The sequence below is a fragment of the Microbacterium yannicii PS01 genome (genome assembly GCF_000304335.1).
Classification (GTDB): domain Bacteria; phylum Actinomycetota; class Actinomycetes; order Actinomycetales; family Microbacteriaceae; genus Microbacterium; species Microbacterium yannicii_A.
In genome coordinates this window covers 1-56,450 of record NZ_CAJF01000026.1, presented here as the reverse complement: position 1 = coordinate 56,450, position 56,450 = coordinate 1, and the positions used below count along the sequence as shown (strand labels likewise).

At 70.0% G+C, this 56,450-nt stretch carries 54 protein-coding genes and 2 pseudogenes (1 of these 56 running past the window's edge); 26 read left to right on the top strand and 30 right to left on the bottom strand.

The genetic code is table 11. The features are described from left to right. Both WYM_RS14310 and WYM_RS14305 read right to left on the bottom strand, forming a co-directional pair. On the bottom strand, positions 1-544 hold the start of the coding sequence (locus tag WYM_RS14310; RefSeq protein WP_019181534.1) for a DEAD/DEAH box helicase. The gene continues 1,655 nt to the left of window position 1, outside the view; only the first 544 of its 2,199 coding nucleotides appear in the window; the start codon lies at positions 542-544; the stop codon falls past the left edge of the window. Positions 545-1,023: 479 nt separating this feature from the next. Further along, on the bottom strand, positions 1,024-1,323 hold the full coding sequence (locus WYM_RS14305; protein ID WP_019181533.1) for a hypothetical protein: 300 nt from the start codon (positions 1,321-1,323) through the stop codon (positions 1,024-1,026). On the opposite strand from WYM_RS14305, the pseudogene WYM_RS22545 reads away from it, so the two are divergent. Both WYM_RS22545 and WYM_RS14295 read left to right on the top strand, forming a co-directional pair. Next, positions 1,306-1,701, top strand: a pseudogene (locus tag WYM_RS22545) (hypothetical protein); the annotation flags it as partial. The gene WYM_RS14305 and the pseudogene WYM_RS22545 sit on opposite strands and share 18 nt — an antisense overlap. Before the next feature lie 209 nt (positions 1,702-1,910). Beyond that, entirely contained in the window at positions 1,911-2,537 is a 627-nt protein-coding gene (locus tag WYM_RS14295) for an antibiotic biosynthesis monooxygenase (RefSeq protein ID WP_019181531.1), read from the top strand. A gap of 53 nt (positions 2,538-2,590) precedes the next feature. On the opposite strand, the gene WYM_RS14290 is transcribed toward WYM_RS14295, so the two are convergent. The 6 genes from WYM_RS14290 to WYM_RS14265 form a co-directional block, all read right to left on the bottom strand. After that, positions 2,591-6,418 carry an efflux RND transporter permease subunit gene (locus WYM_RS14290; RefSeq protein ID WP_019181530.1) on the bottom strand — a complete coding sequence of 1,276 codons (3,828 nt, stop codon included), beginning with the start codon at positions 6,416-6,418 and terminating at the stop codon, positions 2,591-2,593. A gap of 94 nt (positions 6,419-6,512) precedes the next feature. After that, positions 6,513-6,893 (bottom strand): fluoride efflux transporter CrcB, encoded by a 381-nt coding sequence (crcB, locus tag WYM_RS14285; RefSeq protein ID WP_019181529.1) that lies wholly within the window; start codon positions 6,891-6,893, stop codon positions 6,513-6,515. Beyond that, entirely contained in the window at positions 6,890-7,303 is a 414-nt protein-coding gene (locus tag WYM_RS14280; protein WP_019181528.1) for a fluoride efflux transporter FluC, read from the bottom strand. The genes crcB and WYM_RS14280 overlap by 4 nt, the downstream gene beginning before the upstream one ends. Positions 7,304-7,332: 29 nt before the next feature. Beyond that, positions 7,333-8,301: a DNA topoisomerase IB gene (locus WYM_RS14275; RefSeq protein WP_019181527.1), complete on the bottom strand. Its 969-nt coding sequence runs from the start codon at positions 8,299-8,301 to the stop codon at positions 7,333-7,335. 114 nt (positions 8,302-8,415) lie between these two features. Further along, a complete protein-coding gene (locus WYM_RS14270; protein WP_019181526.1) occupies positions 8,416-8,682 on the bottom strand; it encodes a DUF7218 family protein in 267 nt (88 codons plus the stop codon). Positions 8,683-8,733: 51 nt separating this feature from the next. Then, on the bottom strand, positions 8,734-9,639 hold the full coding sequence (locus tag WYM_RS14265) for an SDR family oxidoreductase (RefSeq protein ID WP_019181525.1): 906 nt from the start codon (positions 9,637-9,639) through the stop codon (positions 8,734-8,736). A 213-nt stretch (positions 9,640-9,852) separates the two neighbouring features. Between WYM_RS14265 and WYM_RS21995 the strand changes: the two genes are divergently transcribed. Continuing rightward, a complete protein-coding gene (locus WYM_RS21995) occupies positions 9,853-10,017 on the top strand; it encodes a hypothetical protein (RefSeq protein ID WP_019181524.1) in 165 nt (54 codons plus the stop codon). Positions 10,018-10,111: 94 nt separating this feature from the next. Here WYM_RS21995 and WYM_RS14255 read toward each other — a convergent pair whose 3' ends face one another. Further along, a complete protein-coding gene (locus WYM_RS14255; RefSeq protein WP_019181523.1) occupies positions 10,112-10,894 on the bottom strand; it encodes a MerR family transcriptional regulator in 783 nt (260 codons plus the stop codon). A gap of 179 nt (positions 10,895-11,073) precedes the next feature. Here WYM_RS14255 and WYM_RS14250 point away from each other — a divergent pair, with 179 nt between their 5' ends. Both WYM_RS14250 and WYM_RS14245 read left to right on the top strand, forming a co-directional pair. Then, on the top strand, positions 11,074-11,973 hold the full coding sequence (locus tag WYM_RS14250; RefSeq protein ID WP_019181522.1) for a DUF4097 family beta strand repeat-containing protein: 900 nt from the start codon (positions 11,074-11,076) through the stop codon (positions 11,971-11,973). 2 nt (positions 11,974-11,975) lie between these two features. Beyond that, entirely contained in the window at positions 11,976-12,584 is a 609-nt protein-coding gene (locus WYM_RS14245) for a PadR family transcriptional regulator (protein WP_026059828.1), read from the top strand. A 96-nt stretch (positions 12,585-12,680) separates the two neighbouring features. On the opposite strand, the gene WYM_RS14240 is transcribed toward WYM_RS14245, so the two are convergent. After that, entirely contained in the window at positions 12,681-13,220 is a 540-nt protein-coding gene (locus tag WYM_RS14240; RefSeq protein WP_019181520.1) for a universal stress protein, read from the bottom strand. 215 nt (positions 13,221-13,435) lie between these two features. Here WYM_RS14240 and WYM_RS14235 point away from each other — a divergent pair, with 215 nt between their 5' ends. Continuing rightward, positions 13,436-13,630, top strand: a complete 195-nt coding sequence (locus WYM_RS14235; RefSeq protein ID WP_019181519.1) for a DUF3073 domain-containing protein — start codon at positions 13,436-13,438, stop codon at positions 13,628-13,630. A 63-nt stretch (positions 13,631-13,693) separates the two neighbouring features. On the opposite strand, the gene WYM_RS14230 is transcribed toward WYM_RS14235, so the two are convergent. Next, complete coding sequence (locus tag WYM_RS14230) at positions 13,694-14,941, bottom strand: MFS transporter (protein WP_019181518.1); 1,248 nt, start codon at positions 14,939-14,941, stop codon at positions 13,694-13,696. A gap of 287 nt (positions 14,942-15,228) precedes the next feature. Then, positions 15,229-16,662: an HNH endonuclease signature motif containing protein gene (locus tag WYM_RS21195; protein ID WP_019181517.1), complete on the bottom strand. Its 1,434-nt coding sequence runs from the start codon at positions 16,660-16,662 to the stop codon at positions 15,229-15,231. 273 nt (positions 16,663-16,935) lie between these two features. Here WYM_RS21195 and WYM_RS14215 point away from each other — a divergent pair, with 273 nt between their 5' ends. Next, on the top strand, positions 16,936-17,313 hold the full coding sequence (locus tag WYM_RS14215; RefSeq protein WP_019181516.1) for a YciI family protein: 378 nt from the start codon (positions 16,936-16,938) through the stop codon (positions 17,311-17,313). 47 nt (positions 17,314-17,360) lie between these two features. Here the strand turns inward: WYM_RS14215 and purF are convergent, their stop codons facing one another. Further along, positions 17,361-18,821, bottom strand: coding sequence for an amidophosphoribosyltransferase (gene purF, locus WYM_RS14210; protein WP_019181515.1), 1,461 nt, complete (start codon positions 18,819-18,821; stop codon positions 17,361-17,363). Positions 18,822-18,857: 36 nt separating this feature from the next. Beyond that, entirely contained in the window at positions 18,858-19,979 is a 1,122-nt protein-coding gene (gene purM / locus WYM_RS14205; protein ID WP_237739425.1) for a phosphoribosylformylglycinamidine cyclo-ligase, read from the bottom strand. A gap of 276 nt (positions 19,980-20,255) precedes the next feature. On the opposite strand from purM, the gene WYM_RS20340 reads away from it, so the two are divergent. After that, on the top strand, positions 20,256-20,867 hold the full coding sequence (locus WYM_RS20340; RefSeq protein WP_040569384.1) for a hypothetical protein: 612 nt from the start codon (positions 20,256-20,258) through the stop codon (positions 20,865-20,867). Positions 20,868-20,912: 45 nt separating this feature from the next. Here the strand turns inward: WYM_RS20340 and WYM_RS20335 are convergent, their stop codons facing one another. Together WYM_RS20335 and WYM_RS14185 are read right to left on the bottom strand one after the other, a co-directional pair. After that, a complete protein-coding gene (locus tag WYM_RS20335; protein ID WP_019181511.1) occupies positions 20,913-21,266 on the bottom strand; it encodes a hypothetical protein in 354 nt (117 codons plus the stop codon). 51 nt (positions 21,267-21,317) lie between these two features. Then, positions 21,318-21,686 carry a sterol carrier family protein gene (locus WYM_RS14185; protein WP_019181510.1) on the bottom strand — a complete coding sequence of 123 codons (369 nt, stop codon included), beginning with the start codon at positions 21,684-21,686 and terminating at the stop codon, positions 21,318-21,320. Between the two features lie 207 nt (positions 21,687-21,893). Between WYM_RS14185 and purD the strand changes: the two genes are divergently transcribed. After that, the gene (gene purD, locus WYM_RS14180) at positions 21,894-23,165 is read left to right on the top strand and encodes a phosphoribosylamine--glycine ligase (RefSeq protein WP_019181509.1); all 1,272 of its coding nucleotides are present in this window, start codon (positions 21,894-21,896) and stop codon (positions 23,163-23,165) included. A gap of 14 nt (positions 23,166-23,179) precedes the next feature. Here purD and WYM_RS14175 read toward each other — a convergent pair whose 3' ends face one another. Both WYM_RS14175 and WYM_RS21990 read right to left on the bottom strand, forming a co-directional pair. Then, positions 23,180-24,277, bottom strand: coding sequence for a fatty acid desaturase family protein (locus WYM_RS14175; protein ID WP_019181508.1), 1,098 nt, complete (start codon positions 24,275-24,277; stop codon positions 23,180-23,182). 129 nt (positions 24,278-24,406) lie between these two features. Continuing rightward, positions 24,407-24,565: a hypothetical protein gene (locus WYM_RS21990; RefSeq protein ID WP_019181507.1), complete on the bottom strand. Its 159-nt coding sequence runs from the start codon at positions 24,563-24,565 to the stop codon at positions 24,407-24,409. An 82-nt stretch (positions 24,566-24,647) separates the two neighbouring features. Between WYM_RS21990 and WYM_RS14165 the strand changes: the two genes are divergently transcribed. Together WYM_RS14165 and WYM_RS14160 are read left to right on the top strand one after the other, a co-directional pair. Continuing rightward, a complete protein-coding gene (locus tag WYM_RS14165) occupies positions 24,648-24,992 on the top strand; it encodes a hypothetical protein (protein WP_019181506.1) in 345 nt (114 codons plus the stop codon). Between the two features lie 30 nt (positions 24,993-25,022). Further along, positions 25,023-26,003 (top strand): phosphoribosylaminoimidazolesuccinocarboxamide synthase, encoded by a 981-nt coding sequence (locus tag WYM_RS14160; RefSeq protein ID WP_019181505.1) that lies wholly within the window; start codon positions 25,023-25,025, stop codon positions 26,001-26,003. Between the two features lie 40 nt (positions 26,004-26,043). Here WYM_RS14160 and WYM_RS14155 read toward each other — a convergent pair whose 3' ends face one another. The 4 genes from WYM_RS14155 to WYM_RS14140 all read right to left on the bottom strand — a co-directional run bounded on the left by WYM_RS14155 (position 26,044) and on the right by WYM_RS14140 (position 29,743). After that, entirely contained in the window at positions 26,044-26,793 is a 750-nt protein-coding gene (locus tag WYM_RS14155) for a cytochrome c biogenesis CcdA family protein (RefSeq protein WP_019181504.1), read from the bottom strand. Next, positions 26,793-27,329 (bottom strand): thioredoxin family protein, encoded by a 537-nt coding sequence (locus WYM_RS14150; protein WP_019181503.1) that lies wholly within the window; start codon positions 27,327-27,329, stop codon positions 26,793-26,795. The genes WYM_RS14155 and WYM_RS14150 overlap by 1 nt, the downstream gene beginning before the upstream one ends. A gap of 84 nt (positions 27,330-27,413) precedes the next feature. Further along, positions 27,414-28,994, bottom strand: a complete 1,581-nt coding sequence (locus WYM_RS14145) for a hypothetical protein (RefSeq protein WP_019181502.1) — start codon at positions 28,992-28,994, stop codon at positions 27,414-27,416. Then, on the bottom strand, positions 28,976-29,743 hold the full coding sequence (locus WYM_RS14140) for an ABC transporter ATP-binding protein (RefSeq protein WP_019181501.1): 768 nt from the start codon (positions 29,741-29,743) through the stop codon (positions 28,976-28,978). Before WYM_RS14140 ends, WYM_RS14145 begins: the two co-directional genes overlap by 19 nt. Positions 29,744-29,919: 176 nt before the next feature. Between WYM_RS14140 and WYM_RS14135 the strand changes: the two genes are divergently transcribed. Continuing rightward, a complete protein-coding gene (locus WYM_RS14135; RefSeq protein ID WP_019181500.1) occupies positions 29,920-31,251 on the top strand; it encodes a uracil-xanthine permease family protein in 1,332 nt (443 codons plus the stop codon). Positions 31,252-31,258: 7 nt separating this feature from the next. On the opposite strand, the gene WYM_RS14130 is transcribed toward WYM_RS14135, so the two are convergent. From WYM_RS14130 to WYM_RS14110, 5 genes are all read right to left on the bottom strand, one after another. Then, on the bottom strand, positions 31,259-32,272 hold the full coding sequence (locus tag WYM_RS14130; protein WP_019181499.1) for a LacI family DNA-binding transcriptional regulator: 1,014 nt from the start codon (positions 32,270-32,272) through the stop codon (positions 31,259-31,261). Positions 32,273-32,361: 89 nt separating this feature from the next. Continuing rightward, positions 32,362-33,876, bottom strand: coding sequence for a glycoside hydrolase family 1 protein (locus WYM_RS14125; protein ID WP_019181498.1), 1,515 nt, complete (start codon positions 33,874-33,876; stop codon positions 32,362-32,364). 6 nt (positions 33,877-33,882) lie between these two features. Further along, the gene (locus WYM_RS14120) at positions 33,883-34,800 is read right to left on the bottom strand and encodes a carbohydrate ABC transporter permease (protein WP_019181497.1); all 918 of its coding nucleotides are present in this window, start codon (positions 34,798-34,800) and stop codon (positions 33,883-33,885) included. Beyond that, positions 34,797-35,831 (bottom strand): ABC transporter permease subunit, encoded by a 1,035-nt coding sequence (locus WYM_RS14115; protein WP_019181496.1) that lies wholly within the window; start codon positions 35,829-35,831, stop codon positions 34,797-34,799. Before WYM_RS14115 ends, WYM_RS14120 begins: the two co-directional genes overlap by 4 nt. 97 nt (positions 35,832-35,928) lie before the next feature. Then, on the bottom strand, positions 35,929-37,203 hold the full coding sequence (locus WYM_RS14110) for an ABC transporter substrate-binding protein (protein ID WP_019181495.1): 1,275 nt from the start codon (positions 37,201-37,203) through the stop codon (positions 35,929-35,931). Between the two features lie 264 nt (positions 37,204-37,467). Between WYM_RS14110 and purS the strand changes: the two genes are divergently transcribed. Then, a complete protein-coding gene (gene purS, locus WYM_RS14105; RefSeq protein WP_019181494.1) occupies positions 37,468-37,716 on the top strand; it encodes a phosphoribosylformylglycinamidine synthase subunit PurS in 249 nt (82 codons plus the stop codon). Continuing rightward, the gene (gene purQ / locus WYM_RS14100; RefSeq protein WP_019181493.1) at positions 37,713-38,420 is read left to right on the top strand and encodes a phosphoribosylformylglycinamidine synthase subunit PurQ; all 708 of its coding nucleotides are present in this window, start codon (positions 37,713-37,715) and stop codon (positions 38,418-38,420) included. The genes purS and purQ overlap by 4 nt, the downstream gene beginning before the upstream one ends. Before the next feature lie 206 nt (positions 38,421-38,626). Here the strand turns inward: purQ and WYM_RS14095 are convergent, their stop codons facing one another. Further along, a complete protein-coding gene (locus WYM_RS14095) occupies positions 38,627-39,058 on the bottom strand; it encodes a DUF1761 domain-containing protein (protein ID WP_019181492.1) in 432 nt (143 codons plus the stop codon). Between the two features lie 62 nt (positions 39,059-39,120). Here WYM_RS14095 and WYM_RS14090 point away from each other — a divergent pair, with 62 nt between their 5' ends. After that, positions 39,121-40,053, top strand: a complete 933-nt coding sequence (locus WYM_RS14090) for a 2-hydroxyacid dehydrogenase (protein WP_019181491.1) — start codon at positions 39,121-39,123, stop codon at positions 40,051-40,053. A gap of 32 nt (positions 40,054-40,085) precedes the next feature. Here WYM_RS14090 and WYM_RS14085 read toward each other — a convergent pair whose 3' ends face one another. Beyond that, entirely contained in the window at positions 40,086-40,604 is a 519-nt protein-coding gene (locus tag WYM_RS14085; protein ID WP_019181490.1) for an adenine phosphoribosyltransferase, read from the bottom strand. Between the two features lie 73 nt (positions 40,605-40,677). On the opposite strand from WYM_RS14085, the gene WYM_RS14080 reads away from it, so the two are divergent. Genes WYM_RS14080 through WYM_RS14070 form a run of 3 tightly spaced genes read left to right on the top strand, consistent with a single transcriptional unit; the run spans position 40,678 to position 44,694 of the window. After that, positions 40,678-42,384: a glycoside hydrolase family 13 protein gene (locus WYM_RS14080; RefSeq protein WP_019181489.1), complete on the top strand. Its 1,707-nt coding sequence runs from the start codon at positions 40,678-40,680 to the stop codon at positions 42,382-42,384. 26 nt (positions 42,385-42,410) lie between these two features. Beyond that, complete coding sequence (locus WYM_RS14075) at positions 42,411-43,430, top strand: LacI family DNA-binding transcriptional regulator (RefSeq protein ID WP_019181488.1); 1,020 nt, start codon at positions 42,411-42,413, stop codon at positions 43,428-43,430. 37 nt (positions 43,431-43,467) lie between these two features. Further along, on the top strand, positions 43,468-44,694 hold the full coding sequence (locus tag WYM_RS14070) for an amidohydrolase (protein ID WP_019181487.1): 1,227 nt from the start codon (positions 43,468-43,470) through the stop codon (positions 44,692-44,694). A 19-nt stretch (positions 44,695-44,713) separates the two neighbouring features. On the opposite strand, the gene WYM_RS14065 is transcribed toward WYM_RS14070, so the two are convergent. Then, positions 44,714-45,769 carry a VanZ family protein gene (locus WYM_RS14065; protein ID WP_019181486.1) on the bottom strand — a complete coding sequence of 352 codons (1,056 nt, stop codon included), beginning with the start codon at positions 45,767-45,769 and terminating at the stop codon, positions 44,714-44,716. Between the two features lie 132 nt (positions 45,770-45,901). On the opposite strand from WYM_RS14065, the gene WYM_RS14060 reads away from it, so the two are divergent. From WYM_RS14060 to WYM_RS14020, 8 genes and pseudogenes are all read left to right on the top strand, one after another. After that, complete coding sequence (locus WYM_RS14060) at positions 45,902-47,317, top strand: aminotransferase class V-fold PLP-dependent enzyme (RefSeq protein WP_019181485.1); 1,416 nt, start codon at positions 45,902-45,904, stop codon at positions 47,315-47,317. Further along, entirely contained in the window at positions 47,314-47,778 is a 465-nt protein-coding gene (gene sufU, locus WYM_RS14055) for a Fe-S cluster assembly sulfur transfer protein SufU (RefSeq protein ID WP_019181484.1), read from the top strand. Before WYM_RS14060 ends, sufU begins: the two co-directional genes overlap by 4 nt. 293 nt (positions 47,779-48,071) lie before the next feature. Beyond that, entirely contained in the window at positions 48,072-48,161 is a 90-nt protein-coding gene (locus tag WYM_RS20330) for a potassium-transporting ATPase subunit F (protein WP_019181483.1), read from the top strand. Next, on the top strand, positions 48,161-49,843 hold the full coding sequence (kdpA, locus tag WYM_RS14040; RefSeq protein WP_019181482.1) for a potassium-transporting ATPase subunit KdpA: 1,683 nt from the start codon (positions 48,161-48,163) through the stop codon (positions 49,841-49,843). The genes WYM_RS20330 and kdpA overlap by 1 nt, the downstream gene beginning before the upstream one ends. 3 nt (positions 49,844-49,846) lie before the next feature. Further along, positions 49,847-52,054, top strand: coding sequence for a potassium-transporting ATPase subunit KdpB (gene kdpB, locus WYM_RS14035; RefSeq protein ID WP_019181481.1), 2,208 nt, complete (start codon positions 49,847-49,849; stop codon positions 52,052-52,054). A gap of 21 nt (positions 52,055-52,075) precedes the next feature. Beyond that, positions 52,076-52,702: a potassium-transporting ATPase subunit KdpC gene (gene kdpC, locus WYM_RS14030; RefSeq protein ID WP_019181480.1), complete on the top strand. Its 627-nt coding sequence runs from the start codon at positions 52,076-52,078 to the stop codon at positions 52,700-52,702. Between the two features lie 39 nt (positions 52,703-52,741). Continuing rightward, positions 52,742-55,250: pseudogene (locus WYM_RS20325) on the top strand (DUF4118 domain-containing protein). Next, complete coding sequence (locus tag WYM_RS14020; protein WP_019181479.1) at positions 55,247-55,921, top strand: response regulator; 675 nt, start codon at positions 55,247-55,249, stop codon at positions 55,919-55,921. Before WYM_RS20325 ends, WYM_RS14020 begins: the two are co-directional and overlap by 4 nt. Positions 55,922-56,450: the final 529 nt, after the last annotated feature.

Sequence of the window (56,450 nt, the reverse complement as noted above, 5' to 3'; positions counted from 1 at the left end):
GCGGCCGGTCATCGTATGAACGGGCGGAACGGTCATCCCGACGGGGACGGTCATCGTACGAACGAGCGGGCCGCTCATCGTACGAACGAGCCGGACGATCATCCCGGCGGGGACGGTCATCGTACGAACGAGCGGGCCGGTCGCCGTACGAGCGAGCCTGGCGGTCGTCGCGGCGGGGACGGTCGTCGTACGAGCGAGCGGGGCGGTCGTCGCGCCGAGGACGGTCGTCGTAGGAACGAGCAGGACGATCGTCGTACGAACGGGCCGGGCGGTCGTCCCGACGGGGACGATCGTCGTGTGCGTGCGTGCGGATGCCGCGTGCTTCGTCCCGGCCGACCTTCTCCTGCGCGCTCCAGCGACGCTTCGGGGCGGCATCCACGGATTCCACGCGGTGTCCGCGGTGCGTCGGGCTCTTGCTGCCCGGCTTGCCTTCCGAGGACTCCCCCGGACGGCGCTTGCGGTCCTGGTAGCTCGTCTTGGCGCCGTAGCGCGGCTCGAAGTTCTTGGCGGCGCGTCCGCCGGCGGGCTTCTTGTTCTTGGGCATGGGTGTCTTCCTGGGTTGTTCGCGAGAACAGCGCTCCGCAGAGGGCCGATGTGCGCGTCGCACACGGCAGGGAGTACCCGGACTACCGTCGGCCGGGGGCCATTCGATTGATGGTCGTCGAGGCGGAATCGCCCTGACCATCGGCCCCTTGAACTCACAAACCCATCCGCGTCACGCGGTGTCCAGAGCCGACTCTCTCCACCTTACCGGGCTCGTCTGCGTGGTCGCTGAGCGCGGCGAATCACATCCGACCAGCGCGTTCCCTGTTTAGGGCGATACTGTTTGACCAGCGGCTTGCCGCTGAACTGGGGAATTTTGTTGCCGTACGCGGCGGACCCTGGTGATGGGTCCGACTGGGGGACGGCTCGTCGCAAGGGGGTTCGCCCACAGAACCGATCGTGAATCGAATGTCTTCCGCGACCCTTTCCGACGCAGCAATCGCACCACCTTCTTCGTCGACCCTGCCCTTCGTCGAGCGCTCATCGGAGCCCGAGCACCGTGTCGTCACCGAGCCGCGGTCCGTTCTCACCTCGGCCGCGGATGCCGCCCACGTGGCGTTCGAGTCGGCCGCGCACGCCGCTTCCGACGCGGCTCACGTCGCCGCCGACGCCGCCCATGCGGCCTCGGAGGCCGTCGATGCGGCGCTGGATGCGGCGGCCACGGCCGTCCGTCATGCTGCCGCCGCGCATCGCGTCGGCCGCCTCGCGGTGCTTTCGCTGCCGCTGGGCGTCCTCCTGGCCGTGCTCACGACGCGCGACGGAATGTGGTGGAGCCTGCACTTCTCGCAGCTCGGGACGTATTCGGATTTCTCAGGTCGAGCCTTCAACGCCACCGTGCTCTTCTCGGGCTTCTTCCTCGCCGCCTATGGCGTCTTCGTCTCGCTCGCTCTGCCTGCTGCGACCGGCCGCCGCACGCGGCTGGCCTTCCGCGCCGCGATCGTCTCGGCAGGCCTGCACCTGACGGCGGTCGGTCTGGTGCCGATCCCGGTCAGCTCGGTGATGCACGACCTGATCGCAACCGGCCTGGGGCTGTCGTTCCTCGCGATCGTGTCGACGGGACTCGCCTTACCCGGCCGCAGCCGTCGGTTCCGTCGCGCGACGATGTTCTGTGTCTGCCTGCTCACGGTCGGGATGGTGCTGCTGACGGCAGGGTTCATCACGCTCGCGCTGTTCGAGTTCGTCGCGTTCGTCTCGATGGGCATCTGGCTGCTGTGCCTGCCGCGTGCGCTGTCGTATTCCTCCGCTGTCTCCCATGACGAGAGCGTGATGCCGCATCCCCGGACCGCACGACCGCGCCCGGCACGCGTGCTGCCGCGCCGTCCCGCGATCGTCGCCGCGTCAGGCCGCCCGCACTCGGTGACCCGAGAATGGACCACATGGCAGAACCCGTGGCCCACCCCATCACCGTCGCAATCGAACGACGCATCAACCCGTCCCGCACCGCCGAAGCCACGAGCTGGATGCAGGCCGGCACTGACCTCGCGACCGGATTCCCTGGCTTCCTCGGCTCGGGCTGGGTCCGCGCGGGCGAAGGAAGCGACCTCTGGTACATGCTCTACCGCTTCCGCGACATCCCGACGCTCGAGGACTGGGAGCAGTCGTCGCAGCGCGCGTGGTGGCTCGAGTCGGGCCGCGCTTTCGCGAGCGAGGTCCGTGTCGAGCGCCGCACCGGCATCGAAGGCTGGTTCGACGCCTCCTTCGCCACGGCCGTCGAGACTCGCACTCTCGGCGACGGGACGACGTCGACCGGCCCGATCCAGCAGCCCATCCCGGCCGCGCCGCCTCGGTGGAAGCAGGCCGTCACGATCTGGCTCGGCTTCTTCCCGACCAATCTGCTCGCGTCGTGGCTTCTCGGCTTCGTCCCGGGCTTCGGCGACTGGCCACTCGTCTTCCGCGTCCTTCTCGCGACGCTGCTGCTGACGCCCGTCATGACCTACGCGGTGCTGCCGTGGGTCACCAGGGCGCTCCGTCCCTGGCTGCAGCGCGCCGCCTGACGAGACCGGATGCCGGGGCCACCGGCATCCGTGATCCCCCGCGCCCTGCGGGCTCAGTCTTGCCGGTGCTCGTCCTGATCGTGCCCGTCGTGACCGTGCCCGTCGTGCCCGTGCCCGTCGTGACCGTGCCCGTCGTGACCGTGCCCGTCGTGACCGTGCCCGCTGTCCGGTTCCGCCTCGTCTGAGTCGGAGGCCGGCGCGACCCCGGATTCCGGCTCGGGCGCGTCCGCGGTCTCACCCTCGTGACCCGTCTCGGGCTCGGGCTCGCCGGTCTCGGCATCACCGGTTTCGGGGTCACCGGCGTCGGCCTGCGGCTCGGCAGGGCCGTCCGGGGCATCTTCGCGATCATCCGCCGACGCCTCGGGAACCGCGTCGATGACCGCCGGGCGGACATCGACCGGGGCCTCGGCCCGGGCCTCGGGCTCCGCCGCCTCGCGCGCACCGTCCGGTGCGCTCGCGTCGGAAGCGACCTCGACGTCAGGGGCCTGCTCGATCACGGGCTCATCGACCGCGGACGCCGCTGCCTCGGCACCGCGCTCGTCGCCGGCGTCGTTCCCGGCGCCGACCGGGACCTCCACATCGGGGCCCTCCTCGAGCGACGGCACGTCGGTGGTCGCGAGCACCGCCGCGCCGTTCAACTCGCGGGCGCGGCGCTCCCGGCGCGTCTCGAACGCGGCGGCCTCCGCTGCCGCGGCACCGGCTCCCACCGACATTGCGCCGACGAGCGCGGGCTCGGCCGCGGCATCCGTTCCGTCCGTCGATCCGCCATCCGGGCCGGCCGAGCCGCCATCGCCACCGTCGTCGCCGCGGCGACGGGCGCGACGCTCTTTCGCACCCTCGACCAGGTTGTAGAGCGTCGGCAGCACCAGCAGTGTGAGCACGGTCGACGACACCAGGCCCCCGATCACGACGATCGCGAGCGGCTGCGAGATGAACCCGCCGCTGCCCGTGATGCCGAGCGCCATGGGGGTCAGCGCGAAGATCGTCGCGAGCGCCGTCATGAGGATGGGCCGCAGACGGCGGGCGCCACCCGCGATCGTGGCGTCGTGCGCCGACAGACCCTTCTCGCGGTACTGGTTCACGAGGTCGACGAGCACGATCGCGTTCGTCACCACGATGCCGATCAGCATCAGCACGCCGATGAGCGACGCGACACCGAGCGGCACGCCGGTCGCGATCTGCAGCAGGATCGCGCCGGTCGCCGCGAACGGCACCGACACCAGCAGCAGCAGCGGCTGGCGCAGCGACTTGAACGTCGCGACCATCACGATGTACACGATGAGGATCGCTGCCAGCAGCGCGAGGCCGAGCTGCGAGAACGAGTCCTGCTGCTGCGAGACGACCCCGCCGAGCGACGCGTCGGCCGAAGCGGGCAGGTCGGCGTCCTCGAGGGCGAGCGTCACCGTCGAGGTCGCCGCCGCGAGGTCGTCGGTCGAGGGCGTCACGGCGACGGTGGCCGTGCGCTGGCCGCCTTCGGTCGTGATCGACGCGGGACCTTCGCTCTCTTCGACGGTCGCGATCTCCTCGAGGGCGACGGGGCCCGCCGCCGTCGGGATCTGCAGCTGGCGCAGCTCGTCGATCGTCGCCGGGGTCTGCGACGCGGCGAGGTAGACCGTGAGCGACGTGTCGTCGATCTCGACCGTGCCGATCGACTGCGGCTGCATCGTGTTCGAGACGATCGCACCGACCGCGACCTCCGACAGGCCGCGGGCGGCGGCGGCATCGCGATCGACGACCACGGCGATGTAGGGAAGGGATGCCGAGAGGTTGCTCGTCACCTGGCCGATGCCCTCCGAGCCGTCGACCGCGGCGACGACCGCGTCGGTCGCCTCCTGCAGCGTCGAGGAGTCGGGCGCGGTGACGTCGATCTCGATGTCGCTGGACCCGAAGCCGCCGCCCGAGGCGGCGACCGTGACCTCGCCGACGTCCTCCAGGTCGGCGACCGCCGCCTGCACGTCCTCGCGCAAGGCGACCTGGTCGACGTCGGGATCGGTCGTGATCGAGTAGGTGATACCGGCGCCGCCGCCGGAGAACGCGTCGCGGAGCGGCGAGCCGCTCGAGCCGATCGACACCTGGACGGTCTCGACGCCGTCGACGCCGATGAGGGCCTCCTCCACCTTCTGGGCGGCGGCGTCCTCGGCGTCGAGGCTCGGCGACGGGCCGATGTCCTGCGTGACCGTGAGCGTGTTCTGCCCCGAGTCGCCCAGGAAGTTCGTCTTCATCAGCGGCGCCGCTGCAACGGTGCCTGCGAGCACGAGAACGGCGAGCAGCAGCGTCACCCACGAATGCCGCAGCGTCCACCGCAGGACCGGGAGGTAGCCCTTCTGCAGACGTGAGGGCGGGGCGTCGGGGGCCTCCGGATCGATCTGGGTGCCGTTCGCGTCCAGGAGCGGCTTGCCCGGGCGCAGGAACCAGTACGCCAGCACCGGCACGATCGTCAGCGCGACGAGCAGCGAGGCGAGCATGGCGATCGTGACGGTGAGCGCGAACGGCCGGAAGAGCTCACCGGTGATGTCGCCCACGAACGCGATCGGCAGGAACACCGCGACCGTGGTGATCGTCGACGAGGTGATGGCGGTCGCGACCTCGCGGACGGCCAGCTTGATCGAGGCGAGCTTGTCGGCATCGCCGACGTAGTGCCGCTTGATGTTCTCGATCACGACGATCGAGTCGTCGACGACGCGACCGATCGCGATGGTCAGCGCGCCGAGGGTCAGGATGTTCAGCGAGTAGCCGAACGCCTGGATGCCGATGAAGGTGATGAGCACGCTCGTCGGGATCGAGATCGCCGTCACCAGCGTCGCGCGCACCGAGAGCAGGAACACCAGGATGACGAGCACTGCGAAGACGAGACCCAGCAGACCCTCGACGGCCAGGGTCTCGATCGACTGCTCGATGTAGGGAGCCTGGTCGAAGACGACCGTGAACGTCGCGCCGTCGAGCGAGTCCTCGAGCGACGGAAGGAGGTCGAGCACGCCGTGTGAGACCTCGACCGTGTTCGCCGCCGGCAGCTTGGTGATGGCGATGGTGAGCGCCGGCTCGCCGTCGACACGTGAGATCGAGGTGACGGGGTCGGCCTCCTGCGTGACGGTCGACACGTCTCCGACCGTCACCTCGCCGGCTGCGAGCTGCTCGGCCGACGTCGGCACGAGAGGGAGCGCGGCGATGTCGTCGGCGCTGGTCAGCTTCGCACCGGTCTGCACGGTGAGCGTCTGATCGTTCTCGGTGATGTCGCCACCGGGGAAGAGCACGCCGTTCTGCTCCATGGCGTCGGTGATGGCCTGCTGGCTGAAGCCCGACTCGGCAAGCCGCGCCTGATCGGGCGTGATCGTGAGCCGCTGGCCGACGCCGCCCACGATGGAGGCGGAGTTGACGCCCTCGACGTCTTCGAGATCGGGGATCACCGAGGACTCGAGCTGAGACTGGACCGTCGCCTCGTCGTCGTAGCCGGTGACGGCGAGCTGGATGACGGGGAAGTCGTCGATGCTCGCCGACAGCACCGACGGATCGACGCCTTCGGGCAGCTGGCCCTCGATGCGGTTGATGGCCTGCAGGATCTTCTGCTCGGCCGTCGCGAGATCCGTGCCGTAGGTGAAGGACGCCTGGATCACGGAGGCATTCGTCGTGCTGGTCGCCGTCGTGGACTCGAGCCCCGCCACCCCCTGGATGGCGGTCTCGATCGGAGTCGACACGTCGTTGTTCACGACCTCGGGCGACGCGCCCGGATACGTCGAGACGACGATCAGCGCCGGGAACTCGATCGAGGGGATCAGCTCCTGCTTCAGGCTCGTCAGCGCGAGCCCGCCGAAGACGGCGGCCACGATCGTGATGAGCGCGATGAGCGCGCGGTTCTTGAGACTCAGGACGGCGAGGTTCGACACGGCTGCCTTCGCTGGGAAAGTGGTGCTGTGGATGCGGGAGCCCGCGACGATACGGGAATGTATCGGTTTCAGTATTCCATGCCGGGATCTGGAGTCAGCCGCCCGCGATCCACCCGCCCGCGGCGATGCCGAGCGCGGCGCCGGCAACGGCGAGCGCGAGCGTTCCGAAGAGGTTGGCCGCGGCATCCCGCCACCGCCGCTGCTCGGCGAGCAGCACGCTCTCCACCGAGACGGTGCTGAAGGTGGTGTAGCCGCCGAGAAGGCCCACGCCGATGGCGAGCGCCGGCTCCGGCGCGATCGCCGTTCCGAGTCCCGTCAGCAGACCGAGCACGAACGAGCCCGACACGTTCACGACGAGGATCCCCACCGGGAATCGCCCGCCCGTCGACGGCGTGAGCAGGCGGTCCAGCCAGTAGCGCAGCCCCGCGCCGAGACCTCCCGCGACCGCGATCACGAGCAGCAGCCAGGGCCTCACTCGGCGTCCTCCGGCGCGTCGGTGACGAACGGGCGCCGGCTGATCCGGCGTCCCACGAAGAGCCCGGCCACGGCTCCGGCCACGCCTGCGACGACGGATGCCGCGGCCAGCCCCAACGCGAGCCAGGGAGTCGTGAGCCAGGCCGCCGTCTCGACCGCGAACGCGCTGTAGGTGGTGAAGCCGCCCAGCAGACCCGTGCCGAGGAACGCGCGGCGGCGCGGATGCCGCTCGCCGAGCCACCCGACGACGACGCCGAGCAGCAGCGATCCGACGGCGTTGATCGCGAGGGTCACCCACGGCACCGTTGCGGCGTCCTCCATCGGCACGACGATCGCGGCTCTCGCCAGCACGCCGAGCGTGCCGCCGGCCACGACGTACCCGAGGGTGCGCTGGTCGACCGGCTGCGGCATCCCCTCACGCTACCCGCGGGAAGGTCGGGTCAGCGGCCGGGCTGCAGCAGCTGGCGGATCGCGGACTCGGGCGCGATCGTGAGATCGAGAAGCCTGCCGTCGCGGTAGCGCGTGAAGACGCGCGGATCGATGTACGACCCCCGCGCGACCGAAGGCGTGTTGCCCAGCGCTTCAGACGTCACGCGCACGGCGAGCGCCTCGGCGCGCTTTCGGTCGCGATCGGTGTCGACGGTGCCGATGCGCGCCAGGGCCTCGGCCGCGAGGATCGTCCCTCGCAGCGTGCGGAAGTCCTTAGCCGTGAACTTCTGCCCCGTGAGCGACCGGACGTACTCGTTGACCTCGGGACCCGTCAGGGGCACGCGCTTGCGTCCACGAGACCAGGCGAGCAGCGGCGAGCGGGGTCGGCCGATGATGAGCACCTCCATGGAGCGGGCCAGGTCCTCGTCGTCGATCTCGAGGCGCTGACGCTGCCCGCTCTTCCCCGGGAACGACAGGGTCACGAGGGCGCCGTCCACGGTGGCGTGCCGCCGCTGCAGCGTGGTCAGGCCGCGGCTCCCGTGGCGCACGAGATATCGCTCGGCCCCGATCCGGGGCGCGGCCTGGTCGAGAAGCCGGAACGAGACGGCGAGCACGTGCTCACGATCCAGCGAGGAGTGCCGGAGCAGCGTCGTCACCCTGGCTCGCGCGCGGGGCAGGGCCTCGGCGAGGGCGAGCGCGCGGGCGAACTTCCCACGGTCGCGGCTGGCCGTCCACGCGGGATGGTAGACGTACTGGCGGCGGCCGGCGTCGTCGATGCCCACCGCCTGGATGTGGCCGTCGGGCCTGACACTGATCCACACGTCGTCCCAGGCGGGAGGGATCACGAGCTCGCGAATGCGCTCGAGGTGACGCTTCGGTGGCGTCTTCCCCTTGGCGTCGAGGTAGCGGAACCCCTCCCCGGCCCGCGCACGGCGGAAGCCGGGATCGTCATACGGGCGTACGCGCGCGAGTCTCGGCATCCGTCCCCTCCTTCTCGTTTCCTGCACGGCAGCTGAGCCTGTCGAAGCGCCCTTCGACAAGCTCAGCGGGCCGACGTGGCCCAGTGTTCGAGCAGACTCAGTGCCTGCGCGGCGTCAGTGCTTGCGCAGCATCGAGATCAGCTCGGACTTCTTCTTGCCCGAGTATCCGCTCAGGCCGAGCTCCTTCGCGCGCTTGCGCAGCTCGGGCACGGTGCGGTCGTCATAGTCGGCGGCGCTTCCGCCGCGACTGCCGACCTTCTTGCGGCCCTGACCGGCAGCGGCGTTGGATATGCGCGCCGCCTTCTCCTTCGACGCCCCGTCCTCGCGGAGCTCTTCGTACATGTCGCGGTCCTTCAGGTTCGATCCGCGTCCTTTCGGCATCTCCCGCTCCTTCCTTCTCTCATCCGCGTGTGCGCGGACGACGCATTCGCGTCAGAGTCCCTTGCCCCCCGTCACAGGCAGGATGGCGCCCGATACGAAGGACGCGTCCTCGCTCGCGAGATAGACGTACGCGCCCGCGAGCTCGGCCGGCTGGCCCGCCCGTCCGAGCGGTGTGTCTTGTCCGAACGTCTCGAGACGCTCGGCGTCCCAGCCGGTCGCGGGGATGAGCGGCGTCCAGATCGGCCCGGGAGCGACGCCGTTCACGCGGACGCCCTTCGAACCGAGGTCCTGTGCGAGCGCCTTCACGAAGGCGACCTGAGCCGCCTTCGTCATCGCGTAGTCGATGAGACCCGGCGAGGGGTTGAACGCCTGGATCGAGGTGGTGACGATGAGCGACGACCCCGGCTGCAGGTGAGGGATCGCGGCGCGCGCCGTGAACAGCTGCGCGTAGATGTTCGTGCGGAACACGCGATCGAACTCCGCCGTCTCGAGCTTGTCGACGCCGTCGCGGTCCTTCTGGTAGGCCGCGTTCAGCACGAGGATGTCCAGACCGCCGAGCTCCGAGACCGTGCGATCGACGATGTCGGTCGCGAATCCCTCGTCTCGCAGGTCGCCCTCGAGCGCGAGTCCCTTCGAGCCGGCCTCGGTGATCCAGCGGACCGTCTCATCGGCATCCTCCTGTTCCTCCGGAAGATGCGTGATCGCGACATCGGCGCCCTCACGTGCGAAGGCGATTGCGACGGCGCGGCCGATTCCCGAGTCGCCGCCGGTTATGAGCGCGCGCCTGCCGCTCAGCCGGAGCGCTCCGCGATAGGAGCGCTCCCCGTGGTCGGGATCGGGCTGCATCGGTTCGGTGAGACCCGGCTGCTCCTGTTCCTGAGACGAGAACCCTTCCGAGTGGTGCTTCTCGGTCGGGTCCGTGGGTGCGGCGCCGTCGGTCGGCTCAGATGTGGTCATGACGCGACGCTACGACTGGCCGCGGCCCCCTTCACAGGGCTTGACATCGCCGCGAACCGTCTCTAGCTGAGTAAACGCTGTGTGACCTATCACCGCCGCGGGAATGTCGTCAAGCCCCTACGCTCGGCCTTGCGCGGGTGCCACTCTCGGTATGTGCCCAAGAGGCATCCGGTGCGCTACCCCGCGCATCGGCGAAGGAGAAGGAGAACCTCCATGAACCTCGCCCTCATCATCATCATCGTCGTCGCTATCGTTCTCGCGATCGTCGGCGGATTGAACTCCGCGCTGAGCTGGCTCCTGTGGGTGGCACTCATCGTCGGTGTCATCGCACTGATCGCGTTCCTGTTCCGAGTCATCAGCGGCAGCCGCCGAACCTGACGCACTGCCGCATCTCGGAATGAATGAACGGATGCCGCGGCCATGTCGGCCGCGGCATCCGTTCGTCTTTGCGTCTAGAGACTCGCCTCCGCGTCTAGAGGTTCGCCTCCGCGTACACGCGCAGGGCGTCACGCACGAACTCGGCTCCGGCGCTGCCGCCCTCGCTCGTCGAGTAGTTGGCCCCGAAGCGCGGGTCCGCCACGTACATCTCGCCCAGCCCGATGACGTACGCCTTCACGTCTCCACCGGGGACCGCCGCCGGCGTGCCCGGCACGCCGGTCAGCCACTCGACGTGACGACGAGCCAGCGTCTGCGCCTGCTCGCCGTCCGCCGGAATGCCCGCCTCGGCGGCGGCGATCCAGTCGCGTCCCAGGTCTGACACCTGCTGCTGCCAGGCGGCCTTCTCGTCGGCACTCATCGAACGCCACCAGCGGTCGCTGTCGGCGTACGCCTTCGTGCCCCAGCGCTGCTCGACCTCATCCTTGTACTGCGTATGGTCGAAGCCGTCGAACATGTTCTCTGCCATCAGTCGCTCATCTCCTCTCAATGCACTGATCGTGGTCTCGACCGACGCGATCTGCCGCGCCAGCCGGTCCTGCTCCTGTCGCAGCCACGCGAGGTGGCTCTCGAGGGCGTGTGCTTCCGAGCTCTCGCGCTGGAGCACGTCCTTGATCTGCGGCAGGCCGAGTCCGAGCTCACGCAGCAGCAGGATGCGCTGCAGTCGCACGAGCGCGGACCGGTCGTAGTAGCGGTAGCCGTTATGGCCGACGCTCGACGGCGAGAGCAGTCCGACGTCGCCGTAGTGGCGCAACGTGCGGCTGGTGGTGCCGGCGAGCTTCGCGATCTGCTGGATCGACCACTCCTGATCGCTGTTCATGCCGCCTCCTTCTTCTCTTCGTCGTGCTGACCACGTTAGATCTTGACGTTGTGTCAAGGTCAATCCGCGATCAGGGAACTACCAGGCAGATTCCCATGACGAAGTCGCGATATATCGTGTTACTGTGGCGGCACGCGATATATCGCGTCACCCCATACCCCGAAACAGGAGAAGCAGCCATGGCCCTGGAGAAGTGGATCATCCATCCGGGCGAGACGCGCGTCATCGACATCGAGACCGTGCGTTCGCTCAAGGTCGGCCTCGTCGGAGGTCAGATCGACGTCATCGCCCACGACGAGCCCGGCGCCCGCATCGAGGTCCACGGCGTCACCATCAAGGATCTGCGGATCGAGATGAACGGCGACACCGTCGAGATCGACCACCCGCAGCTGCGGTGGGACAACTTCCTCGAGGTATTCCGCAACTTCGGCTCGGGCGGTCCCCGTGCCGAGATCAGCGTCGCGGTTCCCCGATCGGTCGCGCTGAACCTCGGCGTGGTGAGCGCGAGCGCACTCGTCGCCGGCCTGCAGAACGACACCCGCCTCAACACCGTGTCGGGCGACATCATCGTCGACGGCCTCACCGGCGACCTCACCGTCAACGCGGTCTCGGGCGACGTGCAGGTGCGCGAGCTCGTCGGCGCGCTGAGCGCGAACAGCGTCTCGGGCGACGTCGCGGCGACCGGAAGACTGCGCAAGGCGACGATCGATACCGTTTCGGGCGCGATGCTCGTCGACTCGGGCGGCGACATCCACTCCGTGAACCTCAACTCCGTCAGCGGCAGCGCGACGGTGCGCCTCGACGACGGGTACCCCGCGAACTACGTGGTCCGCAGCGTGAGCGGTCGCGTCCAGGTGGACGGCGCCGTGCACTCTGGGCGCGGCACCGGACCGACGACCAACTTCGCCGGCTCGGTGGGCGAGCTCAGCGGCAGCTTCGCCGATGTGCGCGTGAACACCGTGTCCGCCGGCGTCACCGTCCTGCGCCGGCCTGCCGGCAGCACGCCGGTCGCGACGGATGCCTCCTCGCCCGCCGTCGACTCGTCTGCCGGCGTCGACTCTGCAGAAGAGGAGTGGTGAACATGACCCCGGTCTTCTCCCACGGCGACCTCCGCCTGTACCTGCTGAACCTCCTCGATGAGGGTCCCCGTCACGGCTACGACATCATGCAGGCGCTGTCGGACCGCACCGGCGGCACCTACACGCCGAGCGCCGGCACCATCTACCCGCGCCTGGCCAAGCTCGAAGAGGAGGGGCTCGTGACCAAGAGTGTCGACGGTCGCAAGACCGTGTACTCGATCACCGACGCGGGACACGCCGAAGTCGCCTCGCGCGCCGGCGACCTCGAAGGCATCGAGGCCGGGCTCGCCGACTCGGTGCGGCTCATCGCCGACGAAGTGCGTGGCAGCGTCCGCGAAGCGATGCGGAGCCTTCGCGCCGATCTCGCCGCGGCGACGGCCGACCAGCGGGCTCAAGCCAAGCAGACGGTGCGCGACGACGACCCGCGGGTCTTCGCTCGCGAGCAGCTGCAGCGCGCCGACGCGGCGGTGAACGAGTTCCGCGCCCGTGTCCGCAGCGACCTGCGGACGCACGTGGCCCGCGGAGGAGAGCTCGCCTCCTCGATGGTGGACGACCTGACCTCGGAGCTCGACCGCATCGCTCGGGACGTCACCCGCTCCCTGCGCGGCTGAGCTCTCACCCGCCCGCCCCTCGCCGCGCCCGCATCCTGCGGGGATCCCTCGGGATTCTCGCGGGGTGCGGCTGTGTCGCGGCCGCGCCCGCGGCGCTCAGGCCGGCCAGATCTCCTCGTCGTCGGGCACCGGCTCGCCGAGCGGCACCACGAGGATCGGCCGGTGCTGGCGGTGTGCGAGTCGCGCGCCGACCGACCCGGTGAAGAACTCGCGGATCGACTCGCCGATGCCGCGCTTGCGCGTGCCCACGACGATGAGGCGCGCGTCGATCTTGTCGGCGAAGTGCTTGATCGCCATCGCAGGGTCGCCGACGAGCTGACGCACGGTCCACGACAGTCCGGATTCCTGAAGAGCCGATGCCGCGGCATCCTGCACCTTCGTCAGCTCCCCTTCGCCGGCGGCGATGTTCAGATCGATGGGGGCGGAGTGCACGTAGCCGTCCGGATCCTCGTAGGTGACGAACCGCGTCACATCGACGTGGACGACGGCGAGCGGCACGTGGAGGACCTTGGCGTATTTCGCGGCCTCCTTCAGGACGCGCAGGGGCTGGTCGGGGATGATGCCCACGACCACCGCCCCGTGCAGGTTCTCGTCGTCGAGCGAGCCGCTCACAGCTTCGGATGCCTCATCGGCCATACGTCCGCACTCCTGTTCGGATCCGTGCTCTGCCCGAGTCTTCCGCTGGCGCCCTTCGGGCTCGGCGCACTTGCTGCCGGGGGCCGCCGGGTAGGGGGCTCCGTGTTATTCTGAATGCTACTCTTACCGGTTCGAAGCCGGATTCGTGAATGCCCGGGATTGCGGCGGCCGATTGCCCGCCTGCAGCCCGCGACTCAGATATGAGGGGGTCTCGCATGGGGCGTGGCCGTCAGAAGGCGAAGCACACCAAGATCGCCCGAGAGCTGAAGTACGACACGTACAACGTGAACTACTCGGCGCTCGAGCGCGAGCTCGGCCATCCCAGCGACGACGCGTACGTCGACAAGTGGGCGGACGAGTACAAAGACGAAGACGAGGACGAAACCTCGGCCGTATCGTCGCAGGCGTAACTTCCGCGAACTCTCGACGCAGCGACGCCGCCTGTCGGCGCGCGTCTCAGACGGACGGATGCCTCACCAGGCGCCGTGACGTCGCTCCCAGTCGTCCTCGATGGTGTGCGGCCGCGCCGCGATCACTCCGGCGGGGATCGCCGCCGCGACGACCACGGCGAACACGATGAGCGGACCGGTCCACGAGTCCGTCGCGTCGTGCAACAGACCGATGCCGATGGGGAAGAGCGCCGCGATCGCATAGCCGCCGCTCTGGACGAAACCGCTGAGCGCGACAGCGCCCTCATGCGTGCGGGTGCGCAGACTCAGCAGCACGAGGATCATCGGGAACAGCAGCGGCGTCGCACCGAACAGCGCCACCCAGAGCCAGGGCGCGGAGGCTGGCGCGAACAGCATCCCCGCGATGCCGGCGAAACCGGTCACGACCGCGACGCCGAACAGCAGGCGCGTCGCGTTCCACCTCGTCACGATCAGCGGCACGACAAGTGACGCCGGCAGGCCCATGAAGCCGAAGAGCGAGAGCAGCACACCGGCGACGGCGGGCGTGACCCCGGCGATGTCGACCAGCATCTTGGGCAGCCACGCGAACGCGGTGTAGGCGAGGGTGCTCGAGACCGCGAACCCCACGAGCAGCGCCCACGCGAGCGGAATCCGCCACATGCGCCCGAGGACGCGCGGGTTCGCCTCCTCGATGTCGTTGCTCTCGTGTTCTGCGACCGAACGCTCGAACGACGCCCGCCGGACGGACAGTCCGATCCAAGGGACGGCGGCCGCGAGGGCGAAGACGGCCCACATCCCCAGCGAGACATGCCAGGTCGAGGCATCCGCCACCGGCACGGCGAGGAGGGGCGGCACGAACGTCGCGACGGCCATCGTCGTCGAGAAGACCGTCGTCATGAGTCCGACGCGATCCGGGAAGTAGCGCTTCACGAGCGGTGGCATCAGGATGTTGCCGGTGCCGACGGCGGCGAAAACGAGGGCCGTGCCCGCGAGGAGCAGACCGGAGTTCGGGGCCAGGCTCCGTGCGATCAGTCCCAGGGCGACGATCAGCATCGCGGCGACGGCGAGCCGCTCGAGCCCGAACCGGCGCTCGAGCGCGGGCGTGAGCAGGCCGAACACCGCGTAGCAGACCGGCGGCGCCGTGCCGATGAGACCGATGACCGTCGCCGGCAGCTCGAAGTCGGCGGCGATGTGGTCGAACAGCGGAGACAGCGACGCCACGGCAGAGCGCAGCGAGAACGCGAAGACCACGATGCCGACGAGGGCGAGTGCCCTCCCCTGCCACAGCGGACGGGCGGGGGCGGGATTCACTCCCCAAGCCTATGGGGCGGGTGGAGGTGCCGGCCGCCGCGAAGCGAGCGCCGTCCTGTGCTCACGGCCGCCCCGGAGCACACGCGGATGAGCGACTCGAACCGGGTCGCGCTCTGGTACTTCCAACAGACCGAGTCCACGTAGTCCGTCCTTGCCAGCGAGCTGCTCGTCGTCGAGAACGACTCGATCGTCGAGATCCGTCTCGCATTCGACCGGCTCGGCGACGCCCCCGCCGGCAGTGGGCCGGACGACCACTGACTTTCCGGCAGCTATCGCGACACGCACGATCAGGTGCGCAGTGCGATGTCGTCGTGTCTTCGGGTGGGCGATGTGGTGCTGGGCCGCCATCGGCCGGACGGGTCCCACCAGGTAGGTCCGCGCACTTCGGGAACGCCTTGATTCATGCGGATCTTCCAGCCGCCGGTGTCGATGGTGCGATGGTGGAACCAGCACAGCAGCGCGCCGTTGTCGGTATGCGTCGGCCCGCCGCGGGCATGTTCGTCGACATGGTGGATCTCACACCACTCGGCTGGGACATGACAGCCCGGGATGACGCAGCCGCCGTCGCGAAGCACGATCGCCTTGCGCTGGTGGTGGTTGAAGATGCGGTCCAGGGTGCTGATGGAGACGATCCGGCCGTTATCGGCAAGCACCACTCGTTGTATCGCGCCGGCGCATGCGACGTGCCGAGCTGCGGCGATCGATACCGGTTCGTGGCAGCCGCTGACGTGCGCGAATCCGGCTCGCGATGCCAGATCTTCCTCCCGCACGGAGACGATGAGCGTAGGGGCGGCTCCGCCGAGGGCCGGCAGCGTCCCGGATGCTGCGGCCGCCGTCAGCAGCACCGCCAACGCGTCGTGCTGCTTCTGCGCCCGAGTCCGGTCGTCGGCGGCTGCCTCGTCCGGCGCCTCGGAGTCAGACGCGTCGGCCTGGTCGATGAATCGAGGGCCGGTGACGGGGACTCCGTCGACTCTTGGGCTGAGGACGCTGTCGAACTCGCGCTGCAGCTGTGCCGCGACCTCGGGGAGCAGGTCGCCACGCACCGGAATCAGCCCGTCCGCGCGTGCCCGTCCCATCATGAACCCGCGCTTGCGGAGTGCGATCGCGTCGCGAGGTTCGGCGCCGTCCTGATCCAGGTACGTCGCCCACACCGTGGCGAGCGCCCGCAGCTCATCCGCGCACGCCGGGGGTGCAGCATCCGCTCCCTCCCCCGTCGCGGCCGCAGCGAGCTCCTCATCGGCCGCCAGCATCTGAGCTCGTCCGATCGCGCATCCTCGGAACGCCCCCGCCACCGCGACCACCCCATCGACACCCACCTCGCCGGCTCTGAGGGCGGCCCGCATCCCGGGGAAGCCAGCCGGGAGCACTTCACCGGTCGACAGCGACACAGGTCGTCCCACCGCTTCGGCGGCCGCGACCACATCACCCGCCGACTTACGTGCGAGCCGGGCGGCTCGCTGGATGAGCTCACCGACGTTGCGGCACCCATGCCGCGCGGTGAGCCGGTCCGGATAGGGCTGCTGCTGGTCGCGGTCCACGATCTGCGCGACCGCCTCGGTCATCAGCGCATCCGCACCGCGCCGTATCCGTCCCGCCGCGGCCAGCACAGCCAGCACATCGTCGTCGGACGCCCGAGCCAATCCGGCGTCATCGAAAGCCGCCTGGACGAGGGCGACAAGCGCATCACCGAGCCGCTCAAGGGTGTCGGCGGGGTTGCTCATACCCCCATTGTGGTCCTGGCCACCGACATCCAACTTCCCAGATCAGAGCGCGAAACCACTCTGTGGAGAACCCGTCCCGACGCCGCTGGACCGGGGTTTTGGGGAGGAGGGCGCGACCACGCTGCGACCCCGAGAAGACGGCAACCGCCACGCCGAACAGCCGGCAACCAGACCCCGACAGACATCTGATCAGTGAGCCATGTCGATTTCCGTCGCGCTCGTTCGACGCGTAGGTGAGGGCGACGCACAGCGCCCCGCGACGAGAGGATCATCATGACCCAGTACTTCCTGACCGTGCCGCACGACTCCGCGACCGAGCCGACGATGGAGTCGATGCAGGAGTTCGATGCTGCCGAGCTGGCAGCCGTCATGGCAGCGGTCGACGAATTCAACAGCGCCCTGAAGAATGCCGGTGCCCTTCTCTTCGCGGGCGGCCTGAACCCGCCGTCGACCGCCAAGACCGTCGACGTGACCTCGGGCGAGACCCGGGTGCTGGACGAGCCGTTCGTCGAGGCCCCGTCGTACGTCGGCGGGTTCTGGGTGATCGAGGCGGCCGATGAGGACGCGGCGGTCGCATGGGCGACCCAGGCTGCCGCCGCGCTGCAGTGCCGGATCGAGGTCCGCGCGCTTCAGGAGGAACCCGAGGCGTAGGAGATCGGAAACCGAGGGCAGGCCCGCATGGAGCCGACCCGAGAGCCTCAGCTCTCTTGCGAGCCCTCAACCCAGGCGAGGTACTCCTCGGTCACGGTGCCGGTGACGTACCGGCCGTCGAAGCAGCTCATGTCGAGGTCCTCGAGGTCCGAGCCCTCGATGATCGCGGCCTTGAGGTCTGCGACCTCCTGGTACACGACGAAGTCGGCGCCCAGCTCTTCGGCGATCTGCGGGATCGTCCGGTCGTGCGCGACGAGCTCGTGGCGCGAGGGCATGTTGATGCCGTACACGTGGGGGTAGCGGACGGGCGGCGCGGCGGAGGCGAACGTGACGCTCTTGGCCCCGGCATCCCGCGCCATCTGGATGATCTCTTTCGACGTCGTGCCGCGGACGATCGAGTCGTCGATGAGCAGCACGTTCTTGCCCTTGAACTCGGTCGACATCGCGTTGAGCTTCTGGCGCACGCTCTTCTTGCGCACGGCCTGGCCCGGCATGATGAACGTCCGGCCGACGTAGCGGTTCTTGTAGAAGCCCTCGCGGTACTCGACGCCGAGCTTGCGGGCGACCTGCATCGCGGCGGGACGCGCCGAGTCCGGGATCGGCATGACGACGTCGATCGCCTGCTTCGGCGTGTACTTGGCGATCGTGTCGGCGAGGCGGTCGCCCATGCGCAGTCGCGCCTCGTACACCGAGATGCCGTTCATGACCGAGTCGGGGCGGGCCAGGTACACGTACTCGAACGAGCACGGCACGAGCTTGGGGTCGGTCGCGCACTGCTGGGTGTGCAGGTTGCCCTCGAGGTCGATGAAGACCGCTTCGCCCGGGTCGACGTCGCGGACGACCTCGAACTCGCCGTTCTCGAGCACGAGCGATTCGCTTGTGACGACCCACTCGTAGTGGCCGTCGTCGTGTTTGCGCGTGCCGAGGATCAGGGGACGGATGCCGAACGGATCACGGAACGCGAGCAGCCCATAGCCCGCGATCAGGGCGATGGTGGCGTACGAGCCCTCGACCCGCTCGTGCACGCGGGTCACAGCCTGGAACACCTGCGCGGGATCGAGCTCGAGACCCGAGATCGACGACTGCAGCTCGTTCGCGAGGACGTTCACGAGCAGCTCGGTGTCGGACGTGGTGTTGAGGTGCCGGCGGTCCTTGTGGAACAGCTCTGCGGTGAGCTCGCGCGTGTTGGTGAGGTTGCCGTTGTGGACCAGGACGATGCCATAGGGCGCGTTCACATAGAACGGCTGCGCCTCCTCCTCGTTCGACGCCGTGCCCTTCGTGGCGTAGCGCACATGACCGAGGCCGAGGTTGCCGAGCAGAGCCCGCATGTCGCGCGTGCGGAACGCCTCGCGCACCTGCCCCTTGGCCTTCGCCATGTGCACCACGCCGTTGCGCTCAGCGGTCGAGATGCCGGTGGAGTCCTGACCGCGGTGCTGGAGGAGGAGGAGGGAGTCGTAGATCTCCTGGTTGACGGACCCGCGGCCCACCATCCCGACGATTCCGCACATGCGTGTCGCTGCCTTCGATTTCGTGAGGGACCGCGCTCAGCGAGCGGGCTGATCCGAGTACGTTCCGACGAGCCGGACCGCTCCGCCGTCGACGCCCTTGGCGCCCTGGGCCCACGCGTCCTGAGGCTCGGCCCGGCGCGCCGGCGCCGAGTCGAGAGGACGTCGGGAGTCCCCGTGGCCCGCGGCCCCGTCGGGCAGCGCGCCGCCCTGAACGACGCCGACCTGCCAGGTGGCGATGCCTTCGTGCTGCAGAGCGGATGCCGCGGCCTCCGCCTTCTCGGCGGCCACCACCGCGAGGAAGCCGACGCCGAGGTTCCAGGTGCCCTCGGTCGAGGTGAGGTCGAGGCCGCCGAGATCGGCCAGCACGCGGAACAAGGCGGGCGGCGACCACGTCGAGCGGTCGACCTCGACCCAGGCTCCCTGCGGAAGCACGCGAGCGAGGTTGGCGGCGATGCCGCCGCCCGTGACGTGGCTCAGCGCATGGACCCGGTCGCCGTGGTCGGCGATGAGCCGCAGCAGTGGCCGCGTGTACAGGCGGGTCGGCTCGAGCAGGGCCTCGCCCCACGTCGTGCCGTGCACACCCAGGTCGGCGGCTCGGTCGCCGTACTGGATGCCCGCGCCCGCCACGATGTGGCGGACGAGCGAGTAGCCGTTCGAGTGCAGGCCGGAGCTGGCGAGCGCGAGCACGACGTCGCCGGTCTGCACGCGCTCGGCGCCCAGCACCCGCGACGCCTCGACGACACCGGTCGCGGCGCCGGCCACGTCGTAGTCGTTGATTCCGAGAAGACCGGGGTGCTCCGCCGTCTCGCCGCCGACGAGTGCGGTGCCGGTCTCGGCGCAGCCGGCGGCGATGCCGCGCACGATGTCGGCGATGCGCTCGGGGAAGACCTTGCCGCAGGCGATGTAGTCGGTCATGAAGAGCGGCTTCGCACCGACTACGACGATGTCGTCGACGACCATTCCGACCAGGTCGAGCCCGATCGTGTCGTGCTTGTCGATGGCCTGCGCGATGGCGACCTTCGTGCCGACCCCGTCCGTGCTGGTCGCCAGAAGCGGCTTGTCGTAGGCCTTGAACTCCGACGCGTCGAAGAGCCCGGCGAAACCGCCGACGCCGCCCAGCACCTCGGGCCCGTGCGTCCGACGGACGGCCGACTTCATCAGCTCGACGGCGAGGTCGCCGGCTGCGGTGTCGACCCCGGCGGCGGCGTACGGGTTCACCGGCGCCTCAGATTGTGAAGGGGCGCCTGGGCGTGAGGGGGCATCGCGTTCGGAGGAGGCCACGGATACCAGCCTACCGGCGGCTGCACGAGCCGGATGCCGTGAGTCCGCCCTCCCGAGACGGCTGGGTCGGCACTGCTGCGGGACGCGGCGGCGGGGTGGAGTGCGGGCGGCATCCGCGGTCCCTGTGACCGACCCCCGAACTAGGATGGGACCATGGGCGGCGCTGGGGCTCCAGAGTGGCTGATCCGCGAAGACGCCGGTCAGCCGGTGCTTCTTGCCCTCTATCTGCGCCAGGTCCTCGGCATCCGCTCTCCGGAAGAGCTTCCGCATCTGCGAGGGATCCCGCCGCGGGCCAACGATCGCGAAGAGACCGCGCAGGCCCTGCTCGAGCGGCAGTGGCGCGAGTACTGGGCCATGACGGTCGAGCCGCAGGCCCACCCCTCTCTCGTGCCGCTCGAACTGGTCGACGGATTCGACACGCTCCTCGCCCTTCCCTCCGAGGGAGCCGATGAGCTCCGCGCCGCAGTAACGCCGTTCGGTTCGGAGGCGGTCGCCTTCGCCCAGTCGGCCAACGCGCGATACCGGCGCGACGCGTCGCATGGCACCGGCACCGCCTATCGCGCGTACGCGAGCGCGATCGCCGAATACGAGCGCCAGATCGGGCGCCGGGCTCACTCGTTCGAGCTCAACGTGCAGGTGCTCCCGCTGAGTCAGCGCGGCGTGTGGTGGATCGGATCCCTGACGATCGCCGTCACCGACGGGCTGCGGGGCGATGTCGCGGCCTTCGATGCCGCGATCCATCCGATCATCGCCGAGCTCGCCTGAGGCTCAACATCACGGACGCGCCGGAGGGGGCGCACTCGGCTGAGCTCAGTGGGCGCGGCCGTGCCCGTTGCTGCCCGGCTCGGGATCGACGTGCACCGACTCGTGGTCGACCGTGACCTGGCGCGTGTGCTGCCGGGAGCGGCGGTCGAAGATCAGCGCCACCACGCCGGCGAGCGCGAGGCCGATGGGGACGCAGACGAGAGTGAGGAAACCGAACACCTGGCCCTGCGAATACACGACGCCGGTGTTGGGACTGACCTCGGATGTGCCGTCGAACGCGAACGTCAGGATCAACGCGACGACGACCCCGAGCACGGCACCGGCGATGAGGAAGACCGAGATCTTCGGCGCGCGGCGCACCCGGAGGGACTCGATGTGATCCTGGCTGTGCTCGGGCATGTCTCCATTGTCCCACTCCCCGCCCCGATGCGCTCGGGAAGAGGTGGACTCTCAGGGCCGCAGCGGCAGCAGGTCCGAGATGTCGGCGCGCGTGCCCGAGGCGAGGATGCGGCCGGCGGACGCGGCATCCGTCCAGTGCTCGGCACCGGTCGCGAGCGCGATCCAGGTTGTGGGATCGGTCTCGACGATGTTCGGCGGCGTGCCCCGCGTGTGCCGCGGGCCTTCGACGACCTGTACCGCGCCGAACGGCGGAACCCGCACCTCGACCGAGTTGCCCGGCGCCTTCTCGGCCAGGAGCTGCAGCAGGTAGCGGACGGCGGTGGCGTGATCGGTGCGCGAGGGAGCGACGGATGCCTCGGCCGCCGCGCGCACCGCGCTGAGGGCCGCGCGGCCGTCGTCGGTCGAGATTCTGCGGGGCACCCTCCCACGGTACGCCGGGCCGCGCACAGTCGCGTCGCGCGGGGCGAAACGCGCCCGAGCGCAGGCCGCGGCGACCCGACGACGCGCGCATCCGCGGAATCTCGCGGGCGGCGACCACCGTTCACTCCGCGCAGCCTGCCGCCGGGACCGCATCACCCGCAGCCAGGCACGCCGGCCCGGGGACGTCACGCTGGGTAGGCTGGCCGGGTGAAGATCCTGGTCCTCGGCTCGGGCGCGCGTGAGCACGCCATCATCCTCGCCCTGCGTGCGGAGGAGGCGGACCACGAGATCTTCGCCGCTCCCGGCAACGCCGGCATCGCGCAGGATGCGCAGCTGGTCGCGGTCGACGCCGACGATCCGGCCGCGGTGACGAACTTCGCCAACGAGAATCACATCGACCTCGTCGTGATCGGTCCCGAGGCACCGCTCGTCGCGGGCGTCGCCGACGCGGTGCGCGAGCAGGGCGTCCCGGTGTTCGGACCGGGCAAGGCGGCCGCGCAGCTCGAGGGCTCGAAGGCGTTCGCGAAGCGGATCATGGGCGCCGCGGGCGTGCCGACCGGCCGTGCGGTCCGGGCCGCGAGCCGGCCGGAGGTCGAGGCGGCCTTCGATCAGCTCGGCGCTCCGTACGTGGTCAAGGCCGACGGCCTCGCCGCCGGCAAGGGCGTCATCGTCACCTCCGACCGCGACGCGGCGCTCGCTCACGCCGACGCGTACCTGCTGTCGGGCCCCGTGCTCGTCGAGGAGTTCCTCGACGGTCCCGAGGTGTCGCTCTTCTTCCTCAGCGACGGCGACCACGTCGTCGCGCTGAGCCCAGCCCAGGACTTCAAGCGCCTGCTCGACGGCGACGAGGGCCCCAACACCGGCGGCATGGGCGCCTACTCTCCCCTGCCTTGGCTGTCGGAGCGCTTCGGCGGCGAAGACGAGTTCGTCGACCTTGTCACGCGCGAGGTCGCCGAGCCGGTGATCCGCCGGCTGGATGCCGAGGGCACCCCCTTCATCGGGCTTCTGTACGCGGGGCTCATCCTCACCGACGCCGGCGTCAAGGTGATCGAGTTCAACGCCCGCTTCGGCGACCCCGAGACGCAGGTGGTGCTGCCGCGGCTCGTCGACCCGCTGTCCGAGCTGCTGCTGGCCGCGGCATCCGGAAATCTCGAAGACCGCCCGAAGCCGGCGTTCGCCGACGCCGTCGCCGTCACCGTCGTGCTGGCGAGCGAGGGCTACCCCGCGGCACCGGTGACCGGCCGCCCGCTCAGCGGGCTGCAGGCGGCCGAGGCCGTCGAGGGCGTGCACCTCGCACACGCGGCGACCGCCGAATCCGACGGCGGGCTCGTCGCGACCGGCGGACGCGTGCTCAACGTCGTCGGGCTCGGCACGACGTTCACCGAGGCCCGCGACCGGGTCTACCGCGCGGTGGCCCAGATCGGGCTCGAGGGCGGTCAGCACCGCACCGACATCGCCGCTCGCGTCGTCGAGGACTGAGCCCGAGCAGTCCCTCAGACCGCCTGACGGGCCTGCAGCATCGGGCACTCGAACGGGTCTCGCTCGCCGAGTCCGACCCGATTGATGTACCGCGTGACGATCCCGTACGACTCGCGAAGGCCCGTCTCGGTGTAACGGACGTCGTGTGCGGCGCAGTAGGCCCGGATCGTCGTCGATGCGGCTCTGAGATGCGGGCGCGGCATCGAGGGGAACAGGTGGTGCTCGATCTGGTAGTTCAGCCCGCCCATGACGACGTCGAGCACTCGGCCGCCGCGGATGTTGCGGCTCATCAGCACCTGCCGCCGCAGAAAGTCGAGCTTGGCGCGTGCGGGGACGAGCGGCATCCCCTTGTGGTTCGGCGCGAAGACCATGCCCATGTAGAAGCCGAACGCGCCGAGCTGCACTGCGAGGAAGACGGCGGCGATCCCCGGCGACAGCACGAGGAAGACCAGGGCGAGATACCCGACGATTCGAGTCGCGAGGAAGACGATCTCGACACCTCGACGCCGCAGCGGCGCCCGCGAGAAGACGCGGCGCACGCCTGAGGCGTGGAGCGAGAGCCCCTCGAGCAGCAGGATCGGGAAGAAGAACAGGCCCTGATGGGCCATGAGCCAGGCCAGCGCGCGGCCGTGCCTCCTGGCTCGCTGCTCGACCTGGTCGGGTGTGAACGACACCACGGGCAGCTCGATGTCGGGGTCGGACCCGACCTTGTTGGGGTTCGCGTGGTGGCGGGTGTGCTTGTGCTGCCACCACCCGTAGCTCATGCCGACGAGAAGGTTGCCCAGGACGAGCGAGGTCCAGTCGTTCCAGCGCCCCGAGATGAAGATCTGGCGGTGGGCGGCGTCATGGCCCAGCATCGCGATCTGCGTGAACACGACGGCCAGCGCGACGGCCGTGAACAGCTGCCACCACGTGTCGCCGACGACGACGAACGCGGCGAGCGCCGCGGCCAGGACGACGACAGAACCCGCCAGCTTGGTCCAGTAGTACCCGTAGCGGCGTCGCATCAGTCCGCTCGCACCGACGATCTTCGCCAGCTCGGTGAAGTCGTTGACGCCTCGATCGTTGCGCCGTGCGGTGGTTCGTTCGCCGCGGGAGAGTTGGTCAGTCATCGTCCCAGCCCCGATCTCTCGGTCGCATGAGGGTGCGATCCGACGATGCCGGGGTCCGGGACATCTCTTGCTGTGCTCAGGCTACGCCGCGCTGCCGCCTGGCGGGGAGGATACCGGCAAGCTCCCAGGTCAGGTCTGACGGCGGATGAAGCGCATCAGCCAGGCGATCACGGCGATGATGATGATCACCAGCCCGATCCACAGCAGGAACTTCACCGCTTCGACGAAGACGCCGAGCAGCAGCAGCACGATTCCGACGATGAGCAGGATGACAGCGAGTCCGGTCATGCCCTCATCGTGGCCCTCACCAGGAACCTTCGCCACTACTTGACAAGTGTGCGTGCCCCGCTTTCGCCCTACCCTGGACCCCATGACGGATGCCGCAGCCGCCGAACGGGCGCACGCGATCTTCGATCCGATCGCGGCCACGTATCTCGAACGCGACGGCGTCGACTTCGGGCCGATGTTCGGCAGTGAGGGCCTGCGCATCCGGGGCAAGGTCTTCGCGTTCGTCGGACACCTCGGCAGTCTCGTCGTCAAGGTGCCCGAAGCCCGCGCCGACGAGCTCGTGGCAGACGGCACGGCCGAGCGCATGGTGATCCGGAACCGGACCATGCGGGAGTGGCTCATTCTCGGTCCGGACCAGCCCGAGGTCTGGTCACCGCTCCTCGCCGAGGCCTTCGCCTACCTCGACGAGATCACACCCCGCGGCTGAGCCGGGCCGCGCGCCCGGGATAATGGGCGGGTGACGGTCGCATCCCCCTCTCCCGCCCCGCTCGACCTGCCCGGCTGGCGCCATGTGTACTCGGGCAAGGTGCGGGACCTGTACGTCCCGGCCGACCCCTCGACCGGCTCGGCGACCGCGAGACCCGAGCGGATGCTCGTCGTCGCGAGCGACCGGGTGAGCGCCTTCGACCACGTGCTCTCGCCGGGGATCCCGGGCAAGGGCGTGCTGCTGACCACCCTCAGCCTGTGGTGGTTCGACCAGCTCGCCGGCGCGGACGGCGGCCGCGGCATCCCGAATCATCTCGCCCCGTCCCACGTGCTCACGCCCGGCGACGACGGCGAGGCGAACACGGCCGACGATCTGAAGAACCTGATCCCGGATGCCGTCACCGGCCGGTCGATGGTCGTGAAGAGCCTCGACATGCAGCCGATCGAGTGCGTCGTGCGCGGCTTCATCACCGGTTCGGGCTGGGCCGAGTATCGCGAGAACGGGACGGTGTGCGGCATCGCGCTGCCCGCCGGGCTGTCGAACGGCGACCGACTGCCCGAGCCGATCTACACCCCCGCCTTCAAGGCGCCGATGGGCGAGCACGACGAGAACATCACGTTCGAGCGGTCGGAGGAAATCGTCGGGCCCGAGCGTGCGGAGGAGCTGCGGGCGCTGTCGCTCGAGATCTACGCCCGCGCCGCTCGCACGGCGGAATCCCGCGGCGTGATCCTCGCCGACACCAAGTTCGAGTTCGGGCTGGACGAGAACGGCGTCATGACCCTCGCCGACGAGGTGCTCACGAGCGACTCGTCGCGCTACTGGGACGCCGAGGCCTGGGCGGCGGGGACCACGCCGGAAGAGCGGATGGCGAGCTTCGACAAGCAGATCGTGCGCGACTGGCTCGCCGCGAATTGGGACAGGCAGGGCACTCCGCCCGAGCTTCCTGCCGACATCGTCGAGCGCACCGCCGCCCGCTACCGCGAGCTGCTCGACCGCCTCACCTCGGCCTGACCTGACCCGGCCCGACCCCGGCCTTCGTCGCCGCGAAAGCTCACCCGAGAAGCATGCGCTCCAGGTTCTCGATCGGTCCGTACCACCCCTGCTCGAGCACCCACGCCTGCAGCGCGCGGTCCCACCCGAGCGCCACCGCCAGCCCGACGAGAACGAGCAGAGCTCCGATCACGCGCCGGAACACGCCGTGCGGGTCGGCCAGCCAGCCGAGCCGGCGGATGAGTGCCGCCCCGGCGAGCGCGATGCCGAGCAGGGCCAGCGCGAGCCCCGCCGCATAGGCCGATATGTAGAGCACTCCCGCGGCGAAGGTGGCAGGCAGCACCGTCGCGACGATCAAGGCGTATGTGGGGCTGCAGCTGCTGAAGGCCGGGCCGAGCGCCGCGCCGAGCGCGACGTCACCGGCGAGTCCGCCGCGACGGTAGCCGCGATCGAGCAGCCGTCCGCCACCCGCCTGCCAGCCCGCGGCGACCGTCAGACGCTCCCAGAGCACCGGGAAGAGCATGGTCAGCCCGAGCAGCGCGACGATCGTCCCCGACGCGACCTGCCACACCCATGCCGGGACACCCAAGAGGGCGGTCGTCGCCTTGAGAAGAAGGGTGAACACGACGACCGACACGGCGAGGGATGCCGCGATGACGAGAGGACGGAACCACTGGCGCTCCGCTGCCTGGGTCGTCGCGCCCGCTCGCACCGCTGTGCCCCCGATGATCACCGGCAACAGCGGAAGGACGCAGGGAGCGAGCACCGTGAGCACGCCGGCCGCGAAAGAGACCAGCGTCAGCGCGAGCATCAGCCGAGGCCGAGTCCGGTGAGCGCCGAGTCGAGCGTGGGGTCGTCGTAGGCGACGAACGTCGCCACTCCGTCGCCGGCGTCGTCGAGTGCGACGACGGTCGTCTGGATGGTCACGCCGTAGCGCTGGCGCAGGTCCTGTCGCGAGTCGTAGTCGACCTTCAGCACCGTGACGCCGGAAGGAACACCCGTCGCGGCGATGTCCGCCTCGAGCGCCCGGCACTGCGGGCACCACGGCGCGTGGAAGAAGAGCACCCGCGTGCCCTCAGCGTCGGCGAGCGCAGCGTCGCTGAAGTCGACATATGCGCCGGGCGCGGCGTCAGCACCCGGTGCGGACCCCGGCGTCTCGGCGGGGCTCGTGGACTCAGGGCTCGAAGTCGCGGACGGCGTCGCGCCCGCTTCGGTCGGAGCGGCGACGGAGGATGAGGTCGGCGCGGCTGCCGGCTCCTGGCCGCCGATCGACAGGGCGACCGCGGCCGCCACTCCGGCCACGACGACCGCGCCCACCACGACGCCGACCAGCGTTGACCGCCTCATTCTCCTATCCTCCGCCCAGGGTGTCTCGAAGGAGGCGCGCACCTGTGACGATTCGGTGACGATCAGCCGGGCGGCGGCATCCGGTCAGGCGTTCTTCATCGCCTTGAGGCGCGACAGCAGCAGCGGCGCGCTGCGGTCGAGCATGCGGCCTCCCAGCAGGATGCCGCCGACGAACACCGCGCTGCCGAGCACGATCCCGACGAGCCCTGCGATCCCGCTGAGCATCGCACTGGCGGTGAAGAACCCGATGAGCCCGATGACCACGGCGGGCGCGGAGAGCACCAGCGCGACCAGCCAGATGCCCATGAACGCCAGGCCCTGCAGGAACGTCGTGCCGGGCACGCGCTTGAACGGGTTGTCGCCCGACCCGGCGACGGGAACGACGAGCTGCGCCGATGTCACCGCGCAGACCCCGTAGCAGGTGAGCAGGATCCCGACCGACATGCCGAGGATGCCGGGGAACTGAGTCCAGTCGCCGGAGAAGACGAACGGCAGCACGGCGGCGAGCAGCACCAGCGGCAGGGCGACCGCACCGGCGGCGAGCATGCGTCCGATGCGATCGGCGCGTCCGGACGCCCCGGTGATGAGCTGGGTGCCGAACGCCGTGCCGTCGTACGAGATGTCGGCGTAGACCACGATCCCGATGATCACCGCGATGATGGGGCCCGCGAACGACAGGGGCCCCCACGGGTCGCCGTTGCGCGCGTAGAACCACAGCAGCAGCGGAACGAGCGGAGCACCGATCAGCTGCCGGAGGTAGCGGGGGTCTTTCGTCCAGTAGGTGAGCGACCGCGCGAAGATCGCCCCGGCAGCTCCCGTCGGCACACGACCGAACCAGCCGAGCGCGCCCGGCTTGACCGCAGATCCGGCCGAGTTCTGATGCGGGCGCACGAGCGACCGCGCGAGCGACGAACGCCACACCAGCCAGAGGACGCCGAGCGTGGCCAGCGCGATGAGCAGCTTGGCACCCGCGGCGAGCAGGTCGCCGGACGCGGCATCCGCGGGAATGGCCCATGCGGCGCCGAGCGGGGTCCAGCCGAGGACGGCGAGCAGCGCGCGGACGCTGTCGATGTTGACCGCGAAGCCCGTCGCGAGCGCCGCGATGATCGGCCCGGCGAGGATGATCGGAATGAAGATGAGGATGCCCGACACCTCGCGGAAGCGGCGTCCGCTTCCCAGACCCGAGGCGAGCGCTGCCACGGCGCGCGACGCCACGACGGCGGTCAGCACCGCCAGCGGCGCGCTGAGCACCCATGCCGCGATCGCGGCCGGCCAGTGCGCCCAGGTCGCGATCGTCGCGAGGGTCGCGACGGACGTGATGATGCCGGGGATGCCGCAGACACCGGCGACCGTCAGCGCCACCATCATGCGCCCGAGGGTCATCGGGAAGACGACGAGCCGCTCCGGATCGAGCGTCGTGTCGACGCCGAACGCGAGCAGCGGGACGAGCGCCCACCCGAGCGTCACCATCGAGCCTGCGCCGATGATGATGTCGGAGGCCAGCTGCAGGTCGGCGAAGCCGAGGAAGACCAGCGCCGCGACGATTCCGGCGAGCACGCCCAGCCCGTACAGCGCGCCGAAGAGGAAGCCGATGAGCTGCCACGGGCTGCGGGCGAGCTGATTGCCCAGGACCCGGAAGCGCAGCCTCAGGAGCGTCGCAACCATTGCGGCCCTTCGGTGTGACGGCGGCCTCCGACCAGCTCCACGAAGCGGTCCTGCAGCGATTCGCCGCCGCGGACCTCGTCGACGGTTCCGGCGACGAGGAGCCGGCCCGCCGCGACGATCGCGACGTGGTCGCACATGCGCTGGACGAGGTCCATCGAGTGGCTCGAGACGATCACGGTGCCGCCGCTGCCGACATAGCTCGTCAGGATGTCCTGGATGTTGGCCGCCGACACCGGATCGACGGACTCGAACGGCTCGTCGAGCACGAGCAGCCGAGGAGCGTGGACCAGGGCGCACGCCAGCGCGATCTTCTTGGTCATGCCGGCCGAGTAGTCCACGACCATCGTGCCCGCGGCATCCGTCATGTCCATCAGCGCGAGCAGGTCGGCCGTCCGCTGCGCGATCTCGGCGTGGCTCACGCCGAAGAGAAGGCCGTTGTAGGTCACCAGCTGCTCGCCCGTCAGCCGGTCGAAGAGCTTCACTCCGTCGGCGAGGTTGCCGAGCATCGACTTGGCGGTCACCGGATCGCGCCACACATCCACCCCGTGCACGAGCGCCTGGCCCGCATCGGGTGCGAGGAGCCCCGTCGCCATCGACAGCGTCGTGGTCTTGCCGGCGCCGTTCGGACCGACCAGACCAAAGAACGAGCCGGTGGGCACCCGCAGGCTGAGATCCTCCACCGCGACCTTCTGCCCGAAGCGCTTGTGCAGTCCGCGCAGCTCGAGGGCCGCCGTGGTGTCGCCTCCCATCGGGGCGGGAAGGGCTGAATCGGTCACAATTCTCCGTCGCGTCGAACTCGAGTCGGCCGGCGAATGCCGGGAACCCCTCCAGACTCTCGGATGACGCTTGCCCGCGGCAACTCGGGACCTCGCCCTGCGCCCGCTATCGTGATCGTCGATCATCCTCTGAGCGCAAGGAAACGCACATGCCCCTGTGGACTCTGCACGGCAACGGCCGCACCGTCGAACCGGGCGCCGTGGTGCGCCCCGAAGAACGGCTCAGCTGGCCGGCGACCATCGCGATCGGCGCTCAGCACGTCATCGCCATGTTCGGTGCGACCTTCCTGGTTCCCGTCCTCACCGGCTTCCCGGTGCCGACGACGCTCCTGTTCTCGGGCGTCGGCACGCTGCTCTTCCTGCTCATCACGCGGAACAAGCTGCCCAGCTATCTCGGCTCGTCCTTCGCCTTCATCGCCCCCGTCACTGCCGCGACCGCCTCGCAGGGCATGGGCTCGGCGCTGGCCGGAATCGTCGCGGTCGGGGTCCTGCTCGCCGCCGTCGGATTCATCGTGCAGTTCGCCGGCCTCGGCTGGATCGATCGGCTCATGCCGCCCGTGGTGGCGGGCGCCATCGTGGCACTGATCGGGTTCAACCTGGCACCGGTCGCGTGGAGCAACTTCCAGGTGCAGCCGGGGATCGCCACCATCACGCTGGTCGCCGTGATCCTCTTCAGCGTGCTGTTCCGCGGCTTCCTCGGGCGCATCTCGATCTTCCTCGGCGTCATCGTCGGGTACATCGCGGCGCTGCTCTTTGGTCAGGTCGACTTCACTGCCGTGGACCAGGCGGCGTGGGTCGGTCTCCCCGAGTTCCAGATCGCGGACTTCGCCTCCCCCGGCACGTGGAGCGTCATCGCGATGTTCCTGCCGGTCGTGCTCGTGCTCATCGCCGAGAATGTCGGGCACGTCCGCGGCGTCGCCACGATGACCGACGCCTCTGTCAATCGGCACACCGGCCGCGCCCTCATCGCCGACGGCGCGGCGACGACGCTCGCCGGCACGTTCGGCGGCTCGGGCACCACGACGTACGGCGAGAACATCGGCGTCATGGCGGCCACCCGCGTGTACTCGACGGCGGCGTACTGGGTGGCGGGCGTCGTCGCGATCCTGCTCAGCCTGTCGCCGAAGGTCGGCGCCGTCTTCAACTCCATCCCCGCCGGCGTCCTGGGCGGCGTGACCACCGCGCTGTACGGACTCATCGGCATCATCGGCATCAAGATCTGGGTCGACAACCGGGTCGACTTCTCACGGCCCGTGAACCAGTACACCGGTGCCGTGGCCCTCGTGATCGCGATCGCCGGGTTCACGATGCAGTGGGGCGACTTCCAGCTCGGCGCCATCGTCATCGGCGCGGCCGCGGCGCTGCTGATCTATCACCTCGGCAATGCCGTGGCCCGCTGGCGCAAGACCGGTGCCGACGACGGCGGCCCCATCCCGGCTGTCGGACCGCTCGGCGGCGACCCTCTCGACGGCCCGCGGTAGCGGCAGGTCAGACCGATTCGCGGATGACGAGCTCGGTCTCGAGGATCGTCACGTGACGCGGGTGCCGGCCCGCGAGGAGATCGAGAAGAACCGTGGCCATGCGCTCCCCCTGCTGGAACGACGGCTGTCGCACGGTCGTCAGCGGGGGGACGACCGTCGTCGCCACGGGCGAGTCGTCGAATCCCATGATCGCGATGTCGTCGGGCACCCGCACACCGGCCGCCGTGAGCACCGCGAGCGCGCCGCGCGCCATGAGATCGCTCGCGACGAAGACCGCGTCGGGCCGCTCGTCCGACTGGAGGATGCGGCGCATCGCATCGGCGCCGCCGGCCGCGGTGAAGTCGCCGTCCTCGACGGCCAGCTCGGGCAGCCCCCAGGCGGTGATCGCGTCACGGTACCCCTGCAGCCGGTCGATGCCGGCGGGCATGTCGAGCGGCCCCGTGATGGTGGCGACACGTCGACGGCCGTTCTCGATGAGGTACACCGTCGCGTCGAACGCACCGCGCACGTTGTCGATGTCGACGTAGTAGTCGCGATCCCGCTCGCGCACCGGGCGGCCGCCGTAGACGACCGGCACGATGCTGGCGATGCGATCGATGAAGGTGTCGCTGGTGTGGTGCGACACGACGATCGCGCCGTCGACGGCCCCGCTGCGCACGTAGCTGGTGGTCTTGTCACCGGGATCGTCGCTCGCGATGAAGAGGTTCAGGACGTAGTCGGACTTGCTCAGCCGCGCGTTGATGCCTGACACGATGGCGGCGAAGAACGGGTCACCGAAGAAGCGCGTGGTGTCTTCGGGCACGATGAGGGCGATCGCGTGCGTCTTGTGGCTCGCGAGCGAGCGCGCCGCCCGGTTGGGCACGTAGTTCAGCTCCGATATCGCACGCTGAACGGCCTCGAGCGCTTCGGGACTGACGGCCGTCGAACCGTTGACGACCCGCGAGACGGTCGACCGTGAGACACCCGCGGCGGCCGCGACCTCCTCGATGGTGACGGACGCGCGAATCACATCGGTCGCCATGTCATGCCCCTCCTTCCCTCTGCGACGGCCGACGCTCTCACGTCGATCGTGCCCGGGCCCCGTGTGCGATGGTACGAGACCTCTCGACTCTAGGAAACCGGAACCGCGACGCTCACGCTCTCGGCGAGGGGCTCCAGCGCGCGGGCGCCGATGATGCGGCTGTACTCGCGGCCGCTGTCCTTCACGGTGCGGCGCTGCGTGTCGTAGTCGACCCGTACGATGCCGAAGCGCTTCTCGTAACCCCACGCCCACTCGAAGTTGTCGAGCAGCGACCAGTAGAAGTAGCCGCGCACGTCGACGCCGGCCTCGGCCGCGTCGAGGATCGCCCCGAGGTGCTCCCGCACGAAGTCGACGCGATCGACGTCATGCACGCGCGGCTCGCCGGCCTCCTCGACGAGCTCATCGTCGAAGGCGGCGCCGTTCTCGGTCACATAGAGCACCGTGCCGGCCGGCTGCGCGTACTCGTTCCACACGCGGGTCAGCAGGCGGGTGAGCCCCTCGGGCTGCACCTCCCAGTTCATCGGCGTGCGCGGCAGGCCGCGCTCATGCCAGAAGATGCCCTCGTGCGACGGGAACGCCGACGCGCCGGGCCGGTCCGTCGGGGCGTCGCCGGCCTTCGGCGGGTGCAGCGGCGCCCGGCCGCCCACGAGCTCGCCGTGGTAGTAGTTCACGCCGAGCGAGTCGAGCGGCGTCGAGATCGCCTCGAGATCACCCGGACGCACCGCGGACTCCCACGCGGCGACGGCCCCGGCATCCACCTTCCGGAAGTCCTCGACGATGTCGGACGGGTACGCGCCGCGGAAGATCGGGTCGAGGAACCACCGATTGAACTGGCCGTCGATGCGGCGCGCGGCGTCGGCGTCGGCCGGGTCGCTCGCGTCGACCGGATCGGCCACCGTGAGGTTCAGCGTGATCCCGAGCGTCAGCGACTCGTCGCGGGCGCGCAGCTCGCGCACCGTCTGCCCGTGGGCGAGCAGCAGGTGGTGCGACGCGAGGACGCCCTCTTCGACGCTGTAGTGACCGGGGGCGTGCAGCCCCGCGGTGTAGCTGAGGAACGACGAGCACCACGGCTCGTTGAGCGTGGTCCACACGTTCACCCGGTCGCCCAGCGCCTGGTGCATGTCGAGGGCGTACTCGGTGAACTTCTCGGCGGTGTCGCGGTTCGTCCAGCCGCCTCGCTCCTGCAGCGCCTGCGGCAGGTCCCAGTGGTAGAGCGTGAGCCACGGCAGGATGCCGGCATCGAGCAGTTCGTCGACGAGGCGCTTGTAGAAGTCCACGCCCTGCGCGTTCACCGCGCCGCCGTCGGGGCGCACGCGCGACCACGACGTCGAGAAGCGGTAGGTCTGCAGCCCCATGTCCTTCATGAGCGCGACGTCATCGCGATAGCGGTGGTAGTGGTCGCACGCGACGTCGCCGTTGTCGGCGTTGATCACGGCACCGGGCTCGCGGCAGAACGCGTCCCAGATCGAGTCGCGGCGGCCGTCCTCGTGGGCCGCGCCTTCGATCTGGAAGGCGGCGGTGGCCGCGCCGAACAGGAAGTTCGAGGGGAACGAGCGCGAGGCGGTCGTCATGACGGCGGAGTCCTCTCGGGATGCGATGGTCATGGGGAGTCAGCCCTTCACGGCGCCGGCCATGATGCCGCTGACGAGCTGCTTGCCGGCGAAGGCGAAGAGCAGAAGGAGCGGGATCGTCGCGAGGAGCACGCCGGCGAGGACGATGGAGTAGTCGACGAAGTAGTTCGCCTGCAGGAGCGAGAGCGCGACGGGGAGCGTGGGGCTCTGGCGATCCAGGACGATGAAGGGCCAGAAGAACTGGTTCCAGGCGCCGACGAACGTGAACAGGAACAGCATGGCCGCCGCGGGTCGCGCAGCGACGACGCCGACCGTCCAGAAGGTGCGGAGCATCGACGCGCCGTCCACGCGCGCCGCCTCGATGAGCTCGTCGGGCACGGTCTGGCTGAGGTACTGGGTCATCCAGAACACCCCGAAGGCACTGGTGAGCGCCGGCACGATGACGGCGCCGATCGTTCCGGTCCAGCCGAGGTCGGCGAACAGGATGTACAGGGGCACGACGCCGAGCTGCATCGGCACCGCCATGGTCGCGACGACGAAGGCGAGCAGCCACTTGCCGCCGCGGAACCGCAGCTTCGCGAAGGCCCACCCGGCGAGCGTCGAGAAGACGACGACGGATGCCGCGATCACGGTCGAGCTGAAGATGGAGTTCCACAGCGCGAGCCAGAAGTTGACCGCCGGGTCGTTCATCACTGAGAGCGCGTTGGCGATGAAGTTGCCGCCCGGGAACCACGACATGTTCGGATCGTTGATCGTCGCGGAGGTGCCCGAGCCGATCAGGAACGACCAGTAATAGGGAAAGATCGCGGACGCCGCCACGACGCCCAACCCGATGTAGACCCACACGCTGGCGCGGATGCCGCGGATCTTGGTGGTCTTCTCCGCACGACGGCGCCGGCGGTCGTTGGGCAGATTCTCTTCGATGATCGCAAGAGGCGGGGTGCTGACAGCACTCATGACTGGACTCCCTTCCGTCGGCGGCGCGGTCTGACGACGCCGCGACCGCCGTCGTCGCGCACCAGTCGCCGGGTGATGAGCAGATTGAGCAGGCCGATGGCCAAAATGATGATGAAGAGGATCCACGCGAGGGCAGCCGCGCGCCCGAAGTTGAACTGGCCCCAGCCGATGTTGTAGAGGTACAGCGTGATCGTGAGCCACTGCTGGGCGGCTCCGCCTTCGCCGGTGTTGTCGAACATCCGCGGCTCGTCGAAGATCTGAAGGCCGCCGATCGTGGCGGTGATGACGACGAAGATGAGGGTCGGCCGCAGCGACGGCAGCGTGATGCTCAGGAACTGGCGGAACGGACCCGCCCCGTCGACGGTCGCCGCTTCGTAGTACTCGCGCGGGACGGCCTGCATCGCCGCGAGGAGGATGAGGGCGTTGTACCCGGTCCAGCGGAAGTTGACCATCGTCGCGATCGCGACGTGGCTCCAGAACGGATCCTTGTGCCACGGGATCGGGTTCAGGCCGAGGTCGGCGAGGATGCCGTTCACGAGGCCGTGGTTGTCGCCGAACATGTTGCTGAAGATGAGCGCGACGGCGACCGGCGCCATCACGTACGGCAGCAGGACGCTCATGCGCCAGAACGTCTTGGCGCGGATGTTCCGGTCGAGCATCGCGGCGATGAAGACGGCGAGGACCAGCTGGGGGATCGTCGAGAGCAGGAAGATGCTGAACGTGTTCCGCAGGGCGGTCCAGAACTTGGGGTCGTTCAGGATCCAGATGTACTGCTCGAACCCGACGAAGGTGCCCGCGTTGCGCACCAGGTCCCACTCCTGGAACGAGATGGCGGCCGTGAAGACGATCGGGAAGAGCCCCACGATCGCGAAGAGGATGAAGAACGGAGCGATGTAGACGTAGGGCGAGTACTTGAAGTCCCACCGGGTCAGCTTGTTGCGGAACGACAGGCCGCCCTTCGGCTGCTCCTGTCGGAGATTGCGCGGGGCGGGGGACGTCGTCGTCCTCGCGCGCGTTTCGGTCGCGGTCACGTGAGTCTCCGTATCGTCGGTCTCAGGGCGTAGGGGGAAGGTCCGTCGGACGGAAGTGCGGGCCGCGCCGCGTGGCGCGGCCCGCACTGTCAGGTCGTCAGAAGGCCTCGACCTCTGCGACGTACGTGTTCCACGAGGTCGCCTGGTCCTCGGTGCCGTCGAAGACCCGGTTCACCGCGTTCTGAAGAGCGTCGTGGTACTTGTAGTAGTCCTTGCTCTTGTAGGGCAGGACCGTCACGGCCTCGGCGCGGTCCGCGCCGATCTCACCGGTCGGCGCGTCGTTGAAGTACGCGTTGGTGTAGTCGGTCAGATCGGCGTTGGTGTACGCCTCGGTCTGGCTCGGGAAGGCGCCCACGTTCACGAACGCCTCGACCTGCTGCTCGGGCGCCGACAGCCAGTCGGCGAGCTTCTGGGCCTCTTCGACGTTCTTGCCGTTGGCGGGAACCGTCAGGTACGAGCCGCCCCAGTTGCCGCCGCCGCCCGGGAAGGTGTTGGCGATCTTCCAGCCGGTGACCTCGGGGGCGTAGCCCGCGATGATCCCCTGCATCCAGCCGGGGCACAGGACGGTGGCGAACTCGTCGCCCTGGAACGCTGCGATCCAGTCGTCGCCCCACTGCGCGGAGTAGGCCGAGTTCGGAACGGCGCGCTCGACGACGGAGGTGTAGGCCGCCTCGATCTCGGGGTTGCTCGTCGCGATCACCTTGCCGTCGGGCTCGTCGTAGGTGTACTCCATCTGGTTGACGATGCCCTGCAGGACCGAGTTGGCCGAGTCGATCATCGCCTTGCCGGTGGCCGCCTTGTACTGGTCGGCGACGCTGAAGTAGTTGTCCCAGTCGCCGTCGAAGAGCGCCTCGACGTCGGCCGGCTCGCTCGGCAGGCCGGCCGCCTCGAAGAGGTCGGAGCGGTAGCAGATGGCCTGCGGGCCGATGTCGGTGCCGTAGCCGATCAGGTTGCCGTCGGGGTCGGTCGCCGCGGCTTCCTTCCAGTCGATCCAGCGGCCCTTCAGGTCGTCCGGCACCGGGGCGAGCATGTCGGAGTACTGCATGGCCTCGGCCAGCCAGTCGACCTCGACTGCCTCGATGTCGGCGAGGCCCTCTTTGCCGAGCTTCTGGAAGAAGTTCTTCCGGGCGTCGCCGGACTCGGCCGCCTTGTTGTGGACGATGGTGACGCCCGGGTTCTCATCCTCGTACTGCTGAAGGAACTCGTCGGTGTAGCCGAAGTTGTTGAAGGTGGCGATCGTCAGCGTGATCTCACCGTCTTCTCCGCCGCCGGCGTTCTCTCCACCGCCGCCGGCACAGCCGGCGAGGACGAGGGCCGTGGCCGAGAAGGCTGCGACGGCCACGGCGCTTCTGCGGAAGGCGCGTGTGTTCACTGTCACTCCTTTGTGTTGTCAGGGTCGTATGTGTTGCAGGATCGGTCGAGCTCGATTGCCGGACCTGGTGCCCGTGGGAGCGGTCCCACCGGATGTGACCACAGGCTATGGGATCGCTCCCAAGAAAGTCAAGGGAGCGCTCCCATGAATCCATCACGGTTGCATCACGGCCCTCGATGAGCAGGTTCGGAGCCACGGGGAGAAGGGGATGCTGCGGCCCGTAGACTGGAGAGGACCCCTGCCCGCGACATCCGGAGCTGTCTGATGCCCACCATCGTCGTCGACGTCATGCCCAAGGCCGAGCTGCTGGACCCGCAGGGGAAGGCCGTCACCGGCGCTCTCTCGCGCCTCGGCGTCGAGGCGTTCTCGTCCGTCCGCATCGGCAAGCGCTTCGAGCTCACCGTCGACGGCGAGGTGAACGACGAGGTGCTGGCTGCGGCCCGCAAGGTCGCCGACGAGATCCTGTCGAACGCGGTGATCGAAGACGTCGTCGGCGTCGAGGTGGTCGAATGACCGCGCGCATCGGCGTCATCACCTTCCCGGGCTCGCTCGACGACCGGGACGCGCAGCGAGCCATCCGGGTCGCCGGCGGCGAGCCGGTCGCGCTGTGGCACGGCTCGCACGACCTCGACGGCGTCGACGCGCTCGTGCTTCCCGGCGGCTTCAGCTACGGCGACTACCTGCGCGCCGGCGCGATCGCCGCGCTCGCCCCGATCATGCGCGAGGTCACGGACGCGGCCGCCAAGGGCATGCCGATCCTCGGCATCTGCAACGGATTCCAGATGCTCGTCGAGGCGCACCTGCTGCCGGGCGGGCTGATCCGCAACGCGCACCAGCAGTTCATCCGCCGCGACCAGCGCCTGCGCGTCGAGAACAACGACACCGCATGGACCAGCGACTTCGCCGCCGCGCAGGAGATCGTGATCCCGCTGAAGAACGCCGACGGCGGCTACATCGCCTCGGAGTCCGAGCTCGACCGGCTCGAGGGAGAAGGCCTCGTCACCTTCCGGTACGTCGGCGTGAACCCGAACGGATCGCTGCGCGACATCGCCGGGATCACGAACGAGCGCGGGAACGTGGTCGGACTCATGCCCCACCCCGAGCACGCCGTCGAGCCCGGCTTCGGCCCGAACACCTCGGCTGCGATGCGCTCGGGCGTGGACGGCCTCCCGTTCTTCACCTCGGCCATCGCCGCGGTGGTAGGCGCCGCCGCCTGACTGTCCGGTAGACGCTCACTCCTGCGAGCACCGGTCGCTGAGCCCGCCGAAGCGCCCCGAGCACCTGCGCCGAGCACCGGTCGCTGAGCCTGTCGAAGCGCCCCGAGCACCTGCGCCGACCACCGGTCGCTGAGCCTGTCGAAGCGCCCTTCGACAGGCTCAGGGACCAAAGCCTCGGGGACTGGACGGCCTAGCCGCGCGGCCGCTCAGACGGTCCCGGCGGGCGGCCACACGCCGATGATGAGCCCCATGATCACCAGCGTCACCAGTTCGTGAGCGATGTTCATGACGGTCAGGGCCGTCGGCCGTCCCTCGAACGCGTCGTGCGTGATGAATCGGGCCGCAGTGAACCCGGCCCACAGGATCACCGCGGTCGCCAGCGCGGCCCACAGGTAGCTGCCGCCGTAGAAGTGCCACGCGATCGAGCCGGCGCCGGCGAGCACCCAGGCCGTGATGAAGCTGACGATGAGGGTGACGACGATCGGCACCACCGCGCTCGCGCCGGGCCGATCCATGTCGACCTTCGCGAGCTTCGCCCAGCGGGTGCCGAACACCTTCGGGGTGTACCAGATGGAGCCGACCACCATGCTCGATGCCGTGGCCAGCAGAACCGCCCAATAGTTGATCTCGGGAACCATGACGACCTCCTTGCTCCGGATGACCGAACTCTAGCCCTGCGGGCGCCGGTAGCGTGGGAAGTGTGAGCACCGGCATCCCGAATCTCGTCGTTTCCGTCCCCACCGACCAGCTGGCAGCCGACCTGGGCGAACTCCCGCAGGGTGTGGAGGTCGTCGTCTGGCCGATGGACGGTCCCGCGCCGCGTGACGCGTTCGACATGGTGGTGCCGCCGTACATGTCGATGGCGAAGGTGCTCGACCGCCTCGACGGTGTGGCTGTCCGGTTGGTCCAGGGTCAGTCGATCGGCTACGACGGCATCGCCGACATCCTTCCCGAGGGTCTCGCGTTCGCCAACGCCTCGTCGGTGCACGAGACCTCGACCGCCGAGCTCGCGGTCGGCCTGACGATCGCCGCCCAGCGCCACATCGACGACTTCGCCGTCGACACCGCGGCCGGCCGCTGGGCACCGGTGTTCGCCGACAGCCTCGCCGACCGGCGGGTCATGCTGCTCGGATACGGCGGCGTGGGCAAGGCCATCGCCGCACGGCTCGCCGGCTTCGAGGTCGAGATCACGGCGGTGGCCTCCCGCGCCCGCGATGAGGACGGGATGACGGTGCACGGCGTCGACGAGCTGCCCTCGCTTCTTCCCGCCACCGACATCGTGGTCCTGAGCCTGCCCGGAGGCGACAGCACGCGGCACATCGTCGACGACGGCTTCCTCTCCGCGCTGCCGGACGGCGCGCTCATCGTGAACGTCGGCCGCGGCACCCTCGTCGACACCGACGCGCTGGTGGAGCACGTGCGCCGCGGCCGGATCCGGGCGGCGCTGGACGTCACCAATCCCGAGCCGCTCCCCGAGGGGCACGCCCTCTGGGGACTTCCCGGTGTGCTGATCGCGCCGCACGTCGGCGGCGCGTCGAGTGCCATGCGGCCCCGCATCGCCAAGCTCGTGCGGTCGCAGATCGAGCGGCTGGCGGCCGGCGAGCCGCCGATCAACGTCGTGCTCGGCGGCTGAGCCGCCGGCCGAAGTACCGGGTCCCCGGGGGCTCAGGCTGTGAAGACGGCGTGCACGTCGCCCACGACGGCGCGGCCGTCCAGGGCCGAGAGCTCCATGAGCACCGCGGTGCCGACGACCGTGCCGCCGAGGATGCTCACGAGCTCGCGGGCGGCCACGAGCGTGCCCCCGGTGGCGAGCACGTCATCGACCAGCAGCACGCGCATGCCGCTCTTGATGTCGTCGTGCGCCTCGATCGTCGCGGTGCCGTACTCGAGGGCGTAGTCGACGGATGCCGCGGGCCGGGGCAGCTTGCCGGCCTTGCGGATGGGCACCAGGCCGGCGCCGGCCTCCATCGCGGCCGCGCCGGCGAGCAGGAACCCGCGCGCCTCCACTCCGGCCACAACATCGAAGTCGCCGTCGAACGGGGCGATCAGCGCATGGATCACCGTGCGCAGGGCCGAGGCATCCGCCAGCAGTGGCGTGATGTCGCGGAACATCACGCCGGGCTCGGGATAGTCGGGGATGGTCCGGATGAGGGATTCGGCGCGTGTGAGGGCTTCGGACGGCACGCACTCACCCTACGTCCGACGCGGTGTGACGCCGCGGGCGACCGACTGTAAGCGCTTGCATTAGAATGGCGGGATGACTTCCGCAGAGACCGTCGAGCGTACGGACGCGTTCCTCGCCACCGTTCCTGACCGCGCCACGGAGGAAAGCCCTGCCGAATGGTGGCGCACCGCCGTGATCTACCAGATCTACCCCCGGTCCTTCGCGGATGCCTCCGGTGACGGCATCGGCGACCTGCCCGGCATCACCGCGCGCCTGGACGATCTCGCGCACCTGGGCATCGATGCGATCTGGCTGAGCCCGTTCCAGCGATCGCCGCAGAAGGACGCCGGGTACGACGTCAGCGACTACTGCGATGTCGACCCGCTGTTCGGCACGCTGGCCGACTTCGACGCCATGCTGGCCGCAGCCCATGGCCGCGGCATCCGCGTCATCGTCGATCTGGTGCCGAACCACTCGTCCGACCAGCACGAGTGGTTCCAGCAGGCGCTGGCGGCCGCACCGGGAAGCCGTGAGCGCGCGCGCTACATGTTCCGCGACGGCGCCGGCGAGAACGGCGTGCTGCCCCCGAACAACTGGGAGTCTGTCTTCGGCGGCCCCGCGTGGACGCGCGTCATCGAGGCCGGCGGCACGCCGGGGCAGTGGTACCTGCACCTGTTCGACTCGTCGCAGCCCGACTTCGACTGGTCGAACGAAGAGGTGCGGGAGGAGTTCCGCCGCATCCTGCGTTTCTGGCTCGACCGCGGCGTCGACGGCTTCCGGGTGGACGTGGCGCACGGCCTGATCAAAGCGGAGGGTCTTCCCGACTACATCCCGCCGGCAGACGCCGCCTCGATGGGCGGGGAAGAGGCCAACGTGCCGTACTGGGGCCAGGAGGGCGTGCACGACGTGTACCGCGACTGGCGCACGATCCTCGAGGAGTACGCCGGCGATCGCGCGCTCGCGGCCGAGGCATGGCTGCCCACCGCCGACAAGACCGCGTTGTGGGTGCGCTCCGACGAGATGCACCAGGCGTTCAACTTCCCCTACCTGCAGACCGAGTGGGATGCGGCGGACCTCCGCACCGTGATCGACGAGTCGCTGCGCGCGTTCCCCGGCGTCGGCGCGCCGAGCACGTGGGTGCTGTCGAACCACGACGTCGTCCGCCACGCCTCGCGTCTCGCGCTCACCGCCGAGAACCCGCAGGGTCACGGCATCGGTCCCGACTCCCCCGGCAAGCCGATCCCCGAGCTCGGTCTGCGTCGCGCCCGCGCGGCCACGGCCCTGATGCTCGCCCTGCCCGGATCGGCGTACCTGTACCAGGGCGAGGAGCTCGGACTGCCCGAGGTCATCGACATCCCCGGCGACGCCCGCCAGGACCCGACGTGGTTCCGCACGAACGGCGAGCGGTACGGCCGCGACGGCTGCCGCGTGCCGATCCCGTGGACCGCCGACGATCCGGCATACGGCTTCAGCCCGTCGGGCGCCTCGTGGCTGCCGCAGCCCGCCGAGTGGGCGAAGCTGGCCCGCACCGAGCAGGTCGGCGTCGAGGGATCGACGCTCGAGCTGTACCGCACCCTGCTCGCCGAGCGCCGGGCCCGCAGCCTGGGGGCCGGCACGCTCGAGTGGATCGACGGCTTCGGACCGGATGCCGTGGCATTCCGCAACGGGAATGTGACCGTCATCGCGAACACCGGCTCGGCGGCGATCGCGCTTCCGAGCGGTACCGTGATCGCGGCCAGCGGTCCCGTCGCCGACGGTCGGATCCCCGCCGACACCACCGTCTGGCTCGCGCAGGACTGAGCAGCGGGAACGAGGAAGGTGACGACGTGGTCAGCATCGACGAGGTCGCACGCGCGGCGGGCGTCTCGACCGCGACCGTCTCGCGGGCGCTGAGCGGTCGCGGCCACGTCTCCGCCGCCGCGAAGGCCAAGGTCGACACCGCCGCGAAGAGCCTGGGCTATGTGGTCTCGGCGTCGGCGTCCAGCCTGGCGTCGGGGCGGACCCGCAACATCGGCGTGCTGGTGCCGTTCCTCGACCGCTGGTTCTTCTCCACCGTTCTGAGCGGCATCGCCTCGGCCCTCATGCGGCGCGGCTACGACATCACCCTGTACAGCCTCAGCGCCGACCGCGGCGAGCGCAGGGACGTGTTCGACACCTTCCTCCGGCGCCAGCGCGTCGACGGGGTCATCGCGATCTCGATCGAGCTCGGCGAGGAAGAGACCAGTCAGCTCGGCGAGCTCGACCTGCCCGTCATCGCGATCGGCGGGCCCAACCCGGGGCTCACGACGCTGACCGTCGACGACGTCGCGGTGGCGCGCCTGGCCACCGGGCATCTGCTGGCCCTCGGGCATCGCGAGATCGCACACATCGGCGCCAGCCCCGAGTTCGACGTCGACTTCCACATCCCGACGCAACGGCGCCAGGGGTTCGAGCAGGCGCTCGCCGATGCGGGCATCCCGGTGAAGCCCTCGCTGTACGAGCCCGCCGACTTCACCATCGAGGGCGGGTTCCGTGCGGCCAAGCAGCTGCTCGGCAAACCGGGGGGACGCCCGACGGCGATCTTCGCGGCATCCGACGAGATGGCGATCGGGGCGCTGCTGGCCTCTCGTGAGCTCGGCTACCGCGTGCCCGAAGACCTGTCGGTGGTCGGCATCGACGGCCACGAGCTGGGCGAGTTCTTCCGGCTGACGACGGTCGACCAGTTTCCGCTCGGTCAGGGGGAGCGGGCCGCCGACGCGATTCTCGCCGAACTCGAGCGAGGGGATGCCGGATCACCGGTCCATCAGCGGGGGGAGCTGCCCTACGAGCTCATCGTGCGGGGCACCACCGCCCGCCTGCCCTCCTGACGCGCGCGTCGACCGGCCACGGAATAGGCTCGACGGCATGACGATCGACCTCGAAGCCCTCTACATCGACCTGCACCGGCATCCGGAACTGTCGTTCCAGGAGACGCGGACGGCCGGCGTCATCACCCGGCACCTGGAGGAGCTCGGTGTCGAGTTCGAAGAGGGCATCGGGCGCACCGGCGTCGTCGGCGGCATCCGCAATGGGGAAGGCCCGGTCGTGTGGCTGCGCGCCGACATGGATGCACTGCCCGTCCCGGAGCAGACCGGCCTGGAGTACGCCAGCACGGCGCGCGGCGTCGACCCGGCGGGTACCGAGGTCCCGGTGATGCACGCGTGCGGCCACGATATGCACGTCGCGGCGCTGCTCGGCGCGGTGGAGCGCCTGGTGGCCACCAAGGACGAGTGGTCGGGCACCGTCGTCGCCGTGTTCCAGCCGGCCGAGGAGTACGGCGCCGGATCGCAGGCGATGATCGCCGACGGCGCGCTCGACCGGTTCCCGAAGCCCGACATCGTGCTGGGTCAGCACGTCACGCCCCTTCCCGCCGGCACCATCGGCGTCCGCAGCGGCACCCAGATGGCGGCATCCGACGGCCTCACCGTCACCCTCCTCGGCCGCGGCGGCCACGGCTCGCGCCCGCAGGCCACCATCGACCCGGTGGTCATGGCCGCGGCGACCGTCATGCGTCTGCAGACCGTCGTCTCGCGTGAGACCGACCCGCGAGACGTCGCCGTCGTCACCGTGGGGTCGATCCACGCAGGCCTCAAGAACAACATCATCCCGGCCGAGGCGAAGCTCGAGCTCAGCCTGCGCTACCCCGACGACGAGGCCCGCGCCCGCGTGCTCGAGAAGGTGGAGCGCATCGTGCGCGCCGAGGCCCAGGCGTCCGGCGCCGAGCAGCCGCCGGTGATCGCCGTCGATCACTCCCTGCCGCCCACGATCAACGATGTCCACGCCACCGCACGCCTCGTCCTCGCCTTCGATGCGGCTTTCGGCGACGGGACGGTCATCGATCCCGGCATGTTCACCGGAAGCGAGGACGTCTCGTGGTTCGCGCGCGAGTCGGGAGCGCCGCTGGTCTTCTGGTTCTGGGGCGGCGCCGATCCCGAGGCGTACGCCGCCGCGCAGGCGGCCGGCACGATCGAGCGCGATATCCCGACGAATCACTCGCCGTTCTTCGCACCCGTCCTGCAGCCCACGCTGGGTCGCGGTGTCGACGCGCTCGTGGTGGCGGCGCGGGAGTTCCTGGCGGCGCCCGCTCGCTGATCCGGCTCCATGCCGGCGCTCAGCGCTCTTCGCGTGCGTCGACGAGACGCTGCCCTGACACGATGCCGGGCAGGCCGCGCCGGTCCGGCGTCGTGAGCACCAGCACCAGCGAGACCACCGCGAAGGCGCCGGCGACCAGACCCCACGCGCCGGGCAGCGCCAGCAGCACGAGGTAGCCGCCGATGCCGCCCGCGAATCGCAGCGGTCGCGCGAGCGCCGCCGGCAGCGGCCCTCCGGTGTAGCGCAGCTGCACCGCCAGGTCGCCGATCGTGCGGCCCGTCGACAGCACGACGATGAGCCAGATGAGGATCGTCCCCGAGCTTCCGACGAGGCCCGCCGCCGAGGCATCCCGCATCGCCGCCTGTGCGCCGAGCAGATACAGCGTCACTTGGAACAGGGTCGACACCGCCACCCCGGTGAGCCAGGCGGCCAGCACGTCGCACACCATCGCCAGGTACCGGCGCGAACGCGTGACCGGCCGGGGCTCCTCGGCGTCGGCGTACCGCGGGGTTCCCCAGTGACGCCGTGGCACCAGCAGCGCGAGCACCGAACCGAGCACGGCGCCGAGGGTGTTGGTCAGGAGGTCGTCGACGTCGAACACCCGATACGCGCACGGATAGAGTCCCCACACTCCGGTGAGCTGCGTCGTCTCGACGAAGGCCGACACACCGATCCCAAGAAGAAACGCGGTCAGGATGCCGCGACCACCGAGCACGCGTGCGAAGAACCCGAGCGGCACGAACAGCAGCACGTTCAGCAGCAGCTGCAGCACCGCGGGATCGGTGAGCGCGCTGCGGCCGCGGCGCCCGATCGCTCCGCGAACGTCGTCGGCGAACGCGAACAGATCGAGGTTCACGCCTGCGCACCGGATGGCATCGGGGTCGGGAAGAGGCAGCAGCGTATATGTCCACACCGCCATGACGTAGACCAGGGCCGCCGCCCACAGCAGGAAGCGGCCGAACCCGAAGCCGCCGCGCCGCCGGTAGCTGAGTGCGACGAACGGCACGAAGAGCAGCACCCCGGCGACCGCACCGAGGGTCACGGCGAGCGCGCCGAGGAAGATCTGCTCGTCCACGGCAAGAATCCTCCCAGAGACGCGTAGCGATCCTGTCGAAACCACCCCTCGGGCTGACAGGTCACGGGTGAGCCGGCACAGGCTTGAGTCGGCACAGACCCAGCGCACAGGCATCCCGCGTAGCCTTAAGGGGTGAGCTCCCCTGCGCCCGTCCTCGATCTCGCCGCGATCCGCGGCGACTTTCCGCTGCTCGACCAGCGGGTGAACGGACACCCTCTCGTCTACCTCGACTCGGGCGCCACCAGCCAGAAGCCGCAGGCGGTCATCGACGCCGAGGTGGCGTTCCTCACGCGCTCGAACTCGGCCGTGCACCGCGGAGCCCACACGCTCGCCGCCGAGGCGACCGAGCTGTTCGAAGACGCCCGGGCCACGGTCGCCGGGTTCGTCGGCGCCCGGCCCGAGCAGCTCGTATGGACCAGCGGCGCCACTGCCGGGCTCAACCTGATCGCGTACGCGATCGGCAACGCGTCGATCGGTCGTGGCGCACCCGCGAGCACCCCCTTCGCGCTGCAGCATGGCGACGAGATCGTCGTGACCGAGAGCGAGCACCACGCCAACCTCATCCCCTGGCAGGAGCTGGCCGCGCGCACCGGCGCGGTGCTGCGCCACATCCCGGTCCACGACGACGGAACCCTCGACACGGATGCGGCGGCCGCCCTCATCGGCGAGCGCACACGCATCGTCGCGTTCCCGCACGTCTCGAACGTGCTGGGCATCGTCAACCCGGTCGCCGAGCTCGTCGCGCTCGCCCATGCCGTCGGCGCGCTCACCGTGCTCGACGCCTGCCAGTCCGCTCCGCACCTGCCGCTGGACCTGCCCGCGCTCGGCGTCGATCTCGCCGTGTTCTCCGGCCACAAGATGCTCGGACCGTACGCCGTCGGCGGCCTCTACGGACGCTCCGAGGTGCTCGAAGGGCTGCCGCCCTTCCTCACCGGCGGGTCGATGATCACCACCGTCACCCTCGACCGAGCCCAGTACCTTCCGCCGCCGCAGCGGTTCGAGGCCGGCACGCAGCCGGTGTCGCAGGCGATCGGGCTCGCGGCCGCCGTCCGCTACCTTCAGGGCGTCGGAATGGAAGCCGTGCACGCGCACGAGAAGGCGCTCGAGGCCCGGATGGGAGAAGGCCTGCGGTCGATCCCCGGCATCCGCTTGCTGGGGGACGCTTCGACAGGCTCAGCGACCGGCGGCGGGTCAGCGACCGACGGCGGCTCAGCGACCGGCGGCGGGTCAGCGACCGGCGGCGGCTCAGCGACCGGCGGCGGCTCAGCGACCGGCGGCGGCTCAGCGACCGGCGGGTCGGGCGTCGAGCGGGTCGGGCTGTGGTCGTTCGACGTCGAGGGCGTACACGCACACGACGTCGGACAGATCCTCGATGCCCGCGGGGTGGCGGTGCGGGTCGGTCACCACTGCGCGCAGCCGCTGCATCGGCGCTTCGGTCTGACGGCATCGGTGCGCGCGTCGACCGCGCTGTACAACACGCCCGACGACGTCGACACGTTCCTCGACGCCCTCTCGGGCGTGCGTGCCTTCTTCGGAGCCGGCTCATGAGCGGGCTCGAGTCGCTGTATCAGGAGCTCATCCTCGACCACTCGAAGCGCCCGCAGGGCAAGACGCTCGCGAAGGACGAGGGCGCCACGGACGGCATCCGTAGCGCCACCTCGTACCAGCGCAACCCCATCTGCGGCGACGAGATCACCCTCCGCGTCCGCGTCGAGGACGACGGCGCCGTGCGCGACGTCACGTGGGACGGTGCGGGCTGCTCGATCTCGCAGGCGTCGGCGTCGATGCTCGCAGCCCTCGTGGCGGAGGAGGACGGGATGCCGCGGGCCGAGGCATCCGCTCTCATCGAAGGATTCCGCGAGGCGCTGCGCTCACGCGGCGAGATCCCGCTCGACGAAGAGGTCTTCGGCGACGCCGCAGCGCTGTCAGGGGTGTCGAAGTTCACGGCGCGCGTCAAGTGCGCCATGCTCGCCTGGGTCGCGTTCGAGGACGCGCTGGCTCGCGCCTGAGCTCACTCACCCTGCGAAAGGGCTCGCTTCCCTCGGCCCGGAGTCGGCCGTGCGTTCCGACTTCGTGAGGGGCATGGCGTTCCGACGCATGGATACCGTGAGGACCGCCGGGATCACGCGCGCGGCGGAGTTGCATCGGAGACGTGCCCGCTGCGCCGGGCGCTCCCGGCCACAGCGGTGGCGGGAACCACTTCGAGCACCCGTGGAGTTCCTGTGCTGGATGTCATCTACCTCGCCGCGACGCTCGCGCTCTTCGCACTCGTCGGGCTGATCGCGAAGGGGGTGGAGAAGCTGTGATTCTCTTCTCCCTCATCGCCGGCCTTCTCGGCCTCGCGGCGATCGTCTACCTCGTGGTCGCGCTCGTGAATCCCGAGAAGTTCTGATGGATGCCGCGACCATCGGCTTCGGCATCCTGCAGATCGCCACCGTTCTGCTGATCCTCGCACTGCTCTACCGGCCGCTCGGCGACTGGATCGCCCGCATCTACACGTCCGGCACGGACTGGCGCGTCGAACGCGGCATGTACCGGCTCGTCGGCGTCGACGCCCGCTCCGAGCAGACGTGGCGGGCCTACGCCCGGGGCGTGCTGATCTTCTCGGCCGTCGGAGTGGTGTTCGTGTACGCACTGCAGCGCTTCCAGGCCGTGCTCCCGTACTCGCTCGGCCTGCCGGCCGTGCCTGAGGGGCTCGCCTTCAACACCGCCGTGTCGTTCGTCACGAACACCAACTGGCAGTCGTACTCACCCGAGCTCACCCTGGGCTATACGGTGCAGTTCGCCGGGCTCGCCGTCCAGAACTTCGTCTCGGCGGCGGTCGGCATCGCGGTGGCCATCGCACTCGTCCGGGGCTTCGCGCGCCGCGGCTCGGCCACGATCGGAAACTTCTGGGTCGACCTCACGCGCGGCATCGTGCGCCTGCTGCTCCCGCTCTCGATCGTCGCCGCCATCGCGCTCATCGCCGCCGGCGTCGTGCAGAACTTCAACGGCTTCACCGAGGTCGGCACGATCAGCGGCGGCACGCAGGTCCTGCCCGGCGGTCCGGTCGCGTCACAGGAGGCCATCAAAGAACTCGGCACGAACGGCGGCGGCTTCTTCAACGTCAACTCGGCGCACCCGTTCGAGAACCCCGCCCCGTGGGCGAGCGTGCTCGAGATCCTGCTGCTGCTCGCGATCCCGGTCGCCATGCCGCGCGCGTTCGGCCGGATGGTGGGCGACGACCGCCAGGGCTACGCGATCCTCGCGGTGATGGCGTCGATCGCGATCGTCTCGATCACCGCGGTGACGTGGCTCGAGTCGCTCGGACTCGGCACCGCCCCGCAGCTCGCGGGCGGCGCGATGGAGGGCAAGGAGGTGCGCTTCGGCATCTTCGGCTCGACGCTGTTCGCGGGCGCCACGACGCTCACGAGCACCGGCGCCGTCAACTCGATGCACGACTCGTACACGGCGCTCGGCGGCATGATCCCGATGGTCAACATGATGCTCGGCGAGATCGCCCCCGGCGGCGTCGGCGCCGGCCTGTACGGCATGCTGGTGCTCGCCGTGATCGCGGTCTTCGTCGGTGGCCTCCTCGTCGGACGCACCCCGGAGTACGTCGGCAAGAAGATCGGGCCGACGCAGATCAAGCTCGCGAGCCTGTACATCCTGGTGACCCCGCTGCTCGTGCTCGCCGGGACGGCCCTGAGCTTCGGCATCCCCGCCATCCGCGCCGACGTCGAGGCGACGTCGATCTGGAATCCCGGCGTCCACGGCCTCGGCGAGGTCCTCTACGCGTTCACCTCGGCCGCGAACAACAACGGCTCGGCCTTCGCCGGCCTCACGGCGAACACCCCGTGGCTCAACACAGCGCTGGGCGTGGCCATGCTGCTCGGACGGTTCATCCCCATCGTGCTCGTGCTCGCCCTCGCGGGCTCTCTGGCCGCGCAGCAGTCCGTCCCCTCCACGAGCGGAACACTGCCCACTCACCGTCCGCAGTTCGTCGGCCTGCTCGCCGTTGTCGCGGTGGTCATCACCGCGCTCACCTACTTTCCCGTTCTCACGCTGGGTCCCCTGGCGGAAGGGCTCGTCTGACTCATGTCGCTCTCCACGTCCACCCGTTCCTCCCTCCCTCCGGCCGCGGAGCCGGATCCCGGGCATCCTCGCCGCGCGACGACCGGCGCGTTCGGCTGGGCACAGCTGGTCCAGGCCCTTCCCGGCGCCCTGCGCAAGCTCGACCCGGTTGCTCTCTGGCGCAATCCGGTCATGTTCCTGGTGTGGGTCGGCGCGGCTCTGACCACGGTGATCGCGATCGCCGAGCCGTTCCTCGGGGGCGCCGGTGAGTCCGGCGGCACACCGGTGCCGGCCGGCTTCACCTGGGGCATCGCGATCTGGCTGTGGCTCACGGTGCTGTTCGCGAACGTCGCAGAGTCGGTGGCCGAGGGACGCGGCAAGGCGCAGGCCGCCACGCTGCGCAAGACCCGCATCAGCACGAAGGCGCGGCGAGTCGTCCGCTACGACGCGGGACAGGATGCCTCGGCCACTCGTGCGGAGACCATCGAGGTCGCGTCGGCCGAACTCACCCTCGGGGACGTCGTCATCGTGTCGGCCGGCGAGCTGATCCCCGGCGACGGCGACATCGTCGAGGGCATCGCGACCGTCGACGAGTCCGCCATCACCGGAGAGTCGGCACCGGTCGTCCGTGAGTCGGGCGGCGACCGGTCGGCCGTCACCGGCGGCACCCGCGTGCTCTCGGATCGGATCGTGGTGCGCATCACGTCCAAGCCGGGCGAGACGTTCGTCGACCGCATGATCGCCCTCGTCGAGGGAGCGAGCCGCCAGAAGACGCCGAACGAGATCGCGCTCAGCATCCTGCTCGCCAGCCTGTCGATCGTGTTCGTCATCGTCGTGCTGACGCTGAACCCGATCGCGTCGTACGCCGCCGCCCCGGTGAGCATCCCAGTGCTCGTCGCGCTCCTGATCTGCCTGATCCCGACCACCATCGGCGCGCTGCTCTCGGCGATCGGCATCGCGGGCATGGACCGGCTCGTGCAGCGCAACGTGCTCGCGATGTCGGGCCGCGCGGTCGAAGCCGCGGGAGATGTGACCACGCTGCTGCTCGACAAGACCGGGACGATCACCTACGGGAACCGGCGCGCGTCCGCGTTCGTGGCGATGCCGGGCGTCGAGGCGCCCGAGCTCGCCCGTGCGGCCTCGCTCTCGTCCCTGGCCGATCCGACGCCGGAAGGCGTTTCGGTCGTCGAGCTCGCGGCTGCTCAGGGTCTGGTCGCGGACCTGCCCGTCGGGGCGGAGTCCGTGCCGTTCACGGCGCAGACCCGCATGAGCGGCATGGACCTGCCGGATGGGACCCAGGTGCGCAAGGGCGCCGGATCGGCCGTGCTGGCGTGGCTCGAGGCATCCGGGTCCGCGGTCCCGCCCGAGACGCGAGCCGCCCTCGCGGCCGAGACCGACGCCATCGCGATGTCGGGCGGAACACCGCTGGTCGTCGCCACGCTCGGCCTTTCGACGAGCTCCGGCGCCGGAGGCGCAGGGAGCGCGGTCACCGGAAGGATCCTCGGCGTCATCCATCTCAAGGACATCGTCAAGGACGGACTGCGTGAGCGGTTCGAAGAGCTGCGGGCGATGGGCATCCGCACCGTGATGATCACGGGAGACAACCCGCTCACCGCGGCGGCGATCTCCCGGGAGGCGGGCGTCGACGACTACCTCGCCGAGGCCACGCCCGAAGACAAGCTGGCGCTCATCCGGCGCGAGCAGGAGGGCGGCAGCCTCGTCGCCATGACCGGCGACGGCACGAACGACGCCCCGGCGCTGGCCCAGGCCGACGTCGGCGTCGCGATGAACACCGGCACGGCGGCGGCGAAGGAGGCCGGCAACATGGTCGACCTCGACAGCGACCCGACGAAGCTGATCGACATCGTCCGCATCGGCAAGCAGCTGCTGATCACACGCGGCGCCCTCACCACGTTCTCGCTCGCGAACGACATCGCCAAGTACTTCGCGATCATCCCGGCGATGTTCATGGGGGTGTTCCCCGGGCTCGCGGCGCTGAACGTCATGCAGCTCAGCTCTCCGGCATCCGCTGTGCTGAGCGCGATCATCTTCAACGCGATCGCGATCGTCTTCCTCATCCCGCTGGCCCTGCGGGGCGTGAAGTACCGCGCAGCGAGCGCCTCGCAGATCCTCGGCCGCAACCTGCTCGTGTACGGGCTCGGCGGCGTGGTCGCGCCCTTCATCGGCATCAAGCTCATCGACCTCGTCGTGAGCGTCATCCCGGGCTTCTGACGGAACCAAGGAGACATCGACATGTCCACCACCCGCACCCTCGCGCGCACCACCGGCGTCGCCGTCCGCGCGATGCTCGTCTTCACCCTCGCCCTCGGCGTCGCCTACACCCTCGTCATCACCGGGATCGGTCAGCTGACGATGCCCTGGCAGGCGAACGGGTCCCTCGTGCGGGACTCGTCCGGCACGGCCGTCGGTTCGGCCCTCATCGGGCAGGCATTCACGGTCCCCGCCGAGGGCGACGCCCTGCCGCAGTACTTCCAATCGCGCTCCTCCGCCGCCACCGCGGGAGACGATGCCGGCTACGACGGGGGCGCCTCGAGCGGGTCGAACCTCGGACCCGAGAACGCCGACCTCATCGCGGCGATCGAAAAGCGCAGGGCTGTCATCGCCGAGTTCGAAGGCGTCGACCCGGCCGTGATCCCCGCCGACGCCCTCACCGCCTCGGCTTCGGGCCTCGACCCGCACATCAGCCCGGCATACGCGCTGCTCCAGGTTGCGCGGGTCGCGGCCGAGCGCGGACTCGACGAGACGGCTCTTCGTGAGCTCGTCGAGTCGCACGTCCAGCAGCGCGACCTCGGTGTCTTGGGGGAGCCCCGCGTGAACGTGCTCGAACTCAACCTCGCCCTCGACGCACTCGGTCGATGACCCGCGAAGCAATCCGCTGCAAGGACATAAGGTGACCACATGAAGCGCGGCAGGCTCCGGGTGCTGCTCGGCGCCGCCCCCGGCGTCGGCAAGACCTACGAGATGCTGGAGGAGGGCCGCCGGCTTCTGGCCGACGGGGCGGACGTTGTCGTCGCGATCGTCGAGACCCACGGTCGCGCCGCGACCGGTGCGCTCCTCGAAGGCCTGCCCGCCGTTCCCCGCCGGGTGATCTCGCACCGCGGCGTCGAGCTGAGCGAGATGGACCTCGACGCCGTCCTCACGCGCGCGCCGCGCATCGCGCTGGTCGACGAGCTGGCCCACACCAACGCCCCCGGCTCGGCCCACGCCAAGCGCTGGGAGGACGTCGCCGGGCTTCTCGACGCCGGGATCGACGTCATCACGACCGTGAACGTCCAGCACATCGAGTCGCTCGGGGGCGTGGTCGAGCAGATCACCGGAGTGGCCCAGCGCGAGACGGTTCCGGATGCCGTGGTCCGGGGCGCCGATCAGATCGAGGTCGTCGATCTCGCGCCGGAGACGCTCCGCGATCGCCTGTCGGCCGGTGTCATCTATCCCGCGGAGCGCGTCGACGCCGCGCTCTCGAACTACTTCCGGCTCGGCAATCTCACGGCGCTGCGCGAACTGGCGCTGCTGTGGCTGGCCGACGAGGTCGACAGCGCGCTGAAGACCTACCGCGCGGAGCACGGCATCGAGGGCACGTGGCAGGCGCGCGAGAGAGTCGTCGTCGCCTTGACCGGGGGGTCCCGAGGGCGAGACCCTGCTGCGCCGGGGTGCGCGGATCGCGGCTCGCGCGGCGGGCGGTGAACTGCATGCCGTCCACGTGTCGACCCAGGACGGCCTGCGCAACTCGTCGCCCGGTGCGCTGGCCGCCCAGCGTGCGCTCGTCGAATCCCTCGGCGGCACGTACCACCAAGTCGTCGACGACGACGTGCCGCGCTCGCTCGTCGAGTTCGCACGGTCGGTGAACGCGACGCAGCTGGTGGTCGGCGTCAGCCGCCGCAGCCGCCTCGCAGCCGCGCTCACCGGGCCGGGCATCGGCGCGACCGTGATCCGCGAGTCCGGCGACATCGACGTGCACATCGTGTCGCATGCCGCGGCCGGCGGGCGATTCGCGCTCCCGCGGCTCACCGGCGGCGCGCTGAGCGTGAAGCGGCGCGTGCTCGGGTTGGCGCTCGCACTGGTCGGTGGCCCCCTCCTCACATGGTTCCTCGTCGCGATCCGCAGCGAAGAGACCATCACGAGCGATGTGCTCGCCTACCAGCTGCTCGTCGTCCTCGTCGCCCTCGTGGGCGGCATCTGGCCGGCGGTGTTCGCGGCGGTGATGTCGGGCCTGACGCTCAACTTCTTCTTCGTCCAGCCGTTCCACACCGTCACCATCTCCGACCCCCGCAATGCATGGGCGCTCGCGCTGTACGTCGTGATCGCCGTGCTCGTGAGCTTCATCGTCGACCGGGCAGCGCGCGCCGCGCGGTCGGCGACCCGTTCCGCCGCCGAGTCGGAGCTGCTGGCGACGGTCGCCGGAAGCGTCCTGCGCGGACAGGGCGCGGTGCCCGCGCTCGTGTCGCGGACCCGCGAGGCGTTCGGGATGTCGGGGGTCCGGCTGCTCGCGCCGACGGGTGAGGTCATTGCGACCGACGGCGAGCCGCTGCGGGACGACCGGCACATCCTCGCGCCGGTGGGAACGCGCGCCACCCTCGAGCTTCACGGACCGGAGCTGGACGTCTCGGAACGGCGCCTCCTCGACATCGTCGTGACGCAGCTGGACGCGGCCCTCGAACAGGCCGAGCTGCAGGAGAGCGCCCGCGCAGCGGACATGCTCGCCGAGACCGATCAGGTGCGCAGCGCCCTGCTGTCGGCCGTGAGCCACGACATCCGCCGCCCCCTCGCCGCAGCGGTGGCAGCCGTGGGCGGTCTGCGCGCTGCGGGCCGCAGCATGTCGCCCGAAGACCGCGGCGAACTGCTCGCCACCGCCGACGAGTCTCTGGCCGCGCTGTCGGCGCTGGTGACCGATCTGCTCGATGTCAGCCGCGTCGAGGCCGGCGTACTCGCGGTCTCGCTCGCGCCGGTGGATGTCGCCGACAGCGTGCTCGCCGCCATCGACGAACTGGGCACCGGGCCCGACGCCGTCGACATCGCCCTCGATCCCGACCTCCCTCCGGTGCGCGCGGACGGCGTGCTGCTGCAGCGGGTACTCGTCAACGTCCTCGCGAACGCCCTCCGGCACTCACCCGACGGCGCGCACGTGCGGGTCGCCACGAGCAGGCTCGGCGGCACGGTGCAGATCCGCATCATCGACCGAGGGGCAGGGGTGTCGCCGGAACGGCGCCAGGAGATGTTCGAACCGTTCCAGCGGCTCGGCGATACCGACAACACGACCGGGCTCGGCCTCGGGCTCGCCCTCTCGAAGGGGTTCGCGGAGGGCATGGGCGGTACGCTCACGCCCGAGGACACCCCCGGCGGCGGGCTCACCATGGTCATCTCGCTGCCGGCCGACGAGTCCTCCGACCAGGACGGAGCCGCTGCGTGAAGGTGCTGATCGCCGACGACGACCCGCAGCTCGTGCGGGCGCTGCGCATCACCCTCGCGGCGCACGGCTACGAGGTCGTCGCCGCCCCCGACGGAGCGGCGGCGATCGCCCTCGCGGCGAAGGAGCATCCCGACGTCGTGATGCTCGACCTCGGGATGCCGCGCCTCGACGGCGTTCAGGTCATCCATGCCCTGCGCGGCTGGACCAGCATCCCGATCATCGTCGTCTCCGGCCGCGCGGGCTCGGCCGACAAGGTCGAGGCCCTCGACGCCGGCGCCGACGACTACGTCACCAAGCCGTTCCAGATCGACGAGCTGCTCGCGCGACTGCGGGCCTTATCGCGGCGTGCGGCTGAGGCATCCGGTTCGCCCGTCGTCCGATTCGCGGACGTGGTCGTCGATCTCGCCGCCAAGTCCGTGACGCGCGACGGCGAGCGCGTGCACCTGACGCCCACCGAATGGCGGATCCTCGAGTTCCTCGCGCGCCACCCGGGCTCGCTCGTGACCCGGCAGGCGCTGCTGAAGGACATCTGGGGCACGGAGCAGGTGACCGACACCGGCTACCTGAGGCTGTATCTGTCGCAGCTGCGCAAGAAGCTCGAGCCCGACCCCGGACACCCCGCGCATCTTCTCACCGAGGCCGGCATGGGCTACCGCCTCGTGCTCGACTGACCCGCCCGCGTCGGCACCGGGTCGTCCGTCTCGGCGCCGGGTCGAGGTCTGCGGCGCCGGGTCGAGGTCTGCGGCGGCGGGCTCAGTCAGCCGCGCGACACCGAACCGTCGCGAATGGTCGCCCGGGCGACGCCGGCGCGGCCATTCGCGACGGCTCGGCGACGGCTCGGACACTTGCGACGGCTCGGCGAACCCGGCCGTTGGCTCAGTCGGTCCTGAGACACCCAACCGTCTCGTATGGTCGCCCGTGCGCCGCCCGTGCGGCCATTCGCGACGGCTCGGCGACGGGTCGAGCTCTGCGGCGAAGGGCTCAGGCACTCCTGCGACACCGAACCGTCTCGTATGGACGCCCACGCACTCCCGATGCGGCCATTCGCGACGGCTCAGCGCCCGTGCGCCCGTGCCAGCGGCTCAGCGGCCGATCGCGACGGCTCAGCGGCGAGTCGAACCACCGCGGGCTCTGCCAAGCCTTCGACACCGAATCGTCGCGAATGGTCGCCCGCGCGCCGCCCGTGCGGCCATTCGCGAC

What these genes read in the sequence shown, in the direction of transcription:
- WYM_RS14295 (WP_019181531.1), top strand. Translation starts at nt 1,911, where the DNA reads ATGGACCACATGGCAGAACCCGTGGCCCACCCCATCACCGTCGCAATC.
- WYM_RS14280 (WP_019181528.1), bottom strand. Translation starts at nt 7,303, where the DNA reads ATGCCGCAGCCGGTCGACCAGCGCACCCTCGGGTACGTCGTGGCCGGC.
- WYM_RS14275 (WP_019181527.1), bottom strand. Translation starts at nt 8,301, where the DNA reads ATGCCGAGACTCGCGCGCGTACGCCCGTATGACGATCCCGGCTTCCGC.
- WYM_RS14270 (WP_019181526.1), bottom strand. Translation starts at nt 8,682, where the DNA reads ATGCCGAAAGGACGCGGATCGAACCTGAAGGACCGCGACATGTACGAA.
- WYM_RS14265 (WP_019181525.1), bottom strand. Translation starts at nt 9,639, where the DNA reads ATGACCACATCTGAGCCGACCGACGGCGCCGCACCCACGGACCCGACC.
- WYM_RS21995 (WP_019181524.1), top strand. Translation starts at nt 9,853, where the DNA reads ATGAACCTCGCCCTCATCATCATCATCGTCGTCGCTATCGTTCTCGCG.
- WYM_RS14255 (WP_019181523.1), bottom strand. Translation starts at nt 10,894, where the DNA reads ATGAACAGCGATCAGGAGTGGTCGATCCAGCAGATCGCGAAGCTCGCC.
- WYM_RS14250 (WP_019181522.1), top strand. Translation starts at nt 11,074, where the DNA reads ATGGCCCTGGAGAAGTGGATCATCCATCCGGGCGAGACGCGCGTCATC.
- WYM_RS14245 (WP_026059828.1), top strand. Translation starts at nt 11,976, where the DNA reads ATGACCCCGGTCTTCTCCCACGGCGACCTCCGCCTGTACCTGCTGAAC.
- WYM_RS14240 (WP_019181520.1), bottom strand. Translation starts at nt 13,220, where the DNA reads ATGGCCGATGAGGCATCCGAAGCTGTGAGCGGCTCGCTCGACGACGAG.
- WYM_RS14235 (WP_019181519.1), top strand. Translation starts at nt 13,436, where the DNA reads ATGGGGCGTGGCCGTCAGAAGGCGAAGCACACCAAGATCGCCCGAGAG.
- WYM_RS21195 (WP_019181517.1), bottom strand. Translation starts at nt 16,662, where the DNA reads ATGAGCAACCCCGCCGACACCCTTGAGCGGCTCGGTGATGCGCTTGTC.
- WYM_RS14215 (WP_019181516.1), top strand. Translation starts at nt 16,936, where the DNA reads ATGACCCAGTACTTCCTGACCGTGCCGCACGACTCCGCGACCGAGCCG.
- purF (WP_019181515.1), bottom strand. Translation starts at nt 18,821, where the DNA reads ATGTGCGGAATCGTCGGGATGGTGGGCCGCGGGTCCGTCAACCAGGAG.
- purM (WP_237739425.1), bottom strand. Translation starts at nt 19,979, where the DNA reads ATGAAGTCGGCCGTCCGTCGGACGCACGGGCCCGAGGTGCTGGGCGGC.
- WYM_RS20340 (WP_040569384.1), top strand. Translation starts at nt 20,256, where the DNA reads ATGGGCGGCGCTGGGGCTCCAGAGTGGCTGATCCGCGAAGACGCCGGT.
- WYM_RS20335 (WP_019181511.1), bottom strand. Translation starts at nt 21,266, where the DNA reads ATGCCCGAGCACAGCCAGGATCACATCGAGTCCCTCCGGGTGCGCCGC.
- WYM_RS14175 (WP_019181508.1), bottom strand. Translation starts at nt 24,277, where the DNA reads ATGACTGACCAACTCTCCCGCGGCGAACGAACCACCGCACGGCGCAAC.
- WYM_RS21990 (WP_019181507.1), bottom strand. Translation starts at nt 24,565, where the DNA reads ATGACCGGACTCGCTGTCATCCTGCTCATCGTCGGAATCGTGCTGCTG.
- WYM_RS14165 (WP_019181506.1), top strand. Translation starts at nt 24,648, where the DNA reads ATGACGGATGCCGCAGCCGCCGAACGGGCGCACGCGATCTTCGATCCG.
- WYM_RS14155 (WP_019181504.1), bottom strand. Translation starts at nt 26,793, where the DNA reads ATGCTCGCGCTGACGCTGGTCTCTTTCGCGGCCGGCGTGCTCACGGTG.
- WYM_RS14150 (WP_019181503.1), bottom strand. Translation starts at nt 27,329, where the DNA reads ATGAGGCGGTCAACGCTGGTCGGCGTCGTGGTGGGCGCGGTCGTCGTG.
- WYM_RS14145 (WP_019181502.1), bottom strand. Translation starts at nt 28,994, where the DNA reads ATGGTTGCGACGCTCCTGAGGCTGCGCTTCCGGGTCCTGGGCAATCAG.
- WYM_RS14140 (WP_019181501.1), bottom strand. Translation starts at nt 29,743, where the DNA reads ATGGGAGGCGACACCACGGCGGCCCTCGAGCTGCGCGGACTGCACAAG.
- WYM_RS14135 (WP_019181500.1), top strand. Translation starts at nt 29,920, where the DNA reads ATGCCCCTGTGGACTCTGCACGGCAACGGCCGCACCGTCGAACCGGGC.
- WYM_RS14130 (WP_019181499.1), bottom strand. Translation starts at nt 32,272, where the DNA reads ATGGCGACCGATGTGATTCGCGCGTCCGTCACCATCGAGGAGGTCGCG.
- WYM_RS14125 (WP_019181498.1), bottom strand. Translation starts at nt 33,876, where the DNA reads ATGACCATCGCATCCCGAGAGGACTCCGCCGTCATGACGACCGCCTCG.
- WYM_RS14120 (WP_019181497.1), bottom strand. Translation starts at nt 34,800, where the DNA reads ATGAGTGCTGTCAGCACCCCGCCTCTTGCGATCATCGAAGAGAATCTG.
- purS (WP_019181494.1), top strand. Translation starts at nt 37,468, where the DNA reads ATGCCCACCATCGTCGTCGACGTCATGCCCAAGGCCGAGCTGCTGGAC.
- purQ (WP_019181493.1), top strand. Translation starts at nt 37,713, where the DNA reads ATGACCGCGCGCATCGGCGTCATCACCTTCCCGGGCTCGCTCGACGAC.
- WYM_RS14095 (WP_019181492.1), bottom strand. Translation starts at nt 39,058, where the DNA reads ATGGTTCCCGAGATCAACTATTGGGCGGTTCTGCTGGCCACGGCATCG.
- WYM_RS14080 (WP_019181489.1), top strand. Translation starts at nt 40,678, where the DNA reads ATGACTTCCGCAGAGACCGTCGAGCGTACGGACGCGTTCCTCGCCACC.
- WYM_RS14070 (WP_019181487.1), top strand. Translation starts at nt 43,468, where the DNA reads ATGACGATCGACCTCGAAGCCCTCTACATCGACCTGCACCGGCATCCG.
- sufU (WP_019181484.1), top strand. Translation starts at nt 47,314, where the DNA reads ATGAGCGGGCTCGAGTCGCTGTATCAGGAGCTCATCCTCGACCACTCG.
- kdpA (WP_019181482.1), top strand. Translation starts at nt 48,161, where the DNA reads ATGGATGCCGCGACCATCGGCTTCGGCATCCTGCAGATCGCCACCGTT.
- kdpB (WP_019181481.1), top strand. Translation starts at nt 49,847, where the DNA reads ATGTCGCTCTCCACGTCCACCCGTTCCTCCCTCCCTCCGGCCGCGGAG.
- kdpC (WP_019181480.1), top strand. Translation starts at nt 52,076, where the DNA reads ATGTCCACCACCCGCACCCTCGCGCGCACCACCGGCGTCGCCGTCCGC.